Raw genomic sequence first — 54,854 nt, 5'->3', positions numbered from 1 at the left:
CGAGCGCCTGTCGGATTATCTCGACGGCGACCTCGGTCCCGCGGAGGTGGCCCAGGTGCAGGACCACGTGCGCGGCTGCGACTGGTGCGAACGCTTCGGCGGGGAGTTCGCGCGCCAGGTGGCCGAGCTGCGGAAGGAACTGGCCCTGCCGCCCCCGCTCGACCCCGAGCGCGCCCGGCGGCTGCACGAGCGCCTCGCCGCCGAATCGTAGCGGAAGGCGCCCCGGCGTCAGGCGCGGCGCCGGGCCGCGGGTTCCCGGGGCTTCTCGTAGTCCCCCGGTTCCGGCGGCCGGATGCTCAGGTCCACGGCCACGAACAGCGTCTTGGACCAGGGGAAGAAGATCACCGGGAAGCACACCATCAGGCCGATCCCGCCCCACAGGAGCCCGTCCCACGGTGGTTCCGGCCAGGTCCGCACCAGTACGCCCACCAGCCCCAGCGCGAACACCGCCTCGGTGGCGAAGAGGTTGATCGCGTTGGAACCCACCCAATAGCCCCCCTCCGGCTCCCGGTCGAAACGCAGCCCGCAGCTGGGGCAGCTGGGGCACATCCGCAGCCAGGCCACGAACACCGGCCCCCCGCCGCAGGCGGGGCAGCGCAGCCGGAGGGCGCGCGCAAACGGGGCGAGGAGGCGGAGCGGCATCATCGGCGAATCTACCGTGTCGCTCAAGGAATGGCGCGCGTCGGCCGAAGCTGGACGGAGGGGTTCTGCGCTTGACCGGGATCCGCACACCAGGAAGGGGACAGCGGCATGGGCATCAGCACGGAAGTCGTCGCCAGCACCAAGGCCGAACTGCAGCAGGCGATTGCGGCGCACGGAATGTGGAAGAGCCGGCTCAAGAGTGCCCTGGCCCAGGGCGGCACCGACCAGGACGTGAAGGTCGTCCGGCTCGACAACCACTGTGCGTTCGGCAAGTGGCTGCACGGATGTGACGCGGCCCTCAAGCGCACGCCGTTCCATGACGTTGTGCGCAAGCTGCACGCCGAGTTCCACGTGCGGTCAGCGGAGGTCTTGACCCTCGCCACCACCGGGAAGCGGTCGGAGGCGGAGCAGCTCATCGGCCCGAAGGGGGCGTGGACCGAGGCCTCGGTGGCGTTGACCGCGAAGATGATGGAGTGGCAGCGGACGCTTTAGGGTTCCGGCGGCCGGCCAGGATGCCCGCTGCCGCCTCACCCGCCGGGCCACCGTTCGCGACCATGCGCGCCAGGGTGTCGTCATCCTGCTGCCCCAGCTGGGCGGCGAGGACGATCACCATGGCGCGCTCGCTTTCCCGCTCCCGGTCGGCCACGGCCTGCCGCTGGGCCCGGAGTCCGGTCCAGGTCGCCGCCAGCAGGAGCCCGACGAACATCGTGGTCGCGGAGCCGGTGGTCTCGCGCGGGACCCACCCCTTGGTCCCGGCCACGAGCAGTCCGAGGGCGAGCCCCGCCAGCAGCAGGCAGCCCCAGGTGAGGAGGCGCAGGGCGCGGGCGCGCTCGCTGACGGGCACCGCGGCCCGCCGGCGCAGCAGCCCCACGGTCAGCCCTCGTCCTCGCCGCCGAGTTCGTAGCGTTCGTCGACGATGGCGCTGAGGCGGTTGAGCGCGGCGCGGAGCTTCGGCACCACCGGGTCGCCGCTGCGGGCCCACACCACGAGGTCCCACGGCTGGTCCGCGAAGGCGTCGGGCGGCATGGCCTCCTCCCCTGCGAGGAACAACAGGTCCTCGACGCTGGCCTCGGGGTCGGTCCAGAGACCGACCGCTTCGTCTTCCCGGTCGGCGTGGGTGGTCTCGGCCGCGGCCTCGTCGAAGATGGCCGCCGCCGCCTCGGCGCCGCTGCCGCCGAGCACCACCGCGAGGCCGCCCTTCTCGATCAGCGCGAGGGCAAACTCCTGCGAGAGCTCCTGCAGCGCCTGGCTGCCGGCCTCGAGCCACAGTACGGCGACGGACACGCGATCGGAGTAGGCGCCCGGCGCCGGCGGGAGGTTGAGGGCCGGGACGGTGGACAGGAAGACCCGCTTGTCTTCGTGATCGGGGAAGCGGGTGAGCGGCATGGTGAATAGTATCGCGGGGCGTAGGGCGAGTTCAACTGAGCGGGGCGCCGGGACCCGGCTAGATGGGCAGGTCCTCGCGCACCAGCGCCAGGATCGCCGCCTGGGGGACCACGAGGTACTTCTTTTCCTCGAAGGTGATCTCCACCGCGGCCTTGCGGAAGAAGATCGCGTGGTCCCCCACCCGCGCCTGCATCGGCCGCCAGCGCATCGGCCGGTCACTGACCTTCCACGGCTCGTCGTCGGCCGCGCTGGCCAGGTCGGGGGCGGGGTCGCCGGGGCCCACGGCGATCACCAGCCCGCTCTGCACCTGCTGGGCGTCGAGCGCCGTCGCGGGGAGGTAGAGCCCCACGCGGGTCCGCTCCTCTCCCTCTTCAGGCGCGATCAGCACCCGGTCACCGACCAGGATGAGCTGCTTGCGGGGGAAGTCCATGGGCATCGGCTCAGGGCTGGCGGATTTCGAGGACCCGCAGCGTCCGCTGCCCGCGGGGGAGCCGCAGCGCGATCTCCTCACCCACCTTCCGCCCCTTGAGGGCGCGGCCCAGCGGGGACGCGAGCGAGATGTGCCCGGCCTCGATGTCCATCATCTCGGCCAGCACCACCATGAAGGTCTCCTCCTCGTTGGTGTCGAGGTCGAGGACCCGCACGCTCGAGCCGAGGCCCACCTGGTCGGCCGGCGTCTCGGTGGTCGAGAGCTGACTGACCTGCGCCAGCCGCTGGTGCAGCTGGCCCAGCCGGGCCTGGACGAACTGCTGGCGCTCCAGGGCGGCCTTGTACTCGGAATTCTCCCGCAGGTCGCCCAGTTCCACCGCCGTGGCGATGGCCTGGGGGATCAGGATATTGAGTTCATGACTGAGCTGCTCGATTTCAGCGCCCAGCTTGGCCCGCATTTCACGCAGCATGATGCCACTCGGGGAAAAAAAGGAAACGGCCCGGGCCAGAACTGAGACTCGCCCGGGGCGTCCAAGGTCCATCGACTGTTCCATTATATCGCCAGCCACCGCCACAGGCCATAGGCCCTTGGCTAATGCCTTGCTCGGATGGAACTTACGTGCCGGCATGGCGACTGGTTTCCGGACAGGAGGCGGGGATGCGGGGCACGGTTTGGCGGATCGGCAGCTGGGCGAGCGTGCTCCTGGCGGCCCCCATGGCGGGGCAGGGGGCCGCGGATTCGCTACTGCTCGACCTGCGCCGTGTGGACACCACGATCGTCATCGAGGCGCGCTACGCCACCGCGGCCAACTTCACCGGGGCCCCACTCCCGGGGTACGGCCCCAACCGGATCCTGCTGCGCCGGGAGGCGGCCGCCGCGCTGGGCCGGGTGCAGCGGCGGCTGCTCTCGGGGGGCATGGGCCTCAAGGTGTTCGACGGCTACCGTCCGGTCCGTGCCACCCGCGCCATGGTGGAGTGGGCGCGCCGGACGGGGCAGGCGCACCTGCTGGCCGATGGCTATATCGCGAGCCAGAGCCGGCACAACCTGGGGCTGGCCGTCGACCTCACGCTGGTGGACTGGTCGGTGGGCGGCCGCGAGGTGCCCATGGGCACGGCCTACGACACCTTTTCCGAGCAGGCCCACTGGGCCAACGCCACGGGCCGCACCCTGCGCTACCGGCAGCTCCTGCGGCAGATGATGGAGGCGGAGGGGTTCCGGCAGTACGAGAAGGAGTGGTGGCACTACAGCTTTGAGGTGCCGGGTCCGACACCCGCCTTCGATGTGGAGATCCGGTAGGCGTCTCCTTCCCGCCGCCGTACCGCCCTACCGTCTTCCCCACGCCTCCAGGTTCCGCCCGATCTGGCGCGCGTGGACCTCGAGGTGCTCCCCGTAGGCCTGGAGCCAGTCTGCCATCCCGTACGGCCCATGCTCGGTGTGCCGGCCGGCCTTGCGCCAGTCGGCGTCGGTGAGCCGCTCGAGCAGGGGCAGGGTGTTGGCGCGCACGGCCCGGATCGTGGCAAGGGCGAGGGGCAGGGGGTGGGCGTGATAGCCGAGCACCGTGGCCCAGCGGTCCTGGTCGTATCCGATGAGCAGGGGCTCGGCCTCGGCCAGGAGGTAGCGTACCCGCATGTGGGCGTTGGTCTCGCTGTCGGCGCAGTGGACCACGATCTCATGGACCGACCACTTCCCTTGCGCGGGGCGCCACTGGAGGGCCTGGGCCGGCACGCTGTGCAGGGCAGCCTCGAGGCGGTCGGGGCCTTCACCGTAGCGGGCGATCCAGCGGGCGCGTTCGGCGGGTGTCATGTGCGCTCCGGGGCGGGAGGTGCCTGTAACACTGGACATGACAACGGTCAGTCAGCCCTGAGTTTACACCATTTTCAAAGGATATTTTTGTCCTTTCTTCATGATTTCTTGACTCTCCGAGAGTGAAAGGCTATTCTCTCGCTGGCATTTACATGCCCCCCTGCAACTCTCGCTCTGAATGACAGGATGCGCGCACTGATGCCCGACACCGCTGTCCGGAGGCTCCGCTTCGGGGCTCCGGACCTCCTGCTTATCGTGGCCCTGGTGCTCACGGGCTGCGCTCCCGACCAGTATCCCCAGACCACCCTGCTGCCGCGCGCGGACTACGCGCGGGACGCCGACGCCATCATGCGGCTCACGCTGCTGTGGGCCACGATCGTCTTCGTGCTGGTGGAAGGGGCGCTGCTGTTGGCCATCTGGAAGTTCCGCGATCGCCCGGGGGCGGCAGAACCGGTCCAGACCCATGGCAACACCACGCTCGAGATTCTCTGGACCATCATCCCGGCCTTCATCCTGGCGATGATCGCGGTGCCGACCGTCCGGACCATCTTCAAGACGGCCCAGAAGCCGGGCCCGGAGGCGCTGCAGGTGGAGGTGATCGGGCACCAGTGGTGGTGGGAGTTCCGCTATCCGCAGCTCGGCATCACCACCGCGGGGGAGCTGCGGGTGCCGTCGGGCCGCACCGTGACCCTCGAGATGACCACGGCGGACGTGCTGCACAGCTTCTGGCTGCCGCAGTTCGCCGGGAAGCGTGACGTCTTCCCCGGCCGGTACAACAACCTCTGGTTCAAGGCCGAGGTCGAGGGGAACTTCCCGGCGCAGTGCGTGGAGTTCTGCGGGGTGCAGCACGGGCGCATGGCGTACCGGATCGTGTCGCTCAAGCCGGAGGAGTTCGATGCCTGGGCGGCCAACTTCAACACCCCTCCGAAGGACTTCAGCGCGGACAGCACCGCGGCCCAGCTGGTGAAGGACGGCCAGGGGCTGTTCCTCACCAAGGGATGCGTGGGCTGCCACTCCTTCTATCCCGCGCTGCCGCTGATCGGCCCGAACCTGCACCACGTGGGCAGCCGGAGCCACATCGCGGCGGGCACCCTGCCGAACACCGACGAGAACCTGGCCCGGTGGATCCAGCATCCCCAGGCGTGGAAGCCCGGGGTGCTGATGCCCGACCTGGGCCTGACCGACCAGGAGGCGCAGGCCCTGGTGGCCTACCTCCGCGCCAACCAGTAGCCGCGCCGCACTCGCGCCACACCGATCGAGGACCCGACATGGCAACAACCGCCCTGGAGCACGCCCCCGCGCAGCACGAGGAGGCCACCGGGCTGTGGAGCTGGATCACCACGGTGGATCACAAGCGCATCGGGATCATGTATGGCCTGACGGCGTTCCTGTTCTTCCTGATCGGCGGCCTGGAGGCGCTGGTCATCCGCATGCAGCTGTGGGGGCCGGACGGGCGGCTGGTGAGCGCCGAGGTGTACAACCAGCTGTTCACCATGCATGGCACCACGATGATCTTCCTCGGGGTGATGCCGCTCTCGGCGATGTACTTCAACTACCTGATCCCGCTGCAGCTGGGCGCCCGGGACGTGGCGTTCCCCCGGCTCAACGCGTTCAGCTACTGGGTGTTCCTGTTCGGCGGCCTGCTGATCAACGCCAGCTGGCTGTTCGGCGCGGCCCCCGACGGCGGCTGGTTCGGCTACGCCAACCTGACCACCAAGCAGTACTCGCCGGGGATGAACATCGACTTCTGGACGGTGGGCCTCCAGGTGCTGGGCGTGGCGTCGCTCGCGGCGGCGGTGAACTTCTTCGTCACCACCATCAACCTCCGCGCGCCCGGCATGAAGATGATGCACATGCCGATGTTCGTGTGGATGAGCTTCATCACCCAGATCCTGCTGCTGCTCTCCTTCCCGATCATCACGGTGGCGCTGATCCTCCTGATGATTGACCGGACCTTCGGGACCCACTTCTTCGTCCCGAGCGGCGGCGGCGACCCGGTCCTGTGGCAGCACCTCTTCTGGCTGTTCGGCCATCCCGAGGTGTACATCCTGATCCTGCCGTCGTTCGGGCTGGTGTCGGAGATCCTGCCGGTGTTCTCGCGCAAGCCGCTGTTCGGGTACGCGGCGATGGTCTTCAGCGGGGCGTTCATCGCCTTCGTGGGCTTCGGGGTATGGGCGCACCACATGTTCGCCACCGGCATGGGCCCCTTCGCCGACGCGTTCTTCTCGCTGGCCACGATGATCATCGCCATCCCCACCGGCGTGAAGATCTTCAACTGGATCGGCACGATGTGGGGCGGCCGGGTGTCGTTCCAGACGCCGATGCTCTTCGCCATCGGGTTCATCGCGATGTTCATCATGGGTGGCCTCTCCGGCGTGATGCACGCCTCGCCGCCGGCCGACCTGCAGCAGACCGACACCTACTTCATCGTGGCGCACTTCCACTACGTGCTGTTCGGCGGGGCGATCTTCGCGCTGACCGGCGGGGCGTACTTCTACTGGCCCAAGATGTTCGGCAAGCTGCTGGACGAGGGGCTCGGGAAGGTGCACTTCTGGCTGATGCTGGCGGGGTTCAACCTCACGTTCTTCCCGATGCACATCGTGGGGCTGAACGGCATGCCGCGCCGGGTGTACACCTACAGCGCGGAGTCGAACTTCGAGCTGCTCAACAAGCTGGAGACGGTGGGCGCGTTCCTGCTCGCGGTCTCGATGCTGGTGTTCATCGTGAACATCCTCAAGACCTGGAAGAGCGTGCAGCCGCCGGCGCCCGCCGACCCGTGGGACGGCGCCACGCTCGAGTGGTCGATCCCCTCGCCGCCGCAGCACTTCAACTTCCCCACGCTGCCGCAGGTGCACGGCCGGGACGCGCTGTGGGAGATGAAGCGGGCCGCGGGGGGCCGCCTGCCGGAGCCGGTGCCGGTGGCCCACGACGCCGTGGCCATGCCCAACCCCTCGTGGCGGCCGCTGGTGGCGGCCCTGGGCGTGGCGGTGACGCTGGGCGGGTTCATCGGCGGGTCGCACCTCTGGGTGCACCTCGTCGGGCTGGCGCTGCTCCTGTACGGCATCTACAGCTGGGCGTTCGAGCCGCCGTTCGGCCCCGGGCACTGACCGCCGGGCCGGCCCCGCGCCGGCCCCACCCTGCTACGCGACCCGGCGGCGCCACGGCGCCGCCCCGACCCAACGATCCGGAGACCCCTCGTGGCGACTGCGCACGCGCACGCTGACGATCACCACTACACCGCGACCGGCCTCGACAACCGGAAGCTGGCGATCTGGACCTTCATCGGGTCCGAATGCATGTTCTTCGCCTCCCTCATCGGCACCTACCTGGTGTACAAGGGCCGCGACGTGAGCGGGCCCAAGCCGCACGAGGAGTGGCTGCTCAACGGGGCGCCGCAGGAGCAGATGCTCGAGATCCCGCTGGTGACCTTCGGCACCGCGCTGCTGCTCTTCAGTTCGTTCTTCGTGGTGCTGGCGCTCAACGGCGCCCAGAAGGGCAACCGCAAGCAGCTGATCACCTGGCTGGTGGCCACGATCATCTGCGGCGTGTTCTTCGTCGGGATGCAGGTCTACGAGTTCAGCCACTTCGCCCATCGCGGCATGGGCTACACCACCAACCTGTTCTCGTCCACCTTCTACACCCTGACCGGCTTCCACGGCACCCACGTGACGCTGGGGCTGGTGTGGCTCATCTCGGTCCTGGTGGTGGCGCTCCGCGGCAAGCTCCCGCCCGAGAAGGCGCTCAACCTGGAGATGGCCGCCCTGTACTGGCACTTCGTCGACGTGGTCTGGATCGTGATCTTCCCCGTCGTCTACCTCATCCGCTGAGCCGGCCGCCCATGACTGCTTCCGCCCACGCGCACGGCGACGGCCACGCGCACCCGACCTGGCAGACCTACACCAAGATCGCGCTGGTGCTCTTCGCGCTTACCGCGCTCGAGGTCTGGTGCTACGAGATCGTGCACCGCCACAACCCCGCCAGCGTGGCGGTCTGGCTCGAGCCGATCAATACCGAGGTGCTGCTGGTGCTCTCCGCCATCAAGTTCGCGCTGGTGGCGATGTTCTACATGCACCTCAAGACCGACGGCAAACTCCTGACCACGATCTTCGTCCTGTCGCTGATCCTCGCCGCCGTCATCATCGCCGCGCTGATGATCATCTTCTTCTACCTGTATTCCCACAGCCCGACGGTGAATCCGCTCACCTAGGACGGTTTGGCGGCTCGGCGGCACGAATGTCCACGGCCCTCCGGGGAGTACTCCGGAGGGCCGTTCTTGCTGCCGAGGTATCGAGCCGCGGAGCCGCGGAGCTACCAGGTATCCCCACCCCCCGGCGGGGGCCAGGCCCCGAAGGCGCGCCGCAGCTGTGCCACCTGCCCGGTGTGATAGCTGTTGTGCGCCACCATCTGCCACAGCACCTCCTGCACCGTCTCGCTGCGCTCGGCGTGGACGATCCGGGCGCCCAGCCCGTCCATCGCCACCTGCGCCGACCACTCCCCGAGCCGGTCCACCTGCTGCCGATAGGTGGCCACCAGCGCCGCCCAGGCCTCCGCGCCGGGGGGCGCGTCGGTCTCGGGCCAGCTGAGGTCGGCCCGCTCGGGGTAGGGCACCTCGGGGCCCGCCAGCGATCGCAGCTCGTAGTCCATCCAGTAGCTCATGTGCCAGACCAACTGCCAGATGGTGTGCTCCACCCCGGGCACCCGGCGGCCGGCAAGGTCAGCCGGCAGCTCGAGCACGCAGGCCACGGGGTCCGCGTGGGAGCCGCGGCCGCGGAGCAGGTCGCGGAGCACACGATTGGGCATGGGAGGCGCTCGCGGGGACGGCGGTGCGCTAGCGGACGGCGCCCGCCGCCACGGGCGCGATGGTGGTCTCGGCCGCCGCCGCGGTGGGCGTGCCGTGCACCTCCACCGCCGCCGCCTCGAGGCAGGCGATCTCCGCGGCCTCGAGCACCTCGAGGTCGAAGGGCACCGGGTCGAGGAGCGCGTAGGCGGGGAAGCGCTCCTGGATGGGACAGGCGTTCTCCAGCAGCAGCCCGTCGGCGGTGAGCATCGGCAGCCCGATCAGGCGGCAGACGAGGGGGCGCCCGGCGTAGGCCTCACACCCCCCCTCGGGCCCGAGCAGGGGGCAGGGGGCATCGTGCAGGGCCAGGCAGATCTCGTCGAAGCGGTCCTCGCCGATGGCGGCGATGTCCCAGGGCGGGCCCCACTCGGGGGCCACCGCCTGCAGGCGGTCGAGCAGCCGTTCGGCACGCGCCAGGATCCCCGCGCGCACCCCGGCGGGGAGGGTGGCGATGGTCTCGCGGAGCAGCAGCTGGTCGGCAACGGAGATGTCGAACAGGCCGTGGCAGCAGGCGGTGCAGCCGCTGCGGCAGGGGATCACGTCGCCATGCCGGGCCCGCGCGCCCGCGAACCAGCGATCGAGCTGGGTAAGGAGGTCGCGGTAGGTCTCGGCGGCGGGGTGCATGGCTACCCGGGCCGGCGGCTGCCGACCGCGAGCGCCAGCATGGCCCAGCCGGCCAGGAAGGCCACGCCGCCGAACGGCGTGATCGCGCCGAGCCGGGAGACCCCGGACAGGGCCAGCGCGTAGAGGCTGCCGGAGAAGAGCAGGGTGCCCAGCACGAAGGCCCAGCCGGCCCGGCTGGCCCATGGGCAGGGGCCGCCGCTCAGCAGCCAGGCCACCACGAAGAGCGGCACCACGTGGTACATCTGATAGCGCGCGGCCGTTTCCCAGACCTGGAGCTGGTCGGTGGTGAGCCGCGCCTTGAGCCCGTGGGCGCCGAAGGCGCCGGTGGCGACGGCGATGAACCCGGACAGCGCGGCGAGGCGGGCGAAGAGCATGGGCGGCTCAGAAGTACAGGAAGGAGGGCGGGGCCATGCCCGCCGCCCGGAAGTTCGCGACGATCTGGCCCGCGGTCCAGATGGTGTGCTGGTTGAGCTCGTCCCACACCATCCAGCGGGGCATCTTCTGCCCGAAGTACCAGATCAGTCCCTGCCGCTCGGCGGCGGGCTGCTCCCGGAGCACCCGGATGCTGAAGCCGTAGGACGCGTCCACGAAGGCGCGGAGCCCGGCCCGGGTGTTGAACACCACCGCGGTGTCGGCCCGCACCGGCAGCGAATCCCAGCCGAGCTGGTAGTGGGCCACGATGTACTGGTTGGCGTTGGCGGCGTGGTGCACCTGCTCGGCGAAGTCCCGCTGGCCGTCGGCGGCGGCGCGGCGGAACAGGGCCTCGGGCATGGAGTCGACCATGGCGAGGAGCAGGGTCCGCTGGGTTTCCTGGGCCCGGAGCTGGATGCCGCGGTACTCCTCGGGCATCGGGAAGGCCTGGCGGATCGGCGGGGCGGCCTGGGCGGCCAGCGACGGGGGGCAGGCGACGGTGAGCGCGCACAGCGCCACCAGGGCCACGGCGCGCCGGGCATCGATCCCACGCCCGGCTGCGCCGCCCCTGCCTCCCGGTGTCATGCTCATCCGTCCAGCGACTTGGAGTCCACCGCCACGCCCATGGCGTGGTACCCGTTGTCCACGTACACCGTCGCGCCGGTGATGGCCTGCGCCAGCGGGCAGGCCAGGAAGGCGGCGGTGGCGCCGACGTCCCGGGCATCGAGGTCGCGGGGGATGGGGGAATTGGCGCGCGAGTACCGCACCATGGTGTCGATGAAGCCGATGGCGGTGGCCGCGCGCGAGGCCCAGGGGCCGGCGGAGATCGTGTTCACCCGCACCCCGTACTTGCGTCCCGCCTCGTAGGCCAGGGTGCGGGTATCGGCCTCGAGCGCGGCCTTGGCGCTCGACATCCCGCCGCCGTACCCCGGCACCACCCGCTCCCCCGCCATGAAGGTGAGGGAGAGGAACGACCCCCCCGGCCGCAGCAGCGGGGAGAAGCTCCGCACCATGGAGGTCAGGCTGTAGGCGCTGACGCTCACCGCGGCCAGGTAGCCGGCGCGGCTGGTTTCGAGCAGCGGCTTCTTCACCTCGGGGCCGTTGGCCAGGCTGTGCACCACGATGTCGAGCGGGCGCTCGCCGAAGTCGGCGGTGAAGTTCTGCACCACCCCGGCGATGCTGAAGTCGCCCCGCTCCTTGTAGCGCTTGCTCTCCCGGATCTCCTCGGGGACATCCGCCATGGTGTCGAAGGCGGCGTCCAGCGGGTAGATCCGCTCGAACGCCATCTTCCCGCCATCCGAGAGCGCGAGGGAGTCGTCCATCTTCCCGCGGTCGAGCAGGTTCTGGAAGATGTTCATCGCCGGGGGCCAGGTGCCCACGCAGATGGAGGCGCCGGCCTCCGCCATGGCCTTGGCGATGGCGAAGCCGAACCCACCATCGTCGGCCACGCCGGCGATGAAGGCGCGCTTGCCACGGAGATCGATCGGGAGCATGGGGATCGCGTGTAAGGGGTCGAGGGACGGAACCCCGGGAAAGCTAGCGGTCAGGCGGTGGGGCGGTAGGGCGGTAGGGCGGTAGGGCGGTAGGGCGGTAAGGCGGTAGGCGGTAGGCGGTAGGCGGTAGGCGCCTTACCCCGTCTCCCGCTTCCCGTTTCCCGCTTCCCGATTCCCGATTCCCGATTCCCGCCTCCCGCCTCCCGCCTCCCGCCTCCCGCCTCCCTCCCCTGCTGCTCCTCCACCGTCTGGATGTATGAGGCCAGGAGGGCGGTGCGGAAGTCGCCCGAGGGGCGGCGGGTGAAGGGGGCCAGCGCCTCGAACGCCCGCCGGGCGCCGGCGGCGTCGCCGGTGGCCAGCAGGGCCACCGAGAGTCCCTCCCGCAGCTCGTCATTGGGGAGCCAGGGGGTCTTGGCCAGCGCCGCCTCCACCAGCGGCTCGGCGGCGCGGATGGCCCGGGGGAAGTCCCAGCCGGAGATGCCGTGGCGGAACTCCATGGCGGCCCGGACCTGGGGGGGCGCCTGGTGCCGGTCGAGGTAGCGGCCGATCTCGGCATAGAAGGCCTCGTCGGCGTAGCCGCTGGTGCCGCCGTAGCGGTCGTGCTCGATGTCGGCCATGCGCTGGATCCACACCCGCCAGTCGGCGGGGCCCTCGGCCGCGGCCAGCTCGGCGCGCCAGGCGCGGGCGCGGTAGAGCGCCACGGCCTTCCGTTCATCGGCGGGGACGGTGTCCTGGCGGAGGGCCGGGGCCGGGCCCCGCACGGTGGCGCCGAGGGAGAGGTCGTACATCCGCGGGATGTCGGGCGCCGGCGCCAGGGTGAACGAGGCGGGCGGCACCCGCCGCCGGATGAACGGCGCGGTGATGTCGAACCGCTCGAACGAGAGGCCGAAGATCCCCGTGGCCTGCTGTGCCATGTAGCGGGTGCGCTCGGCCCCGTTGTCGAGGTGCGGGAAGAAGTCGGAGTTGGGGGTGGGGAAGTTCTCCACCAGCGGGCCGAGGGAGGTGCGGTTGCCGAGGCGGGTGGCCTCCATGGCCTCGGGAGTGAAGGGGATCTGGTGGCAGAAGTCCTTCGCGATGCCCGGGAACTGGAAGATGCCCCAGTCCGGCGCGGGCACGCCGCGGTCGCTGTTGGTGGCGATCACCAGCATGTCCGAGACGGCCGGCATGTACACCTCGTAGTGCCGGAACTTCTGGTGCAGCGCCGAGAGGACCGTCATCACCAGGCGGTCGTTGATGTCGTAGATGTGGATCCACTGGGCAAAGACGCCCCCGGGCGCGAGGTACTGGTTCACCCGGTCGTAGAACTCGGCGGTGAACAGCCCCGCCACGCCGCTCACCCAGGGGTGCGACGGCTCGGAGAAGATGAAGTCGTACTTGCGGCCGGCGGCGGCGAAGTAGCTCTTGGCGTCGTCCACCACGAAGTGGGCGCGGGGGTCATCGAAGACGCGGGCGTTGGCCGGGTAGAAGCCCCGCTTCGAGGCCGCGATCATCTCCGGCTCGATCTCGATGGTGTACAGCTCCTTGAGCCGGGGGCTGCCGAGCAGCAGGTGACTGGACATCCCGGTGCCCTGGCCGATCACCGCGCCGGTCTCGGCGCCAGGGGTGTGGGCCAGGGTGATCAGCGCCGCGAGGGCGAGCGTGGCGGCGTCCCCGCGCAGCGGGTGGCGGGGCGCCGTGTCGCTGCAGGCCTCGAACCAGTACGGGGAGAGCGACCCGTCCGACTTGCCGTTGGTGGCGATGAAGATCTCGCCGCTCTGCAGGATCTTCTCGGCCGAGACGGTTGCGGTGCGGCCGTCCTTGTAGTAGAGGATCTCGCGGGCATCCTTGGCCGGCAGGGTGCCGAAGCGGTACACGCCGGAGAGGAGCAGGTGGCGGTCGAAGGCCGGGCTGACCGCGGTGACGATGCCCACCAGGGCCAGGAACCCGGCGGCGCCGAGGGCCAGCCGCCGCGCGGCCGCCCCGCCCGCGGGCGCGATCACGAAGAGGATGGCCACGCCCACGCCCATGTCGAGCAGGGCGCCGCTGGTGAGCAGGAACTTGAGGCCCAGCAGCGGCATCAGCACCAGCGCCGCCAGGCTCACGCCCACGATCGAGCCGAAGGTGTTCCAGCTGTACACCTGGCCGATGGCCTTCTCGCCCACGCCCCCCTGCACCAGGGTGCGGGTGATGAGCGGCAAGGTGATCCCGGCGCAGAAGGTGGCCGGCAGCATCACCAGCAGGCAGATGGCGTAGCGGGCGATGTTGTAGCCCACGTAGCCCGGCTCCGACCGGGCAAAGGTCTGGATGAACACGCCCATCCAGCTGAAGGCCTTGAAGTAGATGGGCAGGGTGGCGAGGGCCAGGGCGCCCATGGCGAGCTGGGTGAGGCCCAGGGCGCGGAGCGGATTGCTGAAGCGGTCGGCGCGGGTGCGCACCCAGAAGGCGCCCAGGGCGAGCCCCAGGATGAACGCCGAGAGCATGAGCTCGAACGAGTGGGTGGCGCTGGAGAGCACCATCGAGAGCATGCGGATCCAGGCGATCTCGTAGATGAACGAGGCCACCGCCGTGCCCAGGGCGGTCCACAGGAGCAGGCGCTGCAGGGTGGTCGGGGCCAGTCCCGCGGCGCGGCCGCCCACCGGCTCGGCGGGGGCCGGGTCGGGCGCGGCCTCCTCGCCGTCGGGGACGTACTTCATGGTCACCATCGCGCCGATGGCCACCACGAAGTTGAGGATCGCGGCGGCGAGGATGGTGCCGGGCAGGCCCACCTGCTCCACCAGGTAGAACCCGGCGATGAGCACCCCGACCGCGGCGCCGAAGCTGTTGGCGAAGTAGAGGATGGACAGCGTCCGCCCGGGGTGCTTCCGCAGCCGGCGCAGCGCGCCCGCCGACATGAGCGGGAAGGTGGCGCCGAGCAGGATGGACTGGGGGAGGATCAGCAGGGCGGCGAGGCTCCACTTGGCGATGGTGAGCGACACCGAGCCCGCGGTGGAGGGGAAGACCGAGCTGTAGGCCCAGTTGGTCACCGCGACGTACACGTCCTGGAACACCAGCCCGATGAGCCCCACCACGGCCTCGATCATCGCGTAGCCGAAGAGCGGCTCCTTGAGCCGCTCCGTGATCCGGCCGACGATCATCGCCCCGAGCGCCATGCCGCCGAGGAAGATCACCAGCACGATCACCTGGGCGTAGGCGTTGTGGCCCACGAAGAGGCCGAGGTAGCGGGACCAGACCGACTCGTAGAAGAGGCCGGCGGCACCGGACAGGATGAAGAGCAGGGTGAGGACGCCCAGCATGCGTGATCCGGGTTGAGGGAGGGATGGGGAGAAGAGTAATGGTGCCCGGGGAGGGGGCGGGAGGGTCGGGCGGGGGGTGCAGGGAGGGCGCCGGGGCGCGTGGCGCCCCGGGGGAATCGGCCGGCTACTCCTCCCGCAGCACCGCCAGCGGCGACCGCCGGAACAGGTCCAGGCTGGTCCACAGCCCCGTGGCCACCGGCAGCGCCACGAGGACGGTGGCCAGGATCGCGAATCCCGCCCACGGCACCGTGAACGGTACTTCGAAGACCCACTTCATGAGCGCCCAGCCGCCGGCGGTGGAGAGCCCGGTGGCCACCACCGCCGCGAGCAGGCCGAGCGCGGCGTACTCCGTGACCATGATGCGCACCACCTGGCGCCGGGTGGCGCCGAGGGTCTTGAGGAGCGCCGCCTCGCGCACCCGCTGGTAGCGGCTGGTGGCGAGCGCGCCCACCAGCACCACGACGCCGGTGGCCAGGCTGAACAGCGCCATGAAGCGGATGGCCAGCGAGACGCTGGCCACGATCTGCTCGATGCTCTTCTGGATGGAGGTGAGGTCGATCGAGGTGACGTTGGGATGCCGCTCCACGATGCTGCGCTGCACCTGGCCCATCACGGTGGCGTCGTCCACCCGGGTGAGGACCACGAAGCTCTGCGGCGCGGCGTCGAGCGGGCCCGCCGGGAAGACGGCGAAGAAGTTGGGCTCGAAGCGGGCCCAGTTCACCTCGCGCAGGCTGGTGACCACGCTGGGGATCTCGACCCCCTGGATGCTCCAGGTGAGGGTGTCGCGGATGGTCACGTCGAGGTCGCCCGCGATGCCCACCTCGAGCGAGAGGGGTACCACGCCGGGCGCGGCCCCGGCGCCGGGCGCCCACCAGTCGCCCACCACGAGCTTCTCGGAGCCGACCGAGGCGTCGCGGTAGGTGGAGCGGTACTCGCGGCGGAGCGCCCAGGTGATGTCGTCGCGGGGGCCGCGGTCGCGCGCCCCGCGCCCGGCGCTGTCGGGGCCCGCCGACCGGTGCAGGGTGTCCGCCAGCAGGTCCTTGACCCGCTTGCCCTTGATGGCCACCAGCCGCATGGGGACGATCGGCACCGGCGCCTGCGCCTCGAGCCCCGCGGCGCGGATGCGGGCCAGGACGTCGTCGCGCTGGTCGGGCTGGATGTCGAAGAAGACCAGGTTGGGCCGCCCGATGCCGCCGTCGAGCTGCAGCTGCCTGAGCAGGTTGTGCTGCATGACGGCCAGCGCGCCCAGCAGGAACGCCCCGAAGCCGAGCGCCAGCACCACCGCTACGGTCTGGTTGGCCGGCCGGTAGAGGTTGGCCAGGCCCTGCCGGGCCACGTAGGGCAGCCGGTGCGGGAACCAGCGGCGCAGCGCCCGGGTGAGGCCGAACGCCGCGAGCCACAGCACCAGGAGCGCGGCGCCGATCCCGGCCGCGAAGACGGCCCCCTGCAGCAGCTGGCCCACCTGCAGCGCGGCCATCCCGATCACGCTGGCCGCGAGCGCCGCCCGCGCCAGCCACATCCAGCGATCGGCGCGGGCACCGGGGCCCTCCTCCACGTCCCGCCGCAGGACGGCGAGCGGGGGTACCCGGCGCACCGCGAGCAGCGGCAGCAGCGCGAACACCACCGCCACCCACACCCCCACGCCGAGGCCGGTGGCGATGGCGCCGGGCGAGGGAACCACGGTCACGTCGAGCGGCAGGAAGGCGCCGAACACCGTGGGCAGCGCCAGCTGCAGCAGCACCCCCAGGACCACCCCGGCCAGGCTTCCGAGCAGCCCCATCACCGCGGCCTGCAGCAGGTAGGCGCCGAAGACCTGGCCGCTGGTGGCGCCCAGGCAGCGGAGCACCGCGATGGTGTCGCGCTTGCGCTTGATGAACACCTGCACCGCGCTGCCCACGCCCACGCCCCCCAGCAGCAGCGCGATCAGCGCCACGAGCCCGAGATAGCGGCCCAGCTGGTCGAGGAACTGCTTGAGGTCCTGCTCCTCCTCGACCGCGGTGCGAAGCCGCCCCTGCTGGGCGCCGATCCGCGGCTGCCAGGTGGCGCCGAACGCCCGCGCGTCGAGGGAGTCGGGGGTCCGCAGAAACCACTCATACTCCACCCGCGCGCCGAACCCGAGGAGGCCGGTCTCCGCGAGGAGCGCGCCCGGGATGTACACCCGCGGGCCGAAGGCGGCGCGGACGCCCACGTCCCCGGGGAAGCTCGTCACCGTGCCGGCGATGACGAACCGGGCCTCGCCCAGCGCCATGGTGTCGCCCACCTGCGCGCCCAGCGAGGTGAGAAATGCCGGGTCCACCAGCGTGACCCGCTCGGTGGCCAGCCGGGCCCAGGCGGTGGCGGGCTCGGTGCGCGCCACGCCGTAGAACGGGTAGCCGCCGGTGATGGCGTTGACCTGCACCAGCCGGGTGCCGGCGGTGCGGGGCACATAGGCCATGCCGCTGAACGAGGTGACGCTGGCGCGGTCGCGCACGCTGTCCGCGCCGGCCGCGAGGGTCAGGGAGTCGAGGGTGCGCCGGAAGGACTCGGAGGGCGCGCTGCGGGCGCTGACCGCGAGGTCACCACCCAGCAGCGCGCGTGACTGGCCCTCGACGGCCACCTGCAGGTTGTCGGTGAACGACTCGATGGCCACCAGCGCCCCCACGCCGATGGAGATCGCCGCCGTGAGCAGCAACATCCGGCGGCCGGCGGCGCGGCTCTCCCGCCACGCCAGCCGGGTCACGAAGCCCAGGCGGCTCACCCGGCGGCCCCGTCGCTCACCACGGCGCCGTCGGCCAGGCGGATCACCCGCCGCGCCTTGCGGGCCAGCTCGAGGTCGTGGGTGACCAGCACCGTGGTGGTGCCGAGCTCCCGGTTGAGCTCGAGCAGGATGTCCACCACCCGCTGGCCGGTGCCCTGGTCGAGGTTGCCGGTCGGCTCATCGGCGAACAGGATGCGCGGCCGGTTGGCGAAGGCGCGCGCCAGCGCCACCCGCTGCTGCTCGCCCCCGGAGAGCTGGGCGGGGTAGTGGTGCTCCCGGCCCTTGAGGCCCACCCGGGCCAGCAATTCATCGGCCCGCCCGCGCGCCTCCTCGCCCCGGAGCTCGAGCGGCACCTCGACGTTCTCCCGTGCGGTCAGCGTCGGGATCAGGTGGAACGACTGGAACACGAACCCCACCCGCTCGGCCCGGAAGGTGGCCAGCGCGTCCTCGGAGAGGGTGGTGAGGTCGGTGCCGTCCACCACCACCCGCCCGCGGCTCGGGCGGTCGAGCCCGGCCAGCAGGCCGAGCAGCGTGGTCTTCCCGCTGCCGCTGGGGCCCACGATGGCGGCGAGCTCCCCCGTGGGGATCTCCAGCGTGATATCCTTCAGCACGGTGAGCGGACGCCCGCCGGAGAGGTATTCCTTGGACAGCGATTCGACGCGGATCATGAACCTTGGACAGCCCTGGATGAGGTCGGCTAGAATCATAGTCGCGCTGGCGGCGACGGTCCTCTGGGGCTGTGGCGGCGCCGGGGGCGATCCCCCCGCCCGGTCGGCCGCGGAGTCGCTGCCGGCACCCGCGACCGGAGCCGAGCCCCCGGCCCCCTCCGCCGCCGGGGCCCCGACCGTCGTGTTTCTCGGCACCAGCCTCACGGCCGGCCTCGGCCTCGACCCGGACAGCGCCTATCCGGCCTGGATCCAGCGGAAGGTGGATGCGGCGGGGCTCGGCTACACGGTGGTGAACGCGGGGCAGAGCGGGGAATCGAGCGCCGGCGCCCTGACGCGGATCGACTGGATCATGCGGCAGCGGCCCGCCGTGCTGGTGATCGAGACCGGCGCCAACGACGGCCTGCGCGGCCAGGACCCGGACTCCACCCGGGCCAACATCCAGGCCATCATCGACCGCGCCCGCGCCGCGAGCCCCGCGACCCGCATCGTGCTCGCCGCCATGGAAGCGATGCCCAACCTGGGTCAGGACTACGTCCGGAGGTTCCGCGCGATCTTCCCGGGCCTCGCGAAGCGCAATGATATCACGCTGCTGCCGTTCATCCTCGACGGCGTGGCCGGCATCGACTCGCTCAACCAGCAGGACGGCATCCACCCCGGAAACCGGGGCGCGCGCCTGGTGGCGGACAACGTGTGGCGCGGTCTGGAACCGGTGCTGCGGGCGGCGAGGGAGCAGGCGGACGGACGACTCGCAGCATGGAGCACACCGTGAGGGCACGACTCGTGGGCGGGACCGTGGCGGCCGTGGTGGCGGGGCTGCTCGCCTGTGGTGATGCGGGCAGTGGTCCCGGGGAACCGACCCGGTCCTACCTGATGGGCTTCTCGGCCATTCCACCCCGGGTGGACACGACGCTGCTGTTCGAGACGCTCACCCTGAGCAGCGCCCACGCCGACGCGGGCCTGATCCAGCTGGAGATTCCCTATACCGTGCTGCTGGACGACACCGCCGCCGCCACCGAGGTGCGGGTGGTGCGGCTGCCGCTGGTGAACTACTACCGGGGGCAGGGGCACAAGATCGTGGTGGCGCTGGACGTGACCGACGGGCTCAACCGGGCGGCGGAAGACCCGGAACTGGTGGCCCTCGGCCGCAGCATCACCGACACCGCCGTGCAGCGCCTGTACCGGGAATACGTGGCCGCGGTGGACAGCATCCTGGCCCCGGACTACCTGAGCCTCGCGGCGGAAACCAACCTCATCCGGCTCGCGGCGCCCGACTCGGTGTACCAGGCCGTGGTCACCATGGTGAACGCGGCCCACGCCGAGCGGAGCGCCGCCGGGAGCGCCACGCGGTTCATGGTGAGCGTGCAGGTGGAGACGGCGTGGGGCGGGCTGCAGGGCTCGGGCATCTACGAGGGCATCGCCCAGGACCGGGTGGACTTTCCCTTCCTCGACGCGCTGGGCCTGTCCTCGTATCCCTACCTGGGCGGGTTCGCCGATCCGGACAGCATCCCGCTCAACTACTACACCCGCCTCACGCAGGGCGCGCCGCTTCCCGTGGTGGTGCTCGAGGGGGGCTGGAGTTCGGTGACGGCGGGACCGGTCGCGAGCACGCCGGCCATGCAGGCGCGCTACATCGCCCGGCACGCCCGGATCCTGGACGCCGCTGGCGCGGCCGGGTGGATGCAGATCACCTTCACCGACCTGGACCTGGCCGGCATCCCCTCGCCGCCGCCGACGCTGGCGCTCTTTGCCCACAACGGACTGGTCGACTCGGTGCTGACGCCCAAGCCGGCCCTGGCCGTGTGGGACTCCGTGCTCGACCGCCGCTCTCGCCCGTGAGGCGGCGGGGTCAGGCCTCCGAGTGCTGCGACAGCGCGCGGGGCACCGGGTGGGACCGGCGATAGCGGGAATAGCGCCGGATGCTGCCGGCGAAGAGCCCGCTCACGCCCACGATCACCAGGCCGAGCACGCCGAGCGGCGTCGCTTCCTTGAGGACGGCGAGCACCACACCCAGGATCAGCAGGAGGGTGGGCCCCTCGTTGGCCCAGCGGAGCCGCTCCCCGGTGTGGCGGATGTCGCCCCGGGCCATGCGCTTCATGGTGACTTCGCACCAGTAGTGGTAGGCGATCAGCAGTGCCACCACGCCCAGCTTGACCCACATCCAGCGATCCTGCAGCCATGCGGGCTGGAGCACCAGCAGCGCCACCGCCGTCAACGTGGCGATCACCATGGCCGGGTAGGTAATCATGTAGTACAGGCGCCGCTCCATGATCGCGTACTGGCGCATCAGGATGGTGCGGGCCGGCTCGGCCCCGGTGTTGGCCTCGGCGTGGTAGATGAACAGCCGGACCAGGTAGAACAGGCCGGCGAACCACGACACCACGCCGATGATATGGACCGCTTTCCACCAGAGGTACGCCATGGGGCCCCCGGACAGGTGAACGGGCCGCCCCTGGTGGGGCGGCCCGTCCAGATGTACGCCCGGGCGCGTGAAGCGGGCTTGAAGCGGCGGTGAAAGGCGGGGACGCGACTAGCAGTTTGCCGGGTGCTGCTCGCAGTAGCTGGCGGTGTCATTCTCCAACTGGCCGTCCGGGGCGCAGGCGAGGGTGGTCACCACCAGACCGCCGAGCACCAGCAGCAGCGACCAGGTATAGCGGAACGGGCGGAATCGACGGATCATTGAACCCTCCCTGCGGGCACCGGGGCCGCCCGATGCGGCCCCGTCTGTGGGAGGAACGCGTGCCCGGTGCGTATCTTCTCAGGGAGCCCATGGCCCGAGGGGGGCAGGATGGACGGACAGTCGGATCAGGTGTCGGGGGCGCTCGACCGGGTGCTGGGCCGGTTCGCGGAGCGGGTGCGGTACATCGGCATCCGGCACGGCCTGACGGGCAGCGACGTCGAGGACCTCCTCCAGGAGGTCCGGCTGCGGCTGTGGAAGGCGCTCGAGAGCGATGAGAAGATCCTCGCCGCCCCCGCGTCCTACGTGCACCGGACGGCGGTCTCCGCGGCGCTCGACGTGCTGCGCCGCCGCCGGGCCCGCCGGGAAACCCCGGCCCGGCTCTCGCGCCCCAGCGGGATCGCCATGCTCGGCGAGTCCCCGGCGGCCGACCGGCTCATGGAAGAGATCGAGCTGCAGGAACAGGTGGGGCGCGCGGTGGAACAGCTGATCCCCGCCCGGCGCTCGGTGGTGAAGATGTACCTCTCGGGCTACGGCCGGGAGGAGATCGCCGACCTGCTCGGCTGGACCGAGCCCAAGACCCGCAACCTGCTGTACCGGGGCCTCGCCGACCTGCGCGAGATCCTCACCGGCATGGGCATCGGCCCGGAGGCGCTGCAATGAGCGACGACCGCCTGCGCAGGAGCTACGACATGCTGCTGGCCATCCGCGCGGACACCGGCGCGGATCGCTCGGCCTGCCCGCCGGTGGAGCGGATCGCCAGCCTCATCCGGCGCGAGGAAGACGAGGAGAGCCGCCTCGCCCTCCTCGACCACGTCATGGCCTGCCCCTTCTGCCAGCACGAGTTCGAGATGGTCCGGACCGCCTCCCGCGCCACCGGCGACCACCCCGCGCCCGAGGCCTGACGCCCGCCGCCGGTCAGGGGGTGAAGATGCCCGCGCCCCCCTGGCCGTCGGTGAGGATGCCGATCCCGGTCCGGGAGTTGTGGTAGGCGCCGCCCCCGCCGCCGTCGTTCTCCCCCACGCCGCCATTCTGCTGGTAGAGCCGCGCCGCAAGCAGGCGCAGGTTCACCATGGCCGGTCCGCCCTCCAGCCCGGCGTTGCCCTCGGCGTCGAGCCAGTAGCGGCCGGCCGCCACCGGGCCGGTCAGCTGCTGCAGGCCCGCGAGGTCGGTGGGTGGGAGTTCGCGGCCGTTGATGAACACGCCGGTGCCGCCGCCCGAGATATCCGCGGGCAATGCCCCGCCCAGGGTGAGGCCCGCCTGCACGAAGCCGCGGGTGAAGCTCCCCTCGAGCCCCCAGGCCCCCGAGAGCCGGTCGTACCAGTACCGGCCGTCGGGGATGCGGGGCGCGCCCGGGGGCTCCAGCTGGGCCAGCGTGGCACTGGAGAGCCGGCTGCGGTTGATGAACACCTGCCGGGACGCCTGCTGCCCCGCGGCGCCCGTGGCGCCCAGGGCGACGCCGAGGCTGGTGAGGAGCGCGAGGGTGATCGGGCGCATGCGCAGCCGTGGGAGCCCCTGCGGGCGCGGAAGCGGGGGTCGTGACGCGGGCATGCGATCCTCCAGGGTGGGTACGGGACCACGGACGCCCCTCAACGGAGGAAGGCCGGTGATCCTCTCACCCGCCGCGCCTTCCGCCCGCAGCAGGTGCGGGTAACTTGGGCCCGATGACGGAGCATCCCCCCGATCTCTCCCCGGCCATCGAGGCGGCATTGCGGCAATACGCCGACCTGGTGCGAGGGGTGGGGCAGCGGCATGGCCTGGACCCGATGGACCTCGACGAGGTCATGCAGGAGGTCCGGATCCGGCTGTGGCGCGCGCTCGGGCATGGTGAGAGGATCGGGGCGGTGCGTCCGTTGTACATCCGACGCACCGCGGTCAGCGCGGCGATCGACGTGCTGCGCCGGCGGCGCCTGCGACGGGAGCAACCAGTGGCCGCCGACGAGGAGCCCTCCCCCCTGCCGCCGACCCCCGACACGCCGGAGCGACGGGCCGAGCGCGGTGAGTTCCGGCGCCGCCTGGGCCAGGCCATCGAGGCGCTCGCGCCGAGCCGGCAGCCGGTGGTCCGGATGTACCTGGCGGGGTACAGCAGCGGGGAGATCGCCGAGGTGTTCGGCTGGACCGAGGCCAAGGCCCGCAACCTGCTCTATCGCGGCCTGGACGACCTGCGCGCGCGGCTGACCGCGCTGGGCTGCCACCCGGAGGCACTGGCATGAACGACGAGGCGTTGCGCGAGGCCTACGCCGCGCTCCTGGCGGAGCGGGGCAGCGACCCGGCGCGGACCGCCTGCCCCGGCACCGAGGCGCTGCAGCGGGCGGTCGCCATCAGGGGGCCCGAGGCCGACCGGCTGGCGGCGGTGAATCACGCGATGGCCTGCCCCCCCTGCCGCCGGGAGTTCGAGCTGCTGCGGGCCCTGCAGCACGCGGTGCCTTCGGAGCGGGTGCTGCCGGCGTGGCTGGGGCTGGCCGCGGCGGCGCTGCTCGTGGTGGCGGTGGGGCTCGCGGTGCCGCGGTGGTGGCGCGGGCGGGCGGACGTGGTGCGCGGCCCGGGGGGGCTGACCCTCCTGGCGCCCGCCGCGGGGGCCACGGTGCCGGCGCCGGTGGACCTGGTCTGGAGCCGGGTCCCCGGCGCAGCGCGCTACGAGGTGCTGGTCCTGGGCCACGCGGGCGATACCCTGCTGCGGCAGCGGACCAGCGACACCACCGCCGCGCTGCCCGACGGGCTTCCGCCCGGCGCCCCGCTGCTGTGGCACGTCACGGCCGTTCGCGGCCCGGCCGACAGCGTGCGGTCCGACCCCGCCAGCTTCACGCTGGCGCCGCCCTGACCCGCCGCCGCGCCAGCCACCACGCGCCCGCGGCCGCCACCAGGCCCACGGCCAGCCACCCGGCCCACCGTGGTGCCGGGCGCCGCAGCGGCAGCCGCATCGCCCCGTCGCCCACCACCACGAACGCCGCCCAGTCGGCGGCCGGCACGCCGCGCATGCGCGCCTCGCGCTGGGCGCGCTGCAGCGCCGCGTCGAGCGGCAGGCCATCCGCCATCCCCGTGTAGAGGGCCTCGATGAGGTCCGCGGTGGCCCGGTCCCGCACCGGCCACCGGCTCGCCACCACCGCCCGGGCGCCACCCTCGAGCAGCGCCGTGGTCAGCCCGAGGATGCCCTCGCCGCCGATCATCGCGCCGGTGGCGGTGCGGCAGCCGGAGAGCACCACCAGCTTGCCCGCGAGCGCCAGGGTGCCGATCTCGCCCACCGTCAGGAAGCCGTCCTCGCCGCCGCCCGGCGCGAGGGCCAGCGAACTGCTGGCCAGGCTGCGGGCATCGACCAGCGCGTGGGTGGCAAAGTGGAGGACCCCGAAGTCCCCCAGCGCCGACGCCTTCAGGTACGCCTCCGAGGCCGCGGATCCGGTCCGTGCCACCGACCCCTCGCCGAAGCGCGCCGCGAGCCGGGCCTCGCGCCGTGCGCTGGGCAGCGGCGCCAGGCCACCGGACGTTTCGTACAGGGCGCGCAGCGGGTCATCGTCGGCAGGAGGCCCGAACGCGGGATCGCCCAGCGCCAGCACCCGCAGCGCCGGGCCGGGGGCGGCCGCGGCGTCACCGGCGACGGCCAGCGAGGGCACCTGGCTCAGGGCATAGCGGGCGCCGAGGGGCGTGCCGTCGGGGAGCGGCAGCGCCTCGAAGGGGAGGAAGTGCAGCACGTCGTCCGGCACCAGCACCAGCCGCGTGATGCGGTCCGGCAGCGCGGCGATCGCCGGGGCAAGCAGCGCCGCGCCGAGCGAGCGCCCGGGGGCGGTGGCCGGGTCCCCCGTGCGCAGCAGGTCCACGTAGCGGGTCAGTGGCGCGCGCAGGGAGTCGAGCGCGGGCAGCTCGTAGCCGCGCGTGCCGTCGGAGGTCACCACGAACAGCGTGGTCGGCGCGCCCCACCACCCCGTGACGTATTCCAGGAAGGCGGTGGCCGTGTCCGGCGTGGCCCAGCTGGTCGCCGCGCCGCCCGGCCCCGCGGCCGCGGGCGCCACGAAGCTCCGGGCCTCGGTGCGCCGGTCGCGCAGGGTCCGCGCGCGGCGCGCCTCCGCCAGCCGCAGCGCATCCGCCGCACGCCCCCCCCGGGTCAGCGCCGCCACGATCGTGGACAGCCCGAGGTCGGGCTCATCGAAGGTCTGCCGGGTCTGGTAGACCAGCCGTCGCAGTTCGGGATCATCCAGGCTCGCGCGCAGCCGCTCCAGCTCGGCGTTCGCGGCGGTCATCTCCGCCAGCGCGCCCCCGAGGTCACCGCGGCGGACCAGCGTCTCCGCCAGCCGGGCGCGGGCCACGTAGCGCTCCAGCTCCTCCGCCTCCGGGTCGGCGATGATCCCGCGGAAGGCCCGGGTCGCCTGGTCCAGCGCGCCGAGCCGCAGGGCCAGCAGTCCGCGGATGTAGGCGAGCCCCGGCGGCTGCGGATCCCATCCCCGCGCGTGGGCGTAGCGTAGCGCCGCCTCGAGCTCCGCCGACGCCTCCGCCCACCGGCCCCGCCGCAGCGTCACCTCGGCCAGGCGAAACCGCTCCCCGTACGAGTCGCCACCGGGGCTCCGGTCCAGCGTGTCGCGGGCGGCCTCCAGCCGCGCCTGGGCCTCGTCCAGGCGGCCAAGGTCGATCAGCAACCCGCTGCGCACGTAGTCGAGGCCACCGAGCCCGAACAGGTCGCCCATCCAGGTCAGCACCGACTCGGCCCGGGCGAACTCGCGATCGGCGGCCAGGAAGTCGCCGGCCCACCAGTAGGTCTCGCCCAGGAACCGGTGAATCCACCCCGTGCTGAAGGTGTTGTCGCTGGCCTGCGCCTCCCGCCGGGCCAGCAGCAGCGCGCGCCGGGCCCCCGCAAGGTCGGTGCGCTGCAGGCGGCTGAACCCGCGGACGAACTCGGTGACCGACCAGCCGAAGTGATCGCCGGCCTGGGCCTGGGTGGTGGCCGCGCTGTCGGCGTAGGCCTCGATGCGCCCGCCGGGGCCGGCCAGCGCGGTGAGCACGGTGACGGCGCCCTGGTAGCAGAGCCCGAGGAGGATGGGGTCCCCCGCGACTCGCGCCCCCGCGATGCCGGCGGCGATCTCCTGCACCGCCTCCGGGCGACCCGCAAAGGTGAGGATCGGCGCGCGCCAGCAGCGCACCTGCGCCAGCGCGTGCCCGTCGCCCGCCGGGACCGCGCGCTCCGCCTCCGCAAAGCGCGCCAGCGCCTCGGGGAGCGACGCCTGCCGCGAGTCGAGGAAGGCCAGCACCACCCGCGCCTCCACCAGCGCGGCTGAATCGGCGAGCGCCTGGGCCCCCCGTTCCACCTGCCGCATCAGGGTCCGCGTGGAATCGAAGGGTGCGCGGCCCAGGGAGGCCCGGGCCCGCTCCAGCAGGGTGGCCAGCGCGGGACGGGTCGGGGCGGGATCATCACGCCACACCGCCCCGGCGGCCGGGGGGGCCGCCAGGGCGGTGAGCAGGAGCAGGGGCAGCGAGGCGCGCATGGCTACAGGAACTACACCGGAACCGCGCCGCCACAAGGGCCCGGCCCGCCCGGGCGCCGGTCGCCTAACGGCTGGCGAGGACCTCGACGGGGAGCGCTGACCGCTCCAGCGCCAGTTCGAGGTGCGGGGCCAGCGCGGCCCCGAGTTCCCAGCTCGACACCTCGGCGCGGGCGCCATCCTCGGTCACGGTGAGCCACGGCGCCGGGGCGCCGGCGTCCCAGTCGCCGAAGACCAGCACCGGCGTGCCGTAGCGGGTGACGGCCGAGCCACGGCCGGGCACCCAGGCCTGGGTCCAGTCGAACATCCAGCGGGCATCCTCCTCGAGCAGGCGCACGCAGCCGTGGCTGGCCGGGAGCCCGGGGAGGTCGTACTGGTGGAAGGCCACGCCCTTGAGGGCGATGAAGTTGACGTACCAGTCGAGGATCCAGCTGGGATCGTCAGTGCTGATGGTCTGGCGGTCCTTCCAGTTGGTGAAGAAGAGCCCCGGGTCGGTGGGGGTGCTTGCCTTCCCGGTGCTGGTCGGGCCCCAGCGGACCAGCTCGCCATGCTCGTAGGCGGCGAACGCCTGCACCCGGCGGGAGACCACCACGAACTTGGGCAGCGCGCGCAGCGAGAAGACCGTGGCCGGGAACGGGGCGTAGCTGAGCTCGGGGGCGATGGAATCGGGGACCACCAGGGTGCGGCGGCGCGCGTGCGCGGCGTCGACCCGGTTGAGCTTGAGGATGGTGAGCTGCTCGGCGGAATCGAGCGCGGCCATGCGGCCCCACGCCTCGGCGGACACGCGACGGAAGCTGCGCGCGGCGTTCCACCCCTCCAGCGTGGCGGCCTCACCGGCGCCGGCGAGCAGCGCCGGGTGGGAGACCGCCGGGACACACCCCAGCGGCGCGCACGCCGGTGCGAGCCGGCTGTGGTGTGCACCCAACATCGTGGCCGCCACTGCCAACACCGCGACCACCCTGAACACTCCCGTGACCCCTCCAGAAATCAGACGCTGCGTACAATCGCCGGACATCAGTCGGATCTGCTCCCGGGCGGACGGCGCCACCCATCTGCCATAGTGCCAAGTGGTTACCCCCAAACGGAAGATCCGGATGCGGGGACCGCATCCGGACCTTGGGTCCCGGTGCGGCAGCCACCGGGAAGGGGTAGGGCAACTGGCGTACCGTCCGGCCGCGCCGTCCGTTCAGGGCCCGACCTGGTGCTCCCCGGTCACCGCATGAACGACCTGGTCCACCGCGGCGTTCCCGAACACCCGCCGCGCCACGCGGGCGAACCACTCCCGCAGGCTGTCGAGGATCTCGTAGAAGGTGGGGATCGCGATCAGCGTGAGCAGCGTGGAGGTGATGACGCCGCCGATCACCGCCACGCCGAGGGGCTGGCGGAACTGGGCTCCGTCGCCGCGGCCGAGGGCCACCGGGATCATGCCGGCGATCAGGGCGAAGGTGGTCATGAGGATCGGGCGGAGCCGGATGGCGCCGGCCTCGATCAGCGCCTCGCGGAGCGCCAGGCCCTGCCGCTCCCGGGCCCACTTGGCGAAGTCGATCAGCAGGATGGCGTTCTTGGCCACGATGCCCATGAGCAGGATGACGCCGATCAGGCTCATGATGTTGATGGTGAGTCCCGTGGCGGCGAGGCCCAGCATCACGCCGATCAGCGAGAGCGGCAGCGACAGCATGATGGCGAGCGGGTCGATGAACGAGCCGAACTGCATCACCAGGATCAGGTACATCAGCATGGCCGCCACGCCGAGCGCGATGAAGATGTTGCCGAAGACCTCGCTCTGCTGCTCGGCGTCGCCTCCCTCGGTGATCCGGACCCCCGGCGGCAGCGGGATCTTCGCGATGGCGGCGCGCACGTCGTCCATCACGGCGCCGGAGGCGCGGCCGGAGTAGTTCCACTCGACGTTGACCACCGGGTCGCGGTTCAGGTGGTTGATCACCGCCGGCCCGACGCTCTGGCTGATGTCGGCCACCTGGCCGAGGGGCACGGTGGCGGGGAGGCCGGCGCGGCCGGCCACCAGCAGGGGCAGGCGGCGCAGGTCCTCGGGGCGGGTGCGGCTCTCGGGGGTGAGCCGGATCTCGACGTCGCGGGTCTCGCCGCTCGGGTCCACCCAGTCGCCGGCGTCGATCCCCGCGAAGGCGGGGCGCACCGACTGGGCCACGTCGCCCACGGTGATGCCGAGGCTGCCGGCCAGGCCGCGGTCGAGGGTGATCGTCACCTCCGGCTTCTGGCCCTTGGACGAGAGGTCGAGGTCCACCACGTTCGGCACCGTGGCGACCACCGCCTGCAGCTGCTCCGCCACGGCGGTGATGGTGGCCACGTCGGACCCGCGCACCTCGAGCTGGCCCTGCTTGCGCCCGCCGCCGAAGTCGGTGGTGAAGATCGAGACCTTGGCGCCGGTCATCCGGTTGGTCTCGGCCCGCAGCCGGGCGGCGATGTCCTCGACCGTCGCGTCACGGTCGTGGCGCGAGGTGAGGCGGACGAAGATCGCGCCCTCGTCCACCGCGCCGGCGTTGCCGCCGCCCAGCGTGGTGTAGGTGTAGCGCACCTCGGGCTCGCGGCGCAGCGCCGCGATGACCTCCTGCGCCTTGGTGCGGGTGTAGGCCAGGCTCGAGCCGGGCGGGGTCTCGATCGTGATGTTGAACTCGGCGCGGTCGTCGAGCGGGAAGAAGCCCACGCCCACCAGCCGGAAGTACGGCATGGCCAGCGCCAGCACAAAGGAGGCGGTGGAGATGGCCACCATGGTCCAGCGGTGGTCGAGCGCCCAGGCGATCACCCGCTTGTAGCGTTCCGCCAGCCGGCTGAACCAGGCGTTGAACCGGTCCAGTTGCCGGGTGATCCAGGCCTTCTCGTGCTCCTCCTGGTGCGGGTCGGGCCAGTAGGCCGAGAGCATCGGGTCGAGCGAGAACGAGACGAACAGCGACACCGCCACCGAGCAGGCGATGGTGAGGCCGAAGGGCTTGAACCACTGCCCCGAGACGCCGGGCAGGAAGGCGATGGGCACGAACACCGAGAGGATCGAGAAGGTGGTGGCCGCCACCGCGAGGCCGATCTCGTCGGTCCCCTCGCGGGCGGCGGTGAGGTGGTCCTTCCCCATCTCCACGTGGCGCACGATGTTCTCGCGGACCACGATGGCGTCGTCGATCAGGATACCGATGGCCAGTGACAGGCCCAGCAGCGACATGGTGTTGAGGGTGAAGCCGAAGGCCCACACCGCGATGAACGAGGCCAGCACGCTCACCGGCAGCGCCAGGCCGGTGATGATCGTGGAACGCCACGAGTTGAGGAACAGGAATACCACCAGCACCGTGAGAAAGGCGCCCTCGACCAGCGTCTCCTCCACGTTGCTCACCGAGCGGTCCACCTTCTCGCCGGCGTTCTTCACCACCGCCAGGCTGGCCCCGGCCGGGAGCGTCGCGGTGAGCCGCTCCACCCGCTCGATGATCCGCGCGCTCACGTCGGTGGTGCTGTAGCCCTTCGACTTCTTGATGTCGATCCCGACGGCCTCCTGGTCGTTGTACAGCGCCAGCGACCGGGGCTCGGCGGTGCCGTCGATGGCCTGGGCCAGCTCGCCCAGCCGGATCACCCGCCCGTTCCGCTCCGCCACCACCAGCGAGAGGAAATCCTGCGGCTCCGCCAGCCGGCCGGTGAGCCGGATGCTCCGCTCCTCGAAACCGCTCTCGATCCGTCCCACCGGCGCCGCCAGGTTCTGCGCCCGCAGCGCGCCCACCACCTGCGCCACGCTCACCCCCGCGGCAGTCAGCGCCTGCGGCCGGAGCAGCACCGTCAGCTCCCGCTCGTGCTTGCCCAGCACCGACACCTCGGCCACGCCCTGCAGCGAGCGCAGCTCCCGCGCGATGCCCGGGTCGGCCAGCCGCGTGAGCTCCGCGGCGGTGAGGGTCTCGGAGGACAGGGCCAGGGAGACCACCGGCCGGTCGGTGTCGGAGAGCTTCTTGATGACCGGCTCCTCGAGTTCCTCCGGCAGGTCGGCGCGAATCCCGCTGATGGCGTCGCGCACGTCCTGGGTGGCCTCGAGGAGTGGCTTCTCGAACTGGAACTCGATGACGATCTGGCCGTACCCGTCCTGGGCCGAGCCCTGCATCTTCTTGACCCCGCTGATGGAGGCGATCGCCTCCTCCACCGGCTCCAGCACCTCGCGCTCCACGCCGTCCGGGGAGGCGCCGGGGTAGATGAGCCCCACCAGCACGAACGGCGGCTGCACGTCGGGGAATTCGTCGGTCTTCACCTGGAACAGCGCGATCAGGCCGAACACCGAGAGCGCCAGCATCGTGACGATGGTGACGACCGGCCGGCGGATCGCGAAATCGGAGATCAGCACGGGCTCACTCCTTCTCGGCGGCGACGCCGACCTGCACGGTGCTGCCTGGCGCGATGCCGCGGGCGCCGCCCAGGAGCAGGGTGTCGCCCGGCGCGAGGCCGGTGGCCACCTCCATCTGCTCCCGGGCGGCATCGATCAGCCCGAGCTCGACCTCCACCCGCTCCACCTTGCCCTGCTTCACCCGGACCACGAACGGCCGCAGCCCCTTCCGGTCCACCGCGCCGGCCGGCACCACCACGCCCACCCTCGTGGCGCTCGCCACCCGTCCGTCGGCGAAGAGCCCGGCCACCAGGGCGCCGCGGGTATTGGGAATCCCCACCGTCACCCGCACCTGCCGGGTGGCGGGATCGACCGCGGGGTTGATCCGCGTGACCCGGCCCAGCAGCCCCTCCGCCTGCCCGCCCACCGCGAGCGTCACCGGCGTGCCCACCCGGAGCTCCTTCAGCGCGTCGACCGTCACGGCCCCCTCCAGCTTGAGCTGCGACGGGTCGACCACGGTGAAGAGCGGGTTCCCCACCTGCACGATGTCCCCGAGGTTGGCCGGGCGATCGCTGATCAGGCCCGCGAAGGGTGCCCGCAGCGCGGTGCGCGCGAGCGCCTTCTCGGCCGTCACCAGCCGCGCCCGCGCGTCCGCCAGCTGGCTCTCCGCGCTCTGCAGGGTCCAGTCGGCCTGCTCGCGGTCCCGCTCGGCCACCGCGCCGGCGTCGGCCAGGGCCCGGGTGCGCTCGGCGTTGCGCCGCGCCAGGCCCACCGTCAGCTCCGCGGTCTGCGCCGCGGACTGCGCCGAGGTGTAGCCCTCCCGCACGCCGGTGTCGTCGATGCGGCCCAGCAGCTGGCCCCGCGCCACCGGCTGGCCCGGCTCCACCAGCACCTCCACCAGCGCGCCGCCCACCTCGGCCCGGACCGTGGCGGAGCGTTCGGCGTCGAGGGTGCCGGAGATGGCCGGGCCCACCAGCAGCGTCTCCTGTCGCGCGATCGCGAGGTTCTCCCGGCCCACGAACATTGACGCGTCAGACGCGGCGGCGGGTGGCGCTGCCTCGCGGGCGCAGCCGGCGGCAAGGAAGAAGAGGCTGGCGGCGAGCGCCATCGGGCGGGCAGTCGGGGTCCGCGTCATTGCGTGGGTCCGTGTCATCGGAGGTCAGTTCCCGCCGGCCTGCTGGGTGTTGGCCAGGCCGCTGGCGGCGTTCGAAAGGGTGGCGCTCACGCCCTCGCCGCCCAGCGGCAGGTCGCGAAGCAGGGCCAGGCGGGCCCGGGCCACGCGCACGTCGCGCGCGGCGGTGGCACGGTTGGCCTGGGCCTGCTCCAGCAGCAGGCGGGCATCGGTCAGCTCGGTCTGGGTGGAGATCCCCTCGCGGTAGCGCAGGGTGGCGATCTCGTACGCGCGCTCGGCCTGCGCCACCGTGCCCTGCGTGGCCTGCCACGCGGCCAGCGCGGTGCTCAGTCGCTCCACCGACTGCCGCCCGTCGAGCACCGCGGCGTCGTGCGCCTGCGCCAGGCGGGTCCGCGCCTGGTCCAGGCTGGCCTCCGCCACCATCGCGTTGCCCCGCAGCCGGCCGCTGGTCCACAGCGGCACCGAGACGTTCACGCCGATGGTCCAGTCCGTCACGAAGCTCGCGTTCCAGGGCAGCCCGTCGTTCGGGTACCCGATCCGCGCGAAGTTGGAGGTGAGCCGCACCGTCGGCACCCGGTCCCAGCGGGTGACGTTGGTGAGCACCTCCTGGATCGTCACCGATTCGGACACCTGCTGCACCGCGGTGCGCTCGTTGGCCGCCGTGTCCCGGGGCGCCACCTGCAGCTCGTCCGCCAGCGTCTCTCCCGGCTGCTCGTCCAGCGCGGTGGTGAGGCGCAGCGGCTGGTGCAGCGGCAGGCCGAGCAGCTGGCCCAGCCGGAGGTAGCCGAGGGTCCGCTGCGACCGGCGCTGGATCACCGCCGAGCGCTGGTTATCACGGGTCACCTGCGCGCGCAGCAGGTCGAACTCCGGCTGGGTGCCCACCTGCCGCGCCAGCCGGGTCTGGGCCAGCGTGGTCTCCGCCTGCGCCAGGGACAGCTCCGCGATGCCCACCAGCCGGTCCGTCAGCACCGCGTCGAAGTAGGCCTCTGTCACGTCCATGCGCGCCTGAGCCTCGGCGGCGGTGAGCCCGAGTCGGGCCACCTTGCGCCCCGCCACCGCCGCCCGCGGGCGGCCCTTCAGGATGGCGCTGCTGAAGAGCACCTGGCTGAACTGCAGGCCGAAGTTGTACTGGTTCTTCCGGCCGAAGGGCAGGTTGCTCAGCGCGGCGAAGGGATTGAGCGCCGACAGGCACTCGACCGTCCGCTCCAGGCTGTCCACTCGCGACCCGACCGGCAGCGAAGGGTCGGCGCTGAACCGGTTGCAGAAGGTCGTGGCGGTGGTGTCGACGGTGCCGGAGCCGGTGCTGAACTGCGACTTGAGGGTCCGGGTGTAGGTGGCGGTGCCGGTGAGCTGCGGCAGCAGGTCCGCCCGGACCTTCTTGACCTCGCCCTCCGCCCGCAGGATGTCGGCCCGCGCGATCGCCACGCCGTCGCTCGCCGGCAGGGCCAGCTCGAGCGCCTCCTCGAGGGAGAGCGGCCGCGGCGCCGGGGCCTGGCCCCCAAGGGGCGCCGCCCCGACGAGCACCAGGGCCAGCAGGACGCGCCTCATGCCCGTGCCCCCCGGGCGGAGACCGGCGGCCGGAAGCCCACGCTCTGCAGCAGGAGCAGGACGTACTGGTGGATCACGACCTCCGGCGCGGGGAGGTTCTCGCCGAAGTGGTCCCGCCAGGTGGCGTGGGTGAGAATGGCGCCGAGCAGCATGCCCGCCGCCGCGTCCGCCACGAACTCGCCCTCGGCGGCGCCCTGGGACCGCAGACGCTCCAGGTAGCCCGAGAGCTCGGCGTGCTCGTCGTGCGGCTCCTCGCAGATGCTGGGGGCGATCTCGGGGTGCTCGAGCAGGTCGCCCATGATGCGGGAGATGAGGTGCCGGCCAGCGTACCACCGCTGGTAGAGGTGCCAGGCCCAGGCGTGCAGCTCGACCATCGGGTCCGCGGGCTCGGTCAGGCGCGGCATCCCGTCGGGGCGGTGCACCCGGCCGAGCGCCGCCTTGATGAGCGCTTCCTTGGTCCCGAAGTGACGGAAGAGGGTGACTTCGTTGACGTCGGCTTCCTGCGCGACCCGACGCGTTGTGGTGCCGCGGAACCCCGCCTCGGTGTACACGCGGGTGGCGGCGTCGAGAATGCGTTCGCGGATGTCTTGCATGGCGGGACAGGATAGCGGCCCCGTCGCGGTAAAGCAAGTGTGTGCTTGCTGTCTAACCCTGTGGCTCGATAGCCGACAGTCCCAGGCCGAGGGCCGCGCCAAGGTCTGCTGGGACAATCGGATAGCGGAGCAGTCCGTCCAGCGGTGGAAGCCCCGTGGAGGCCTCGGCCGGGGCGTGAGATGAGAGCACCCCGAACAGGCGTGGGGCGTCGGGTGGGCCATCGCCCTGCTCCCGCAGGGCGGTGAGCAGGGCCGGACCGTCGAGCCGGATCAGGTCCGCGTCGAGCAGGATCGTGGCGCACGGCGAGGCATGGAGCCGCTCCAGCGCATCGGCCCCGCTCCCGGCGACGACGACCTCACTGCCCAGGGTGCGCAGCATGCGGGCCAGGAGGGCACGGCGCACCGCGTTGGCGTCGGCCACCAGGACCCGCGCCTGGGCCGGGACCGCCGCGACGTGGTCCAGTTCGCGCCGCAGCGCCGCCAGCCGGACCGGCAGGTGCAGCGTTCCCGCGCCGGTCGGGGTTCCATCCACGCGACCCGCCCGAAGGCCCGTTTTCACCAGCCGGACGAGCCGGGCGCGGGGGGGCAGGGCGGCGGCCACGCGGTCGACACTCACGATGGCCTGGTCCACCAGCACCAGCAGGTCCGCGCCGTCGGTTCCCGTGGCCCGGAGCCAGGCGCACGCGGCGTCCCAGTCCTGCACCACGGTGCAGTCGGCGCCGCACTCGCGCGCCTGCAGGGCCAGGGACTCCGCGGTGCGCCCCTCGGCGGTGACGACCAGCAGCGTCCGCCGCGAGGGCAGGGGAGGCCTCCCGTGCGGGGCGGCGACCGTCACCGGCACCCGGCACCAGAAGCGGCTGCCCCGGCCCTCGACGCTGTCGTAGCCGATCTCGCCCTGCAGCAGCTCGATCAGCCGCTGCGAGATGGCGAGGCCGAGCCCGGTGCCGCCGAACCGCCGGGTGGTGGAGCCATCCGCCTGGGAGAACGACTGGAACAACCGGCCGCGCGCCGACTCCGGGATCCCGATGCCGGTGTCTTCCACCTCCAGCCGCAGGGTGAGGGCATTCCCAGTGCCCGGGAGCCCGCCGAGGCGGATCGTCACCCCGCCGGCCGGAGTGAACTTGATGGCGTTACCGAGGAGGTTGAGCGCCACCTGCCGCAGCCGGGCCGGGTCCGAGGTCACCCGCGCCGGCAGGCCGGGGGCCACCAGCAGCGCGAATTCGAGCCCCTTCGCCGCCGCCTGCGGCGCGAGGAGGTCGGCGGCCTCCTCGAGCGCCACGCGCGGATCGAAGGCCACGAGGTCCAGCTCGAGGCGTCCCGCCTCGATCTTGGAGAGGTCGAGGATGTCGTTGAGGATAGTGAGCAGGCCATTGCCGGAACTCTGGATGGTACCGGCGTACTCCCGCTGTTCTTCCGTGAGCGGCGTCTCCAGCAGCAGCGCCGTCATGCCCAGCACGCCGTTCATCGGGGTGCGGATCTCGTGGCTCATGTTGGCGAGGAACTCGGCCTTGAGCCGGGCCGCCTCCTGCGCGGCGGTGAGCGCCTGGTCCAGCCGCCGGTTGGCCTCGGTGAGGGCGGCCTCGTTGGCAGTGAGGTCGTCGATGGCCGCGCGGATCCGCTGCTCCGCCGGGCGCACCACGAACCAGCCGAGCAGGAGCACGGCGGCCAGGATCGCCACGGTGAGGCCGATCTGGGTGAGCCGCAGCGCCCGCATCCGCGCCAGGGCATCCGCCTGGTAGGCCGCGGCGATCGCTTCCGCGGAGCGGAGCACCGCGCCCGACGCCGCGACCACCGCTGAGGCGTGGGCCGCCTCACTCGGGCGGTCGGTGGTGGCCTGCAGCGATTCGGCGGCACTGACCAGGAGGCGCAGGGACGGTTCGGCGGCCCGGAACAGCCGCTGCAGTTCCGGGCTGGGATGCCCGGGCAGCCCCAGGGCGGCATCGCCCTGTTGCAGGCCGCGCTGCACCCGGACCAGGTCGGCGAGCGCGGTGCGGAGGACCGCCACCCGGTCCCAGCGTCCCGCCTCGCCGCTCTGCACCAGGCCCAGCGCCGCGGCGCTCACCCGCTGGCTGAGCATCCGCTGCCGGCCGGCGAGGTTCATCACCCGGCTGTCGGTGGCGGCGCGGACCAGGGCGCGTTCCATGGTGAAGCCGGCGATGACCAGCGAGCCCGCGATGACGAGCATCGCGATCAGGTATCCGGCGCGGACCCGGCGGACCAGGGCGCTCACGCCCGGGCTGTCCGGGTGGCCTGCGGGCGTGCCTCGCCGGCCTTCCCGAGGGGGGGCTGGGACTCCATCCTTGTGGTATCGGCCCCGCCCGGGGCAATCCTGAATCCCGACGAGGTGGCGGTGCGCGTCCTCCTGCTGGCCCTCTCCACCCTCGCGGCGTGCCGCGCCCCGGGCCCCCTGCGCCGGGCTGGCGCGGATACGGCGGCCACCCGGCCGCTTGCGGCGGCACCGGTGATCCAGGGGCCCGCGGTGGTGGCCTTCTGGCTCGCCGCCACCGACACCCTGGCCTCCGGCGACGGGCTCGACCTGCTGGACGATTTCCGCGCGTACACCGCGCTGGTGGCCCCCGCGCTCGAGGATGCCGGCATCGCCCTGGAGGCCACGACCGCCGATTCGATCGTGGTCGAGATCGAGGGGGGGCCACGCCGGGTGATCATGCTGACCGGCCTCGACTACCCCTTCGGCTACGTGCTCGTGGAACCGGGGTTTCCGGAGACCATCCTGACCGGGGTGTCGACCGACACCGAGCTGATGGAGCAGGTGGACTGGTACTTCGGGTCGGAGGGGGAGGACGTGGAGGGCGAGCCCCCGCGGCAGATGGTGCGCGCCAGCTAGCCGAGCGTCTCGCGCACCCGCTGCGCCAGGCCGGCTGGGGTGAACGGCTTCTGCAGGAAGCTGGTATTGGGCAGCAGGGTGCCGTGCTGCAGGATGGCGTCGTCAGTGTAGCCGGAGACGTACAGGATCCTGAGCCACGGACGCTGTTGCCGCAGGCGTGCCGAGAGTTCCTGCCCGCTCATGCCGGGCATGATCACGTCGGTGACCACCAGGTCGATGGCGTCGTCCCAGCGGTCCGCGAGCCGCAGCGCTTCGGCCCCGTCGGCGGCCTCCAGTACCCGGTAGCCCACCTCTTCGAGCACCCGCCGCGCCAGGCGGCGCACCGCCTCCTCATCCTCCACCAGCAGGATCGTGCCGGTGGCGCGCGCCGGCGCCGGCTCGGCCGCGGCCTCGGGGCCCTCGACCACCCCCTCCACGCGCGGGAGGTAGATCCGGAAGCGGCTGCCCCGGCCCCGCTCGGTCTCCACGAAGATGAACCCGCCGCTCTGCTTCACGATCCCGTAGACGGTCGCCAGGCCGAGCCCGGTCCCCCGCCCCGGTTCCTTGGTGGTGAAGAACGGCTCGAAGATGTGTCCGAGCGTCTGCGGCTCCATGCCCGTCCCGGTGTCCGTGACCGTCAGCAGCACGTAGGGGCCGGCGGGCATGATCGCCTCGGCGCCGTGGGCGGCCCCGGGGAAGTGGACGTTGGCCGTCTCCACCACGAGGCTGCCGCCGGTCGGCATCGCGTCGCGGGCGTTCACGCAGAGGTTGACGATCACCTGCTCCAGCTGGCCGGGGTCGGCACGGACCCGCCACAGGTCCGCCGCCGCCGTGGTGCCCAGGGTGATGTGCTCCCCGATCAGGCGGCGGAGCATGGTCTCCACCCCGAAGACCAGCTGATTGAGGTCGAGGGTGCGGGGCTGCAGCACCTGGCGGCGACTGAAGGCGAGCAGCTGGCGCGTGAGGTTGGCGGCCCGGGTGGCCGCGCGCTTGATCTCCTCGACGTCCTCCCGCTCCGCGGTGCCCGGCGCCAGCCCGGAGAGCAGCAGTTCGCTGGTGCCGAGGATCGCGGTGAGCAGGTTGTTGAAGTCGTGCGCGATCCCGCCGGCGAGGCGCCCGGCGGTCTCCATCTTCCGCGACTGCCGGGCCTCCTCCTCCAGCTGGCGTTGCAGGGTGATGTCGCGCTGGGTGCCCCACGCCCGCACCAGGTGGCCCCGGTCGATGATCCCGATCAGGTTGTTGAGGAACACCTTGGGGTGCCCCTCGCGGTCCCGTTCGTGGCTCTCCGAATCCGCCAGGCGGTAGCCCGCGCGGATGAACGCCCGGAGCATCGCCCGGTTCCGCGGGTCATCGGGATTGAGCAGGTCGCGCAGCGGGATGCGCAGCAGGTCGGCCGGGTCCTCGACGCCGTACTGGCGCGCCATGGCGTGGTTGCACTCCGCCAGCCAGCCTTGCGCGAAGATCGCGGCGATCATCGCGTCCTCGTCGAGCGAGAGGGGGATCGGCTCCCGCACCTCGAACCGCCAGATCCCGTCCGTGCTCTGTTCCACGAACAGCCGGTACCTCGCCTCGGCCTCCTCCACCCGGAGCCCGGCCTCCTTGAGCTCCGTGATGTCCACGTCCACGCCGAGGAAGCCGACGAACACCCCCTGCTCGTCCCAGCGGGGGATGGCCACCTGCATCAGGTGCCGCCAGGCCCCGTCGCGGCGTCGCATCCGGAACTCGAGCGTGAACCCGCGCTGCTCCAGCGAGGTGCGCCGGTAGTGGTCTTCCACCCGCCCCCGGTCGGCGGGGTGCACTGTCTCAAGCCAGCCGTACCCCGCCTCCTCCGCGAACGTCCGGCCGGTGAACTCCAGCGCGGTGCGGTTCTCCCAGGTCAGCTGGCGCAGCGGGTTCTCGGTCCAGATCTGGACCGGGGCCTTGTCCGCCACCTCCCGGAACAGCCGCTCGCTCCCTACCACCTGCCGGGCGTGCTGGTCGGCGGCGGTCTCGTTGTCCACGGCCAGCACCAGGGCCTCGACGCCGGGCAGGTGCAGCAGGTTCACCAGGCGCCCGGTGAAGGCGCGCTCGGTGCCGTCGGCGCAGCGCGCCGTCATGGCGCCGGCGATCGCCGCCCCGGGAGACTCGAGCGCCCGTCGCACATAGTCGAGCGCGGCCGGCACCGCGCTCGTGGCGGCGAAGTCGGTGATGACCCGGTCGACCAGGGCGGCTGGCGCGTAGCCGAAGCGCGGCAGCACACCGTCGGAGGCGAACCGGATCCGCAGGGTGGCGTCGAACGAGATCCAGGCCGCGGTCTGCGGGTGGTGGAGCGCCTCGAGCAGCGCGGCCTGATGGGCCAGGCGCGGGCGCCGGGTCGCGCGGGCCACCACCCGGTCGAGGGCCGCGGCGAGCGCCGCGCCCCGTGAGAACACGCGCCTCGAGGCACTCGGCGGCGCCGGCGCGGAGCAGGGCCTGCTCGCGGGCCCGATCCAGGCCCGGCACCAGCACCAGCGCGGCGGCGTCGTGGAGAGTGAGCCAGGCCTCGGCGGCGGGAAGGTCCGGCACGGCCACCGGCTCGACCCCGGACCCGGATGTCCCAAGGAGGCTGCGGAGCCTGGGGAGCTCCGGGTCGGCGGTCAGGTACAGCACGGCGGCCGGCGGTGCCGGTCGCTGCTGGGGAGGGTGTGCCATCGATACCGGACCACGGACCCGGGGGGGCGGGGCCACCTGAAGTATCGGCCCGGCGGCGCCTGGTTGGCAATCGCGTGAGGCGCTCAGCCCCGGATCTTGAGCACCACCCGTCCCTTGAAGGTCCGGACGTCGATGGTGGCGCGTCCGTCGCCGGTCCGGGCCGTCCACTCACCCTTGGTGGCGCCGGCGCGCAGGGCGCTGGCCGGCAACAGCTGGTCCTCGGGGCGGCCCCCGTAACTCACCAGGTGCCAGGTGGCGGCCAGGCCGGGCGGGAGCCGCAGTTCGATGTCGCCGCCGTGGGTCTCCGCCTGCAGGCGCCCGTCAGGGACCAGGTCACCCTTGAAGGCGATCTCGCTCGAGACCGTCTCCAGGTGCACCTGGCGCACCGCCCCCTCCATGCCGATGAACAGCGGGCCGCTGACCGAGCGGGCGTCCAGTTCCTGCAGTACTCCGCGCACCACCAGCACCCCGCTCGCGGTCCGCACCCGTGCCAGCGGGCTCGTACAGGCCAGCTCCACGTTGCCGTCGAGGGTCTCGACCGCCACGCTGGCGGCGGTGCCGGCCACCCGCACCCGGCCGCTCACGGTGGTCACTTCCACGCTGCCCCCTCCCGCCGTCACCTCCACCTCCGCCGCGGCGGAGGTCACCCACAGGCGCGCCCCGCCGGGGATCCGCACGTCGAGGTCGGCGATGCCGTCGGCCGTCCGCCCCTCCGGCGGCTCGACGACCACCTTGAGGGCGGCGGGCGAGCCCCCCAGCAGGAGCCGGCCGGCCCCGGGGTCCACCCGCCCCTTCACGTCGACGCTGTCGCGGGTCCAGGTGGTGATCCGCACCGAGCCACGGGGTAGCCAGAGCCGGATGGCCGCATCCTGGCTGGCGGGGCGCCCGGTGCGGACCGCGTCCTGCCCGGCCAGTTCCGTTGTGCCGCCGAGGAGCAGGAGCAGCAGCGCCAGGAGTCGCGTCATGATTCCCGCCGGCCGGAGAGGGTGGCGTGCCGGAGCAGCGCCAGGCGCTGCTCGTAGCGGGCCAGCACCATCTGTTCCAGGGCGCCGTTGCCCGGGTCGGACTGGAGCGCCGCCTCCGCCTCGCCGATGGCCTGGTCGATGATCGCCAGGTTGCGCTCCACCACCCGTCGGGTCTCCGGTGCGAGGACGCCGGCATCCTGGCGCAGCGTGCGGGTGAGCTCGATGCTGGCCGCGGTGTACTCCGCGCGGCGGGCCGCGAAGGCGTCGGTGGCCGGCGCCCCCGGTCCCAGCCGGGCGATCGCGTAGCCACCCAGGAAGAGCGCCAGCGCGGCGGCCAGCCGGAGCCAGGGGAAATTCGCCGTCGGCCGGCGCGGCGCCGCGGCCGCCGGCAGCCGGCTGGCGATGCCCGCCCACACGGCGTCCGGTGGCTGCAGGGCGGCGGGCAGGGCGCGGGCCGCGGTGGAGATCCGCCCGATGGCCTCGAGCTCCGCGCGGCAGGCGGCGCACGCGGCCAGGTGTGCCTCCACCTCGGCGCGCGGGCCGGCGGCGAGGGTGCCGTCGAGGTACTCGTCGAGCAGGGGGGAAGCGTCGGTACAGGGTGTCATCGGTCCAGGTTCTCCCGTAGCAGCCGGCGCGCGCGGTGCAGCTGCGCCTTGCTGGTCCCTTCCGCGATGCCCGTGAGCCGGGCGATCTCCTCGTGCTGGTACCCCTCGACGTCATGCAGGACGAACACCGTCCGGGCCCCCGGAGGGAGTGCGGCGATCGCCTGCTCCAGGTCCCGTGCCGGGGCCGCCGGGGCGGGCCCCGGGTGCCGCTGCAGCACGGCGTCGTCCTCGAGGGTGAGCCGCGCCGAGCGCCGGCCAGCGCTGCGCCGGGCCTGGAGCACCTCGTTGACGGTGAGGCGGTGCAGCCAGGTGGTGAATGCGCTCTCACCACGGAAGCTGGCCAGCCGCTCCCAGACCCGGATGAAGACGTCTTGGGTGTGTTCCACGGCCTCCTGCTCCCGGCCCGTCAGCCGGAGGCAGAGTGCATAGACCCGCCCCGCGTGCGCCTGATAGAGGGCACGGAAGGCCTCGGGGTCCCCGTCCTGGGCCCGGCGAACCGTCTCGTTCATGAAGGCATGGGCATGGGCGGTGTCGGCTGGTGGGATGCCGATGGTCTGGCCGGCGTTTGAACCCGCGACCGGGGCCAATCTACGTCTCATGCAGGCTTCACGCTCCGTTCACGGGCCCGGTCGCTACTTAGGGTCGGCAGTTCACCGGAGGGAACGATGCGCGTCACTGACGTCATGCAGACCAATCTCCGGACGATTCGCGGCACCGACACGGTGGGGGAGGCGATCTCGCTGCTGGCCGAGAGCCACGTCTCCGGTGTTCCCGCGGTGGATGACCATGGTCGGCTGGTGGGCGTGCTCTCGAACAGCGACATCCTCGAGGCCCTCGCCGAGCACACCGACCCGGAGTCCCGCGAGGCGGTCTTCGAGCAGACGCTGGTGCAGGAGGTCATGACCCCGCGGCCGCAGACGATCAATCCCGAGGCCACCATCCGGGATGCGGCGCAGCGGATGCTCTACCTCGAGGTGCACCGGCTCTTCGTGGAACAGGATGGGCGCCTGATCGGGGTGGTCTCCACCACCGACCTGGTACGAGCGCTGGCGGGCGTGAAGGTCTGACCCCCGGCGCAGGAAAAGGTAGGACACCGGTCTGAGGGGGCCGGTGAGCAGGACACCGGTCTGAGGGGGCCGGTGCGTTGGGAACCGGTCTGAGGGGACCGGTGCAGTACGGAGAAGCCAGAGGCGCCAGCCTCTGGCTTTTTCGTTGCCGGTACCCCGGACTCCACCCGCCTCTTGACGGGGCCCGCCCGAAGTCTTACTGTATCGGAACAGTAATACACTCAAGGGCCCGACCTACCATGTTCGAGCAGATCGATCCGCGGAGCGCCACCCCGCTCTACGCCCAGATCGCCACGCGGCTCAAGGTGGCCATCGCCGCCGGGGACCTGGTCCCCGGCGCGGGGCTCCCGTCGGTTCGCCAGCTCGCGGCCCAGCTGCGGATCAACCCCGCGACGGTGGTCCAGGCCTATCGGGAACTCGAGACGGAGGGATTCGTGGAGATGCGACACGGCGCCGGGACCTTCGTGCGCGAGGTGGAGGGTGCCCGGCGCGCCCGCACCCGTGCCGGCGAGGCTACCCGGCTGGTGCGCGCGCTGCTGGCGGAGGCGGCCCGGGCCGGGCTCACGGTGGAGGAGTTGCGGCGGGCGCTCGTCGACGAACTTCCCGGGAGCGGCGCATGACGCTCGCCATCCAAACCCAGGGCCTCGGCTATCGCGCGGGGAAGCAGTTCGCGATCCGGGACCTCGACCTCCATGTGCCGGCGGGCGCCATCTACGGCTTCCTGGGACCGAACGGTTCCGGCAAGACCACTACCATCCGCCTGCTGCTCGGCCTGCTCCGCCCCCAGGGCGGGGCCATCACCCTGCTGGGCGAGCCGGTGCCGGGGCGGCTCCCCGCGATCCTGGCCCGCACGGGTTACGTCCCCGAGCGCCCGCATCTGTATCCCTCGCTCACGGTGCAGGAGGCGATCGCGTATCACCGCGCCTTCTACCCCCGCTGGGACCAGCGCCGCGCCGATGACCTGCTCGCGGGGTTCCTGCTCGAGCCCGGTCGCCAGACCAGCCGCCTGTCCAAGGGGGAGCTGGGCAAGCTGATGCTGCTGCTCGTGCTGGCGCAGTCGCCCGACCTGCTGCTGCTGGACGAGCCCACCGACGGCCTCGACCCGGTGGTGCGGCGCGAGGTGCTCACCGCGCTCCTCGACTACGTGAGCCAGCGCGGGGCCACCGTGTTCATCTCGAGCCACCTGGTGCACGAACTCGAGCGCATCTGTGACTGGGTGGGCGTCATGGACCAGGGGCGGCTGGTGACCGAACTGCCGATGGAGACGTTCAAGAACGGGATCAAGCGGCTGCACGTCTCGGGCGTCCCGGCCGAGGTGGGCGCCACGCCGTTCGCGCTGGTGGCGCGGCAGGTGCACGACGGCCGGCACGAGACCTGGATCGTGCGGGGCTGGCAGGGCCCGATGCGGCAGTACATCGAGGGGCTCGGCGGCACGGTGCGCGAGGTGGTGGACCTCGACCTCGAAGAGGGGTTCGTCGAACTGCTGCGCACCGCGCGCGGCCCCGTCGCGGGGAGGTCCTGATGTTCCGAGCCATCCTCTTCACCCAGTGGAAGTGGATCCGGCTGGCGCTCGTCCCGGCCGCGTTGCTGAGCTTCCTGCTGCCGCTCCTCTCGGTCCAGGACCTCGCAGCCGTGCAGGATGGGCTGTCGCCGGCACGGTTCCTCGAGGGCCATGCGCAGATGGGCATGCTCTACCCGATGCTCGGCGCAATGCTCGCGCTGCTGGTGGCCACCGGCGCCTGGGCGGCGGACCACGCCGGGCGGCACGTGTATGCCCTCACGCTTCCCCTCGCCCGTGAGCGCCTGGTGCTGCTGCGCCTGGGCGCCGGGCTGGTGCTCCTCGCGATCCCCTTGGCCACGCTCTGGATCGGCTGCCTTCTCGCGGTGGCGGGCTCGCCGTTGCCCACCGGCCTGACCGCGTATCCCAACCTGCTGGCCCTGCGCTTCCTGTTCGCGACCCTGGTCGCGTTCGGGCTGTTCTTCGCGGTGGTGACCGGCACCGCGCGCGCCGCAGGGTGGGTGCTGGCCCTGCTCGTGGCCTGGATGCTGGCCCAGGTGCTGCTGAGCAGCGCCGGCTCGCGGGCGGACATCGTGACGCCGGTGCTGGAGCGGCTGCTGACCTGGCCCGGGCCCTTCGATGTCTTCACCGGGCGCTGGGTGCTGATCGATGTCTAGGGGATCCCTCTGCTTCGCGGCCATGCTGCTGCTGGTGTCCCCGGTGGCCGGGCAGCAGCGGGCGGCCCTGGAGGCCCGCGTCCACGACCTGCAGGCCAGGGTCGACGCGATCGGGGCGCGCATCCGCCTGCGCGACAGCGTCCTCGACGCCGGTGCCGGCTGGCGCCGCGTGACCCGGGGCGTGCTGCGGCTGGAGGTGCAGGGGCTGCGGGATACCGCCGAGGCGGCGTGCGACACGGCCGTGGCCCGGCTCGAAGCCACCTTCGGTGATGCCCTGGGCCACACCCAGCCGATCCTCATCCGGGCGACGCCCCGGGTCCGCGGCGCGGGCCAGATCAATCCTTCCGGTGCGCCCCTCGGCCTCTCGGTGCAGTTCACCGGGGACGTGATGCCCGGCCAGCCGTCCAGCGCGCCGTACGTGCCGGCGGGAGCGCCGGTGGGCGAGCTGGCCGCGGCGATTGCCAGTGCGGCGTCCGAGGCGCTCTGGTACCAGGTCGACCGGCCGTTGGCGCGGTGGCATCCCGCTGCTCCGCTGGCGGTACCGGCGTCGGTGCTCGCCCGGCGGACGTTCGTGGAGCTGGTGACGTCGGACTTCCGCAGCGTGGCCAGTTGCCTGGGCGGCGGGCTCGAGGACTGCCACCGCGCGCTCGGCCTGCTGGCGGATCCCGCCGACCTCGTGGGCCAGTACGCGCCAGAGGATCGTCAGGCGTTCGTGCGGCGGCTGGCCCAGGGAGCGGTGGGCGAGCGGGCGGGCCTGGTGGGCCAGTGCCTGCAGCTGGGACAGCAGGAGGCCTGCGACGCGCTGCTGCGCGGTCGCGACTGGGGGGCCATGGTACCCCTCGGCGAGTCCCCGCGTCAGCTCCTCCTCTCGCTGGCGCTGCGCGAGGGGGGCCCGGGGGCGATGGCGCGCCTGCTGGCACATCCGGACCAGCCCCTCCCGGCGCGCCTGGCGGCCGCCGCACGCCTGTCCGAGGATGCCCTGCTCGGGCGGTGGCTGCGGCTGGCGCGTCAGTCGCGGGCCGCCGACCACGATGACACGCCGCGCCTGGCGCTCGCCGCGTTCGGATGGTCGGCGCTGCTCTTCGGCCTGGCCGTGAGGACCTTCCGATGGCGCTGACCTTCCGCCGCTGGTGTCTCCTGCTCCTCCTGCTGCTGGCCGCGGGGGCGGTGGTGCTGCTGCCACCGAACGGCCTCGTTCCCTTCGAGCTCACCGGGGCGCTCACCCGCTGGTGGTACAGCTACGACCGCGCCCCATCCCGCGATGCGCTGCGCCAGGAGCAACTGGTGCTCGGCCGGGAGCTGTCCCGGGCCCGGCGGGAGCTGGACCATCTCATCCTCCGTGACAGCCTGCCCCGGTGGGTTCCGGCCACGGCCCCCGCGGTGAGCCTGGTGCTGCGGGGCGAAGTGCCCGCGCCCATCGCCGCGCGGATGCACCGCCTCACGGACTCGCTGGCACGCGCCCTCGCGCCGCTGGGACCGCTTCCCGGCAGCCTGGCGCTCGTGGTGGTGGCGGACACGGCCGGCACTGCGCCGCTGCTCGAAGGCACCCACCTGCTGCTGCCCCCGGCGGGCGAGGCGGGGCGCTGCGCGCTGGTCGTGCCGTCCCGGGCGCTCCGGCGCGCCGAGGGGGTGCGCCAGGCGGAGGAATCGCTCGCGCCGTGCGTGTTCTATGCGGCGTTCGGTCCGGCGGGCCCCCAGGTGGAGCGGTGGCTCTTTCATCGGGGCTTCGACCTGGCCCGCGCGGCCGACTGGTGGGAACCGGCCGTCGCGCGGGACAGCGCCAGGCTCGACGTGCGGTGGTGGAGCCCGGCGCTGGTGGCCTACATGTTCGACCGGGCCTGGCAGCCGCTGGGGTCGATCGCGCTGATGGCCTGCCGGGCCGGCCGGAGCGCATCGTGCGCCCCCGCGCTGCTCGGGCGGTCCGACGTCCGCATCGCGCCGGTCCAATACGACCGGGCGCAGGTGCTCTCCGCGCTCGCGTGGTGGGGCTACGAGAGCGAGCTGGGCGTGCAGGGGCTGGCGCGCGACCTCGTGCGGGAGTTCGGCCCGCAGCGGTTCCGGGCTTTCTGGACCTCGCCCGCCCCGCCGGCGCAGGCGTTCGAGGGGGCCTTCGGCGTGCGCTTCGATGCCTGGGCCCCGCGCTGGGTGCCGGCCGCCCTGGGCCGCACGGTAGTGGGGCCGAGCCTGCGGGTCGGGGGCGTGCTGGCCTGGCTGTCGGTGGTGGGACTGGCGCTCGGTGGTGCCGTGCTGATGGCCCGGCGGCGCCGGCTGGGCTGAGGCGGCGGCCTCAGCGGCCGGCGACGAGCTGCAGGTGCCGGTCGAGCGCGGTGCGCACCCGCTCGATCTCGACTTCGATCTCGCCGATCAGCGGCGCGGCGCCGGCCAGGTTGCCCTCGCGCCCCAGCCGCTCCATCTCGGCGCACAGGGCGGAGAGCCGCAGCGCCCCCAGGTTGCTGGCGCCCCCCTTCATGGCGTGGGCGGCGCGCATGACGGGCGAGGGGTCGTGGGCTGCGATCCCCGAGCGCATGTGCTCCACCCGCGCGGGCACCTCGCCGAAGAACAGGTCGATCAGCTCCCGCACCAGCGCCGTGCCCCCGGACGGCGAGACCGCCATGATGTCGTCGAGGATCGTCGCGTCGATCCCCTCGGGGCTGTCCGCGTCGGGAATCCGCGGGTCCGGCGCGCCCGCGGCGGCGAGCGCCGCCTCGGCGGTCATCGGGGTGGCCGCGGGGTCGCGCGGGGCCTCCCGGGCCGGCGCCGGCTCGGCCCAGCCCACCCAGCGCGCCAGCGTGGCCTGCATCTCGGCGCTGCGGATCGGCTTGCTCACGTAGTCGTCCATCCCCGCCGCGAGGCAGCGCTCCCGGTCGCCCTGCATGGCATTGGCCGTCATGGCCACGATCGGGGTGTGGCGCGCCTCGCCCTCCAGCCGGCGGATCTCGGCCGTCGCCTCGTAGCCGTCCATCTCCGGCATCTGGCAGTCCATCAGGATGATGTCGTAGGGGAGCTTGCGCGCCGCCGCCACGCCTTCGAGCCCGTTGCCCGCCACGTCCACCAGGTGGCCGAGGCGCTCGACCATCTGGGTGGCCACCTTCTGGTTGACGGGATTGTCCTCGACCAGCAGCACCCGGGCGCGGCGGAGCGGCCGGGCATCGGCCGCGCCGAGGCCCTTGAGCAGCGCGGAGCGCCGGGCGGTCCGGGGCTCGAAGCCCAGCGCGGTGCGGACCGCGTCGTGCAGGGCCAGCAGGCGCACCGGCTTGACCAGCACCTCGGTGACGCCGACGTCGGTGGCCGCGTCGGCGGCGTGGCGCTGGGTGACGGGTGCGAGCAGGATGACGCGGGTCCGCTGCAGGTGCTCGCTTTCCGCGACGGCACGGGCCAGCTCGAACCCGTCGGCCTCGCCGAGACTGCTGTCGAAGAGGGCCACGCGGATGGGCGCCGGCTCGTGCAGGCTGCCGCCGAGCCGCTCGAAGGCCTCGGAGGCGTCGTCGGTGGCCACCACGCTGAGCCCCAGCCCCTCGAGGTGTTCCACCAGCGCGAGCCGCGCGGTGGCGTGGCCGCCGGCCACCAGCGCCCGGGTGCCGGCAATGTCCTGGTCGGCCACCGCGCGCGGGTCGGCGCCGTCGGCCACGCGTCCCAGCCGCAGGGTGAACCAGAACGTGCTGCCCCGGCCGCGGACGCTCTCCACGCCGATGCCGCCGCCCATGAGCTCCACCAGCTGGCGGCAGATGGCGAGCCCGAGCCCGGTGCCGCCGTACTTCCGCGTGGTGGAATTGTCGGCCTGGGCGAAGGGCTGGAACAGGCGGGCCTGCTGCTCGGGGGTGAGGCCGATGCCGGTGTCGCGGATCTCCCACCGGACCAGGAGGTCGTCCGCCGCCTCGCTGGCGAGGGTGCAGTGCACGGTGACGGCGCCCCGGTCGGTGAACTTGAGGGCGTTCGACACCAGGTTGGTGAGCACCTGGCGGACCCGCGCCGGGTCCCCGCGCAGCAGCCGCGGGATGGCCCGCTCCACGTGCGCGGCGAGTTCCAGTCCCTTGCCGCTCGCGGTCTCGGCCAGCAGGTCGAGGGTATCCTCGAGCACCTCCTGCAGGGAGAAGTCCACGGTCTCGAGCGACATCCGCCCCGCCTCGATCTTGGAGAAGTCGAGGATGTCGTTGATGATCGTGAGCAGCGCCTCGCCGGAGGCGCGCACCGTCTCGACGTAGTTCCGCTGCTCCGGGCTGAGCGGCGTGTCGAGCAGCAGGCCGGTCATCCCGATCACCCCGTTCATCGGGGTGCGGATCTCGTGGCTCATCATCGCGAAGAACGCCGACTTGACCCGCACCGACTCGAGCGCCTGGTCCCGGGCGTGCGCGAGCTGCTCGGCCTGGACGGCCATCTGCGCGGCCTGCTCCTCCACCCGCATCCGGGCGTCCTCGACGTCGAGCGAGTAGCGGTAGAGATCCTCCTCCTGCCGCTTGCGGTCGGAGATGTCGCTGAGGGTCCCCACATAGGCGATGGTGTGCCCCGCCGGATCCACCACGGCGCGCGCCTGGGCGCCCACCCAGCGGGCGGCGCCCTCCGGCAGCCGGATCCGGAACTCGGCGATGAAGTCGCGCTGCTCGATGGCCGCGCTCTGCCACTCGGCGCGGACCGCCGTGAGGTCGTTGGTGTCGATGGCGGACATCCACCCGGCGCCCATCGCCTGCGCCTCGGAGAGGCCGGTGAGCTCGCACCACCGCGTGTTGACGTAGTGGCAGCGGCCCGCCTCGTCGGTCTCGAAGATCCCGATCGGGGCCGACGTGGTGATCCGGGTGAGCCGGTCGATGGACCCGTCCGGCGCCGCCACGTCGGGCGTGCGGGCGCGCAGCTGCCGCCGCGTGGCGCTCCAGTTCCTGAGATGCGACATGGCTCAGCGCACCGGCGCCCGCAGGGCGCCCAGTTCGTGGACCACCCGCCGGGCCTCGGCCTCCAGCTCGCCGGCGGCCCGGCCCGCCCCGACCAGGTCCACCTCCCGGGCACGCTGTTCCACCTCCTTGCACAGGCGCGCCAGCTCCCGGGCGCCGATGTAGGCGGCGCTGCTCTTGAGGGCGTGGGCCGCGGCCCGGACCCGCTCTCCCTCGCCCGTGCCGAGGGCCTCGATGATCGCCTCGCGCCGGGCCGGCAGGTCTTCCAGGAAGAGGTCGATGAACTCGGTGACGATATCGGGGGCCCCGGGCTCCTGCAGCTGGCGAAAGCCCTCGATCACGCCGCGGTCCACCGAGCCGGCCTGGGCGGGGGGCGGCGCGGCCGGGGTGATGGCCGTGGCCACCGCGCCGGTCCAGCGCGCAAGCGCCTCGGCCAGCTGCTCCGGCTGCACCGGCTTGCTCAGGTAGTCGTCCATGCCGGCGGCAAGGCAGCGCTCACGGTCGCCCTGCATGGCGTTGGCGGTCATCGCGATGATCGGGGTGCGGCTCGCCTCGGTCGCCAGCTGCCGGATGGCGGCGGTCGATTCATAGCCGTCCATCTCCGGCATCATGCAGTCCATGAAGACCACGTCGTAGCCCACCTGGCCCACCAGGTCGAGCGCCTCCCGCCCGTTGGCGGCCAGGTCCACCCGGCAGCCGAGGCGGCTCAGCATCCGCGCGGCCACCTTCTGGTTCACGCTGTTGTCGTCCACCACCAGCACCCGCAGGGTCCCTGGCGCAGGCGCGGCCGGGGCCATGGCGGGCACCAGCCCGGCCGATGCCACCGCCCGCCGCGCCTCGGCGCCGGGCGGCGGCTCCGCCGCGCCCCCCGCGGTCAGGACCAGCCGGAGCGCGGCCTGGAGGTCGTCGCGGCGGGCCGGCTTGCGGACTAGCGCGGCGAACCCCTCCCCCCGCAGCCACCCTTCCCGCGGCTGGGTGATGATGCCGCTCACCAGCACCAGTGGCGTGTCGGCGATCGCCGGGTCGCCCCGGATGGTGCGGGCCAGTTCGGCGCCGGTCTCGGTGCCGAGCCCGCAGTCGAGGAAGGCCACGCGAAAGGGATCGCCCGCCGCCCGCTGCTGCCGCAGCAGGGCCAGGGCCTCGGCACCGGATCCGACGGCCTCGGGGGAGGCCCCCAGCGCGAGCAGCTGCTCGGTCATCACCCGGCGCACCTGGGGCACGTCGTCCACCACCAGGACCCGGGTCCCGCCGGGGGACGGCGCCGGTTCCCCCGTGGCGCCCGCGGCGGCCAGCGGGAAGGGGAGGGTGAACCAGAAGCTGCTGCCCTGGCCGGCCTCGCTGTGCACGCCGATGCTGCCGCCCATGAGGCGCACCAGCTGGCGGCTGATCGTGAGGCCGAGGCCGCTGCCACCGTAGCGCCGCGTGGTCGAGGCGTCGGCCTGGGTGTACTGCTCGAAGATCGCGTCCTGCTTCTCTCGCGGGATACCGATCCCGGTGTCGCTCACCGAGAAACGCAGCAGCGCGCGCCCTGGGCTCGCGGGCTCCGGGGCCACCTCGATCATGACCTGGCCCCGTTCGGTGAACTTGACCGCGTTGCCCACCAGGTTGGTGAGCACCTGGCGCACCCGCCCGGCGTCCCCGACGACGTGGCGCGGCACCTCCGGTGGGACCCGGACGATCAGCTCCAGCCCCTTCTCCTGGACCCGGGGCATCAGCAGGTCGGCCACGTCCTCGCAGGCGCGGAGCAGGTCGAACGGGGCCACCTCGATGCTCAGCTTGCCGGCCTCGATCTTGGAGACGTCGAGGATGTCATTGATGATCGTGAGCAGTCCCTCGGCGGAGCTGCGGATGGTCTCGGCGCAGTCGCGCTGGTCCGCGGTGAGCTCGGTGCTGAGCAGCAGGCCGGTCATCCCGATCACCCCGTTCATCGGGGTACGGATCTCGTGGCTCATGCTGGCGAGGAACTCGGACTTGAGCCGGGCGGAATCGATCGCCTGCTGGCGCGCGCGGACCAGGTCGTCGATCACGTCGGTGACCATCACGATGCCGCCACAGCTCCCGTCGGTGCGCCGCCACGGATGGATGGCCCAGCGCAGGTGGGTGCTCTCCCCGGTGGCGCGCTCGAAGAGGTCATCCGGGCTGTTGAGCGCCTCGCCCGCGAGGGCGCGCCGGTGCAGCGCCCTCCACCGCTCGGGGATGTCGGGGAACACCTCGTAGTGGCTGAGCCCCCGGAGGTCCCGGTCGCCCAGCCCGTAATCCGCGAGCCACTGCCGGCTCCAGGCCAGGTAGCGCAGGTCGGTGTCGAGCAGCGCGATGGCGATCGGCGCCTGGGCGATGCTCTCGCCGAGGATCGAGCGCTCGTTCTCCAGCACCTCGCGGGCCCGGTGGGTCTCGGTCACGTCGGTGCAGATGCCGACGTAGCCGGCGAAGGTGCCGTCGGCCAGGTACCGCGGCGAGCCGTGGTCCGCGAGCCAGCGGTACTCGCCATCGTGGCGCCGGAGCCGATATTCCATCTGGAAGGGCACCCGGTCCGCGAACGACCGGGCGTAGGTCTGCTGGCTGTCGGCGTAGTCGTCGGGGTGCACGTCCTCGCTCCACCCGATCCCCAGCTCCTGTTCCAGCGACCGCCCCGTGAAGCGCAGCCACTCGGCGTTGACGTAGTTGCACGAGGTATCGGGGCCCGACATCCAGATGAGGACGGGCGCCTGGTCGGCGAGGGTGCGGAAGCGCTCCTCGCTCTCCCGGAGCCGCGACTCCCAGGCCCGGACGGCCTCGATGCGCTTCCGCTCCAGCGTGGTATCGCCCAGGCTGCCCACCCAGGCCTCGAGGGTGCCGTCCGCCCCGCGCTGGGGGGCGAAGTGCAGCCGGGCCCAGAAGGCGGTGCCGTCGGCGCGGCGGCACTGCACCTCCTCGGTGACCTCGGTGGCGCTGTCCAGGTCGGCGCCCCAGCGGGCGAGCAGGCGGGGCCAGCCCTCGTCCGGCAGGATCCGCTGCCAGCCGGCGCCCAGCGCCTCGGCCAGGCCCAGCCCGGTGAGGGCGGCCCAGCGGGCGTTGACGAAGGTGCAGTGGCCGTCGGGCCGGCAGACGAAGATCGCGCAGGGGAGCGCCGTGAGGACGGAGAGGCTCTCGCCGTCCGCCGCGCCCGTCGGAGCGCTGCCGGGGACCCGCTTGTTGACCATGCCGTGCAAGGACACCATTCCTGGACAGTGGATCGGGGTGGGCCGGCCCCTCGAAGTCGCATCCCAATAATCGGTTAGGATGGGCCGGGCCTTGAGGCAGGGCCCCCGCCCCCCCCGGCGCCACGGCCCGAAACCCGGATCCCGGGCCTCCCGTTCCAACCGGGACGACCCCGGACTGTCCAACCGGGCGCATGCTGACCACGCACACGGGAACCGGAACCCTGCGGACCACCGACGCCAGCACCGCCGACGCCGACGCCATCGATGCCGCGCTCGCGGCCAGCGGGGATGCGCACGCCTTCGAGCGGCTCTACCGCCGGCACGTGAACCGGGTGCACAACCTGGTGCGGCGGATGCTCGGGGAGGAGGCGGAGGACGTGACCCAGGAGGTGCTGGTGCGGGCGTGGCAGAAGCTGGGCACCTTCCGCGGCGAGGCGGCCTTCGGGACCTGGCTGCATCGGCTGGCGGTGAACGTGATCCTGAACCGGCGCACCTCGCGGGGCCGCTGGCGGCGGCTGTTCGCGGAGGAGCCGGACGGCGGGATCGACCTCCCCGGCCGCCCCGCCAGCCCGGCGCATGGGCTGGACTTCGAGACCGCGATGGCGCGCCTGTCGCCGGGCGCCCGGCAGGTGTTCGTGCTGCACGACGTCGAGGGCTACCGGCACGAGGAGATCGCCGGGATGCTCGGCATCAACGTCGGGACCTCCAAGTCGCAGCTGCACTACGCGCGCATGGCGCTGCGCAAGACCCTGGGGTGAGGCCATGATCCATCCGCTGCCGGACGAATGCTCGGAGTACCTCGATGGCGGACTGCCCGCCGAGCGCGCGGCGCGGCTGGAGCGCCACGTGGCCGGCTGCGCGGAATGCGCCGCGTTGCTCGAGGAACTGCGCCGGGTGGTGGTGCGGGCCCAGGCCCTCGACGACCAGCCGCCGCGCCGGGACCTCTGGCCCGGGGTGGCCGCGGCCATCGGCGCCGGTCCCGGCCGCCGCCGCGAGGTGGCCCTGCCGCTGCCGCTGCTGCTCGCCGCCGCCCTCGCGCTGATGGTGCTCTCGGGGGGCAGCGTGCTGGTGTGGACCCGGTCCCGTCCGCCGGTCCCGGCGCTCGCCGTCGCGCCTGCGCCGGACCCCGCGGTGAGCGCCGCCGGGGCGGGCGTCGACCGCGGCTACGCCGGGGCGGTGCGGGCCCTCGAGGCGGAGCTGGCCCAGGGCCGCGGGCGGCTCGACACGCTGACCGTCCGGGTGCTGGAGGAGAAGCTCGCCCTGATCGACCGGGCCATCGGGGAGGCCGAGCGCGCGCTCGCCACCGATCCCGCCAACGGATACCTCGCCGGGCACCTGACCCAGACCCGGCTGCGCAAACTCGACCTGCTCCGCCGGGCCGCGGTCCTCAGCCGCGCGGTGAGCTGACCCATGGGGACTGCCTGATGCTGACCTTGCTTCTTGCGCTGGCCACGGTGCCTCAGGGCACCGACACGACGATCGCCGTCCGGGGCGCCACCCGGCTCGAGCTCAGCAGCTTCGAGGGGGCCATCACGGTGGCCACCTGGAACCGGCCCTCCGTCCGGATCCAGGCGGACCACGACGAGGACACCCGCGTGGAGGTCAATGCCGGCGCGCGCAGCCTGCGGGTCCGCGCCCACAGCCGCTACGGCCCGCCCGAGGTCACCTGGCGCCTCACGGTGCCCGCGGACCTCACCTTGGACCTGGCCTCGCAGAGCGGGGACATCCGGGTGAGTGGCACCCGCGGCGAGGTGAACCTCTCTACCGTCGAGGGGAACGTCACGGTGCAGGGCGGGGTGTCCTTCGTGTCGGTGCAGTCAGTGGAGGGCGACCTGGACATCTCCGACGTGGATGGACGGGTGAACCTGTCCACCGTCGACGGGGGCATCACCGTGCGGGGCGCCCGGGGCGAACTCCGGGCCAATGCCGTGGACGGGGCCATCCGGCTCGCGGACGTCCGCGCCACGCGGGTGGACGCCAGCACCGTGGACGGCGAGATCGAATTCACCGGCGTACTCGAGGCCGGCGGGCGCTACCACCTCACGTCGCACGACGGCGACGTGACGGTGACGGTCCCCACCATCGACGCCGAGGTCTCGGTCTCCACCTTCAGTGGCGAGTTCGAGTCCGACTTCCCGGTGACGGTCACCGGCGCCGCCGGTGGCCGGCGGCTCAGCTTCACCCTCGGGACGGGCGCCGCCCGGCTCGAGCTGGAGTCCTTCGACGGCACGGTCGCGCTCCGCAGGAGCGGCAGCCCGCGCTGACCCTTCACCGCGCTCCCCCTGGAGACTGCATGCGTTCCCTGATGTTCGCCCTCGCCCTCCCTGCGCTGGCCGCCCTGCCCCTCGGCGCCCAGGACTTCCGCTGGCAGGGGGCCCTCGCCAGCGGCCGGACCCTCGAGGTCCGGGGCATCAACGGCCGCATCCGCGCCACCCGCGCCGACGGGGCCC

The 54,854-nt window shown here is 72.6% G+C and carries 54 protein-coding genes (2 of these 54 cut by a window edge); 24 read left to right on the top strand and 30 right to left on the bottom strand.

The window, feature by feature from the left end; translation table 11 throughout:
• Window positions 1–211 carry the 3' portion of a zf-HC2 domain-containing protein gene (locus tag IPJ95_19050; protein MBK7925701.1) on the top strand. 20 nt of this gene lie to the left of the window's left edge, so the window shows 211 of its 231 coding nt (coding positions 21–231); its start codon lies beyond the left edge, outside the window; its stop codon occupies window positions 209–211.
• A 17-nt stretch (window positions 212–228) separates the two neighbouring features.
• Here IPJ95_19050 and IPJ95_19045 read toward each other — a convergent pair whose 3' ends face one another.
• Window positions 229–645 (bottom strand): DUF983 domain-containing protein, encoded by a 417-nt coding sequence (locus tag IPJ95_19045; GenBank protein ID MBK7925700.1) that lies wholly within the window; start codon window positions 643–645, stop codon window positions 229–231.
• Between the two features lie 105 nt (window positions 646–750).
• On the opposite strand from IPJ95_19045, the gene IPJ95_19040 reads away from it, so the two are divergent.
• Window positions 751–1,134, top strand: coding sequence for a CZB domain-containing protein (locus tag IPJ95_19040; protein ID MBK7925699.1), 384 nt, complete (start codon window positions 751–753; stop codon window positions 1,132–1,134).
• On the opposite strand, the gene IPJ95_19035 is transcribed toward IPJ95_19040, so the two are convergent.
• From IPJ95_19035 to IPJ95_19020, 4 genes are read right to left on the bottom strand one after another with little or no spacing between them, the layout of a single operon-like run.
• The gene (locus IPJ95_19035; protein MBK7925698.1) at window positions 1,055–1,513 is read right to left on the bottom strand and encodes a hypothetical protein; all 459 of its coding nucleotides are present in this window, start codon (window positions 1,511–1,513) and stop codon (window positions 1,055–1,057) included. The two genes, IPJ95_19040 and IPJ95_19035, sit on opposite strands and share 80 nt — an antisense overlap.
• A gap of 2 nt (window positions 1,514–1,515) precedes the next feature.
• Entirely contained in the window at window positions 1,516–2,028 is a 513-nt protein-coding gene (locus tag IPJ95_19030) for a hypothetical protein (protein ID MBK7925697.1), read from the bottom strand.
• A 58-nt stretch (window positions 2,029–2,086) separates the two neighbouring features.
• On the bottom strand, window positions 2,087–2,464 hold the full coding sequence (locus tag IPJ95_19025) for a co-chaperone GroES (protein MBK7925696.1): 378 nt from the start codon (window positions 2,462–2,464) through the stop codon (window positions 2,087–2,089).
• Between the two features lie 4 nt (window positions 2,465–2,468).
• Window positions 2,469–2,927, bottom strand: a complete 459-nt coding sequence (locus IPJ95_19020) for a GreA/GreB family elongation factor (GenBank protein MBK7925695.1) — start codon at window positions 2,925–2,927, stop codon at window positions 2,469–2,471.
• 188 nt (window positions 2,928–3,115) lie between these two features.
• Here IPJ95_19020 and IPJ95_19015 point away from each other — a divergent pair, with 188 nt between their 5' ends.
• Window positions 3,116–3,754 (top strand): D-alanyl-D-alanine carboxypeptidase family protein, encoded by a 639-nt coding sequence (locus tag IPJ95_19015; GenBank protein ID MBK7925694.1) that lies wholly within the window; start codon window positions 3,116–3,118, stop codon window positions 3,752–3,754.
• Between the two features lie 27 nt (window positions 3,755–3,781).
• Here the strand turns inward: IPJ95_19015 and IPJ95_19010 are convergent, their stop codons facing one another.
• Window positions 3,782–4,261 (bottom strand): DinB family protein, encoded by a 480-nt coding sequence (locus IPJ95_19010; GenBank protein MBK7925693.1) that lies wholly within the window; start codon window positions 4,259–4,261, stop codon window positions 3,782–3,784.
• A 198-nt stretch (window positions 4,262–4,459) separates the two neighbouring features.
• On the opposite strand from IPJ95_19010, the gene coxB reads away from it, so the two are divergent.
• From coxB to IPJ95_18990, 4 genes are all read left to right on the top strand, one after another.
• On the top strand, window positions 4,460–5,491 hold the full coding sequence (coxB, locus tag IPJ95_19005; GenBank protein ID MBK7925692.1) for a cytochrome c oxidase subunit II: 1,032 nt from the start codon (window positions 4,460–4,462) through the stop codon (window positions 5,489–5,491).
• Window positions 5,492–5,529: 38 nt separating this feature from the next.
• The gene (ctaD, locus tag IPJ95_19000) at window positions 5,530–7,368 is read left to right on the top strand and encodes a cytochrome c oxidase subunit I (GenBank protein MBK7925691.1); all 1,839 of its coding nucleotides are present in this window, start codon (window positions 5,530–5,532) and stop codon (window positions 7,366–7,368) included.
• A 90-nt stretch (window positions 7,369–7,458) separates the two neighbouring features.
• Window positions 7,459–8,088, top strand: coding sequence for a heme-copper oxidase subunit III (locus tag IPJ95_18995; GenBank protein MBK7925690.1), 630 nt, complete (start codon window positions 7,459–7,461; stop codon window positions 8,086–8,088).
• 11 nt (window positions 8,089–8,099) lie between these two features.
• Entirely contained in the window at window positions 8,100–8,468 is a 369-nt protein-coding gene (locus IPJ95_18990) for a cytochrome C oxidase subunit IV family protein (protein ID MBK7925689.1), read from the top strand.
• A gap of 101 nt (window positions 8,469–8,569) precedes the next feature.
• On the opposite strand, the gene IPJ95_18985 is transcribed toward IPJ95_18990, so the two are convergent.
• The 8 genes from IPJ95_18985 to IPJ95_18950 form a co-directional block, all read right to left on the bottom strand.
• Entirely contained in the window at window positions 8,570–9,061 is a 492-nt protein-coding gene (locus IPJ95_18985) for a DinB family protein (protein ID MBK7925688.1), read from the bottom strand.
• 28 nt (window positions 9,062–9,089) lie between these two features.
• Window positions 9,090–9,722: a YkgJ family cysteine cluster protein gene (locus IPJ95_18980; GenBank protein MBK7925687.1), complete on the bottom strand. Its 633-nt coding sequence runs from the start codon at window positions 9,720–9,722 to the stop codon at window positions 9,090–9,092.
• Window positions 9,723–9,724: 2 nt separating this feature from the next.
• Window positions 9,725–10,096 (bottom strand): DUF423 domain-containing protein, encoded by a 372-nt coding sequence (locus IPJ95_18975; protein MBK7925686.1) that lies wholly within the window; start codon window positions 10,094–10,096, stop codon window positions 9,725–9,727.
• Between the two features lie 7 nt (window positions 10,097–10,103).
• Window positions 10,104–10,718 (bottom strand): hypothetical protein, encoded by a 615-nt coding sequence (locus tag IPJ95_18970; protein ID MBK7925685.1) that lies wholly within the window; start codon window positions 10,716–10,718, stop codon window positions 10,104–10,106.
• 2 nt (window positions 10,719–10,720) lie between these two features.
• A complete protein-coding gene (locus IPJ95_18965; protein MBK7925684.1) occupies window positions 10,721–11,626 on the bottom strand; it encodes an enoyl-[acyl-carrier-protein] reductase in 906 nt (301 codons plus the stop codon).
• Between the two features lie 50 nt (window positions 11,627–11,676).
• A complete protein-coding gene (locus tag IPJ95_18960) occupies window positions 11,677–14,898 on the bottom strand; it encodes a fused MFS/spermidine synthase (protein ID MBK7925683.1) in 3,222 nt (1,073 codons plus the stop codon).
• A gap of 124 nt (window positions 14,899–15,022) precedes the next feature.
• On the bottom strand, window positions 15,023–17,635 hold the full coding sequence (locus IPJ95_18955) for an FtsX-like permease family protein (protein ID MBK7925682.1): 2,613 nt from the start codon (window positions 17,633–17,635) through the stop codon (window positions 15,023–15,025).
• Entirely contained in the window at window positions 17,632–18,303 is a 672-nt protein-coding gene (locus IPJ95_18950) for an ABC transporter ATP-binding protein (GenBank protein ID MBK7925681.1), read from the bottom strand. The genes IPJ95_18955 and IPJ95_18950 overlap by 4 nt, the downstream gene beginning before the upstream one ends.
• Between IPJ95_18950 and IPJ95_18945 the strand changes: the two genes are divergently transcribed.
• Both IPJ95_18945 and IPJ95_18940 read left to right on the top strand, forming a co-directional pair.
• Complete coding sequence (locus IPJ95_18945) at window positions 18,302–19,072, top strand: arylesterase (protein ID MBK7925680.1); 771 nt, start codon at window positions 18,302–18,304, stop codon at window positions 19,070–19,072. The two genes, IPJ95_18950 and IPJ95_18945, sit on opposite strands and share 2 nt — an antisense overlap.
• Window positions 19,069–20,139 (top strand): hypothetical protein, encoded by a 1,071-nt coding sequence (locus tag IPJ95_18940; GenBank protein ID MBK7925679.1) that lies wholly within the window; start codon window positions 19,069–19,071, stop codon window positions 20,137–20,139. The genes IPJ95_18945 and IPJ95_18940 overlap by 4 nt, the downstream gene beginning before the upstream one ends.
• A 10-nt stretch (window positions 20,140–20,149) precedes the next feature.
• On the opposite strand, the gene hemJ is transcribed toward IPJ95_18940, so the two are convergent.
• Window positions 20,150–20,722, bottom strand: coding sequence for a protoporphyrinogen oxidase HemJ (gene hemJ / locus IPJ95_18935; GenBank protein ID MBK7925678.1), 573 nt, complete (start codon window positions 20,720–20,722; stop codon window positions 20,150–20,152).
• 108 nt (window positions 20,723–20,830) lie between these two features.
• On the bottom strand, window positions 20,831–20,980 hold the full coding sequence (locus IPJ95_18930) for a hypothetical protein (protein ID MBK7925677.1): 150 nt from the start codon (window positions 20,978–20,980) through the stop codon (window positions 20,831–20,833).
• A 108-nt stretch (window positions 20,981–21,088) separates the two neighbouring features.
• On the opposite strand from IPJ95_18930, the gene IPJ95_18925 reads away from it, so the two are divergent.
• On the top strand, window positions 21,089–21,640 hold the full coding sequence (locus IPJ95_18925) for a sigma-70 family RNA polymerase sigma factor (GenBank protein ID MBK7925676.1): 552 nt from the start codon (window positions 21,089–21,091) through the stop codon (window positions 21,638–21,640).
• The gene (locus IPJ95_18920) at window positions 21,637–21,882 is read left to right on the top strand and encodes a hypothetical protein (GenBank protein MBK7925675.1); all 246 of its coding nucleotides are present in this window, start codon (window positions 21,637–21,639) and stop codon (window positions 21,880–21,882) included. The genes IPJ95_18925 and IPJ95_18920 overlap by 4 nt, the downstream gene beginning before the upstream one ends.
• A gap of 13 nt (window positions 21,883–21,895) precedes the next feature.
• Here the strand turns inward: IPJ95_18920 and IPJ95_18915 are convergent, their stop codons facing one another.
• Window positions 21,896–22,474, bottom strand: a complete 579-nt coding sequence (locus tag IPJ95_18915; GenBank protein MBK7925674.1) for a hypothetical protein — start codon at window positions 22,472–22,474, stop codon at window positions 21,896–21,898.
• 167 nt (window positions 22,475–22,641) lie between these two features.
• Between IPJ95_18915 and IPJ95_18910 the strand changes: the two genes are divergently transcribed.
• Both IPJ95_18910 and IPJ95_18905 read left to right on the top strand, forming a co-directional pair.
• A complete protein-coding gene (locus tag IPJ95_18910; protein ID MBK7925673.1) occupies window positions 22,642–23,190 on the top strand; it encodes a sigma-70 family RNA polymerase sigma factor in 549 nt (182 codons plus the stop codon).
• The gene (locus tag IPJ95_18905; GenBank protein MBK7925672.1) at window positions 23,187–23,798 is read left to right on the top strand and encodes a hypothetical protein; all 612 of its coding nucleotides are present in this window, start codon (window positions 23,187–23,189) and stop codon (window positions 23,796–23,798) included. Before IPJ95_18910 ends, IPJ95_18905 begins: the two co-directional genes overlap by 4 nt.
• Here the strand turns inward: IPJ95_18905 and IPJ95_18900 are convergent.
• The 7 genes from IPJ95_18900 to IPJ95_18870 all read right to left on the bottom strand — a co-directional run bounded on the left by IPJ95_18900 (window position 23,779) and on the right by IPJ95_18870 (window position 36,266).
• Window positions 23,779–26,445 (bottom strand): CHAT domain-containing protein, encoded by a 2,667-nt coding sequence (locus tag IPJ95_18900; GenBank protein MBK7925671.1) that lies wholly within the window; start codon window positions 26,443–26,445, stop codon window positions 23,779–23,781. The genes IPJ95_18905 and IPJ95_18900 overlap by 20 nt on opposite strands.
• A gap of 64 nt (window positions 26,446–26,509) precedes the next feature.
• Window positions 26,510–27,370, bottom strand: a complete 861-nt coding sequence (locus IPJ95_18895; GenBank protein MBK7925670.1) for a L,D-transpeptidase — start codon at window positions 27,368–27,370, stop codon at window positions 26,510–26,512.
• 258 nt (window positions 27,371–27,628) lie between these two features.
• Window positions 27,629–30,784, bottom strand: coding sequence for an efflux RND transporter permease subunit (locus tag IPJ95_18890; GenBank protein MBK7925669.1), 3,156 nt, complete (start codon window positions 30,782–30,784; stop codon window positions 27,629–27,631).
• Window positions 30,785–30,788: 4 nt separating this feature from the next.
• A complete protein-coding gene (locus tag IPJ95_18885) occupies window positions 30,789–31,898 on the bottom strand; it encodes an efflux RND transporter periplasmic adaptor subunit (GenBank protein MBK7925668.1) in 1,110 nt (369 codons plus the stop codon).
• 24 nt (window positions 31,899–31,922) lie between these two features.
• On the bottom strand, window positions 31,923–33,443 hold the full coding sequence (locus IPJ95_18880) for a TolC family protein (GenBank protein MBK7925667.1): 1,521 nt from the start codon (window positions 33,441–33,443) through the stop codon (window positions 31,923–31,925).
• Complete coding sequence (locus IPJ95_18875; GenBank protein MBK7925666.1) at window positions 33,440–34,036, bottom strand: TetR/AcrR family transcriptional regulator; 597 nt, start codon at window positions 34,034–34,036, stop codon at window positions 33,440–33,442. Before IPJ95_18875 ends, IPJ95_18880 begins: the two co-directional genes overlap by 4 nt.
• A gap of 52 nt (window positions 34,037–34,088) precedes the next feature.
• On the bottom strand, window positions 34,089–36,266 hold the full coding sequence (locus IPJ95_18870) for a type IV pili methyl-accepting chemotaxis transducer N-terminal domain-containing protein (GenBank protein MBK7925665.1): 2,178 nt from the start codon (window positions 36,264–36,266) through the stop codon (window positions 34,089–34,091).
• A gap of 120 nt (window positions 36,267–36,386) precedes the next feature.
• Here IPJ95_18870 and IPJ95_18865 point away from each other — a divergent pair, with 120 nt between their 5' ends.
• A complete protein-coding gene (locus tag IPJ95_18865) occupies window positions 36,387–36,881 on the top strand; it encodes a hypothetical protein (protein MBK7925664.1) in 495 nt (164 codons plus the stop codon).
• Here IPJ95_18865 and IPJ95_18860 read toward each other — a convergent pair.
• The 4 genes from IPJ95_18860 to IPJ95_18845 form a co-directional block, all read right to left on the bottom strand.
• Window positions 36,878–39,271, bottom strand: coding sequence for a response regulator (locus tag IPJ95_18860; protein MBK7925663.1), 2,394 nt, complete (start codon window positions 39,269–39,271; stop codon window positions 36,878–36,880). The two genes, IPJ95_18865 and IPJ95_18860, sit on opposite strands and share 4 nt — an antisense overlap.
• A gap of 342 nt (window positions 39,272–39,613) precedes the next feature.
• Window positions 39,614–40,495, bottom strand: coding sequence for a hypothetical protein (locus tag IPJ95_18855; protein ID MBK7925662.1), 882 nt, complete (start codon window positions 40,493–40,495; stop codon window positions 39,614–39,616).
• Window positions 40,492–41,100: a zf-HC2 domain-containing protein gene (locus IPJ95_18850; GenBank protein ID MBK7925661.1), complete on the bottom strand. Its 609-nt coding sequence runs from the start codon at window positions 41,098–41,100 to the stop codon at window positions 40,492–40,494. Before IPJ95_18850 ends, IPJ95_18855 begins: the two co-directional genes overlap by 4 nt.
• On the bottom strand, window positions 41,097–41,609 hold the full coding sequence (locus IPJ95_18845; GenBank protein MBK7925660.1) for an RNA polymerase sigma factor: 513 nt from the start codon (window positions 41,607–41,609) through the stop codon (window positions 41,097–41,099). Before IPJ95_18845 ends, IPJ95_18850 begins: the two co-directional genes overlap by 4 nt.
• A 156-nt stretch (window positions 41,610–41,765) precedes the next feature.
• Here IPJ95_18845 and IPJ95_18840 point away from each other — a divergent pair, with 156 nt between their 5' ends.
• From IPJ95_18840 to IPJ95_18815, 6 genes are all read left to right on the top strand, one after another.
• Window positions 41,766–42,167, top strand: a complete 402-nt coding sequence (locus tag IPJ95_18840) for a CBS domain-containing protein (GenBank protein MBK7925659.1) — start codon at window positions 41,766–41,768, stop codon at window positions 42,165–42,167.
• 239 nt (window positions 42,168–42,406) lie between these two features.
• Window positions 42,407–42,787 (top strand): GntR family transcriptional regulator, encoded by a 381-nt coding sequence (locus IPJ95_18835; protein MBK7925658.1) that lies wholly within the window; start codon window positions 42,407–42,409, stop codon window positions 42,785–42,787.
• Complete coding sequence (locus tag IPJ95_18830) at window positions 42,784–43,689, top strand: ABC transporter ATP-binding protein (GenBank protein MBK7925657.1); 906 nt, start codon at window positions 42,784–42,786, stop codon at window positions 43,687–43,689. The genes IPJ95_18835 and IPJ95_18830 overlap by 4 nt, the downstream gene beginning before the upstream one ends.
• Window positions 43,689–44,342, top strand: coding sequence for a hypothetical protein (locus tag IPJ95_18825; protein ID MBK7925656.1), 654 nt, complete (start codon window positions 43,689–43,691; stop codon window positions 44,340–44,342). Before IPJ95_18830 ends, IPJ95_18825 begins: the two co-directional genes overlap by 1 nt.
• Complete coding sequence (locus IPJ95_18820) at window positions 44,335–45,459, top strand: hypothetical protein (GenBank protein MBK7925655.1); 1,125 nt, start codon at window positions 44,335–44,337, stop codon at window positions 45,457–45,459. The genes IPJ95_18825 and IPJ95_18820 overlap by 8 nt, the downstream gene beginning before the upstream one ends.
• Complete coding sequence (locus IPJ95_18815) at window positions 45,450–46,619, top strand: hypothetical protein (GenBank protein ID MBK7925654.1); 1,170 nt, start codon at window positions 45,450–45,452, stop codon at window positions 46,617–46,619. Before IPJ95_18820 ends, IPJ95_18815 begins: the two co-directional genes overlap by 10 nt.
• 10 nt (window positions 46,620–46,629) lie before the next feature.
• Here the strand turns inward: IPJ95_18815 and IPJ95_18810 are convergent, their stop codons facing one another.
• The gene (locus tag IPJ95_18810) at window positions 46,630–49,227 is read right to left on the bottom strand and encodes a response regulator (protein ID MBK7925653.1); all 2,598 of its coding nucleotides are present in this window, start codon (window positions 49,225–49,227) and stop codon (window positions 46,630–46,632) included.
• A 3-nt stretch (window positions 49,228–49,230) separates the two neighbouring features.
• Window positions 49,231–52,413, bottom strand: a complete 3,183-nt coding sequence (locus IPJ95_18805; GenBank protein ID MBK7925652.1) for a response regulator — start codon at window positions 52,411–52,413, stop codon at window positions 49,231–49,233.
• 182 nt (window positions 52,414–52,595) lie between these two features.
• Between IPJ95_18805 and IPJ95_18800 the strand changes: the two genes are divergently transcribed.
• The 4 genes in view from IPJ95_18800 to IPJ95_18785 are tightly spaced (at most 29 nt apart) and all read left to right on the top strand, a layout consistent with a single transcriptional unit that may run on beyond the window.
• Entirely contained in the window at window positions 52,596–53,162 is a 567-nt protein-coding gene (locus tag IPJ95_18800; protein ID MBK7925651.1) for an RNA polymerase sigma factor, read from the top strand.
• 4 nt (window positions 53,163–53,166) lie between these two features.
• Window positions 53,167–53,811, top strand: coding sequence for a zf-HC2 domain-containing protein (locus IPJ95_18795; GenBank protein ID MBK7925650.1), 645 nt, complete (start codon window positions 53,167–53,169; stop codon window positions 53,809–53,811).
• Between the two features lie 17 nt (window positions 53,812–53,828).
• The gene (locus IPJ95_18790) at window positions 53,829–54,668 is read left to right on the top strand and encodes a DUF4097 family beta strand repeat protein (protein MBK7925649.1); all 840 of its coding nucleotides are present in this window, start codon (window positions 53,829–53,831) and stop codon (window positions 54,666–54,668) included.
• Window positions 54,669–54,697: 29 nt separating this feature from the next.
• A protein-coding gene (locus IPJ95_18785) for a DUF4097 family beta strand repeat protein (protein MBK7925648.1) crosses the window boundary here: on the top strand, window positions 54,698–54,854 show its start. 614 nt of this gene lie beyond the right edge of the window; the window shows 157 of its 771 coding nt (coding positions 1–157); its start codon is at window positions 54,698–54,700; the stop codon falls past the right edge of the window.

Source organism: Gemmatimonadota bacterium (assembly GCA_016713785.1).
GTDB lineage: Bacteria > Gemmatimonadota > Gemmatimonadetes > Gemmatimonadales > GWC2-71-9 > JADJOM01.
This window is presented reverse-complemented; position numbering and strand designations above follow the sequence as displayed.

Bases quoted from the DNA above. Each gene is read 5' to 3' on its own strand.
- IPJ95_18885 (MBK7925668.1), bottom strand. From the start codon at position 31,898: ATGACGCGGACCCCGACTGCCCGCCCGATGGCGCTCGCCGCCAGCCTC.
- IPJ95_18975 (MBK7925686.1), bottom strand. From the start codon at position 10,096: ATGCTCTTCGCCCGCCTCGCCGCGCTGTCCGGGTTCATCGCCGTCGCC.
- IPJ95_19025 (MBK7925696.1), bottom strand. From the start codon at position 2,464: ATGCCCATGGACTTCCCCCGCAAGCAGCTCATCCTGGTCGGTGACCGG.
- IPJ95_18800 (MBK7925651.1), top strand. From the start codon at position 52,596: ATGCTGACCACGCACACGGGAACCGGAACCCTGCGGACCACCGACGCC.
- IPJ95_18895 (MBK7925670.1), bottom strand. From the start codon at position 27,370: ATGTTGGGTGCACACCACAGCCGGCTCGCACCGGCGTGCGCGCCGCTG.
- IPJ95_18930 (MBK7925677.1), bottom strand. From the start codon at position 20,980: ATGATCCGTCGATTCCGCCCGTTCCGCTATACCTGGTCGCTGCTGCTG.
- IPJ95_18845 (MBK7925660.1), bottom strand. From the start codon at position 41,609: ATGAACGAGACGGTTCGCCGGGCCCAGGACGGGGACCCCGAGGCCTTC.
- IPJ95_18900 (MBK7925671.1), bottom strand. From the start codon at position 26,445: ATGCGCGCCTCGCTGCCCCTGCTCCTGCTCACCGCCCTGGCGGCCCCC.
- IPJ95_18915 (MBK7925674.1), bottom strand. From the start codon at position 22,474: ATGCGCCCGATCACCCTCGCGCTCCTCACCAGCCTCGGCGTCGCCCTG.
- IPJ95_18835 (MBK7925658.1), top strand. From the start codon at position 42,407: ATGTTCGAGCAGATCGATCCGCGGAGCGCCACCCCGCTCTACGCCCAG.
- IPJ95_18970 (MBK7925685.1), bottom strand. From the start codon at position 10,718: ATGACACCGGGAGGCAGGGGCGGCGCAGCCGGGCGTGGGATCGATGCC.
- IPJ95_18815 (MBK7925654.1), top strand. From the start codon at position 45,450: ATGGCGCTGACCTTCCGCCGCTGGTGTCTCCTGCTCCTCCTGCTGCTG.
- IPJ95_19045 (MBK7925700.1), bottom strand. From the start codon at position 645: ATGATGCCGCTCCGCCTCCTCGCCCCGTTTGCGCGCGCCCTCCGGCTG.
- IPJ95_18985 (MBK7925688.1), bottom strand. From the start codon at position 9,061: ATGCCCAATCGTGTGCTCCGCGACCTGCTCCGCGGCCGCGGCTCCCAC.
- IPJ95_18875 (MBK7925666.1), bottom strand. From the start codon at position 34,036: ATGCAAGACATCCGCGAACGCATTCTCGACGCCGCCACCCGCGTGTAC.
- IPJ95_19015 (MBK7925694.1), top strand. From the start codon at position 3,116: ATGCGGGGCACGGTTTGGCGGATCGGCAGCTGGGCGAGCGTGCTCCTG.
- IPJ95_18925 (MBK7925676.1), top strand. From the start codon at position 21,089: ATGGACGGACAGTCGGATCAGGTGTCGGGGGCGCTCGACCGGGTGCTG.
- hemJ (MBK7925678.1), bottom strand. From the start codon at position 20,722: ATGGCGTACCTCTGGTGGAAAGCGGTCCATATCATCGGCGTGGTGTCG.
- IPJ95_18965 (MBK7925684.1), bottom strand. From the start codon at position 11,626: ATGCTCCCGATCGATCTCCGTGGCAAGCGCGCCTTCATCGCCGGCGTG.
- IPJ95_18910 (MBK7925673.1), top strand. From the start codon at position 22,642: ATGACGGAGCATCCCCCCGATCTCTCCCCGGCCATCGAGGCGGCATTG.
- IPJ95_18950 (MBK7925681.1), bottom strand. From the start codon at position 18,303: ATGATCCGCGTCGAATCGCTGTCCAAGGAATACCTCTCCGGCGGGCGT.
- IPJ95_18825 (MBK7925656.1), top strand. From the start codon at position 43,689: ATGTTCCGAGCCATCCTCTTCACCCAGTGGAAGTGGATCCGGCTGGCG.
- IPJ95_18795 (MBK7925650.1), top strand. From the start codon at position 53,167: ATGATCCATCCGCTGCCGGACGAATGCTCGGAGTACCTCGATGGCGGA.
- coxB (MBK7925692.1), top strand. From the start codon at position 4,460: ATGCCCGACACCGCTGTCCGGAGGCTCCGCTTCGGGGCTCCGGACCTC.
- IPJ95_18810 (MBK7925653.1), bottom strand. From the start codon at position 49,227: ATGTCGCATCTCAGGAACTGGAGCGCCACGCGGCGGCAGCTGCGCGCC.
- ctaD (MBK7925691.1), top strand. From the start codon at position 5,530: ATGGCAACAACCGCCCTGGAGCACGCCCCCGCGCAGCACGAGGAGGCC.
- IPJ95_18830 (MBK7925657.1), top strand. From the start codon at position 42,784: ATGACGCTCGCCATCCAAACCCAGGGCCTCGGCTATCGCGCGGGGAAG.
- IPJ95_18880 (MBK7925667.1), bottom strand. From the start codon at position 33,443: ATGAGGCGCGTCCTGCTGGCCCTGGTGCTCGTCGGGGCGGCGCCCCTT.
- IPJ95_18980 (MBK7925687.1), bottom strand. From the start codon at position 9,722: ATGCACCCCGCCGCCGAGACCTACCGCGACCTCCTTACCCAGCTCGAT.
- IPJ95_18790 (MBK7925649.1), top strand. From the start codon at position 53,829: ATGCTGACCTTGCTTCTTGCGCTGGCCACGGTGCCTCAGGGCACCGAC.
- IPJ95_18850 (MBK7925661.1), bottom strand. From the start codon at position 41,100: ATGACACCCTGTACCGACGCTTCCCCCCTGCTCGACGAGTACCTCGAC.
- IPJ95_18905 (MBK7925672.1), top strand. From the start codon at position 23,187: ATGAACGACGAGGCGTTGCGCGAGGCCTACGCCGCGCTCCTGGCGGAG.
- IPJ95_19010 (MBK7925693.1), bottom strand. From the start codon at position 4,261: ATGACACCCGCCGAACGCGCCCGCTGGATCGCCCGCTACGGTGAAGGC.
- IPJ95_18840 (MBK7925659.1), top strand. From the start codon at position 41,766: ATGCGCGTCACTGACGTCATGCAGACCAATCTCCGGACGATTCGCGGC.
- IPJ95_19020 (MBK7925695.1), bottom strand. From the start codon at position 2,927: ATGCTGCGTGAAATGCGGGCCAAGCTGGGCGCTGAAATCGAGCAGCTC.
- IPJ95_18990 (MBK7925689.1), top strand. From the start codon at position 8,100: ATGACTGCTTCCGCCCACGCGCACGGCGACGGCCACGCGCACCCGACC.
- IPJ95_18920 (MBK7925675.1), top strand. From the start codon at position 21,637: ATGAGCGACGACCGCCTGCGCAGGAGCTACGACATGCTGCTGGCCATC.
- IPJ95_19030 (MBK7925697.1), bottom strand. From the start codon at position 2,028: ATGCCGCTCACCCGCTTCCCCGATCACGAAGACAAGCGGGTCTTCCTG.
- IPJ95_18820 (MBK7925655.1), top strand. From the start codon at position 44,335: ATGTCTAGGGGATCCCTCTGCTTCGCGGCCATGCTGCTGCTGGTGTCC.
- IPJ95_18960 (MBK7925683.1), bottom strand. From the start codon at position 14,898: ATGCTGGGCGTCCTCACCCTGCTCTTCATCCTGTCCGGTGCCGCCGGC.
- IPJ95_18855 (MBK7925662.1), bottom strand. From the start codon at position 40,495: ATGACGCGACTCCTGGCGCTGCTGCTCCTGCTCCTCGGCGGCACAACG.
- IPJ95_18945 (MBK7925680.1), top strand. From the start codon at position 18,302: ATGAACCTTGGACAGCCCTGGATGAGGTCGGCTAGAATCATAGTCGCG.
- IPJ95_19040 (MBK7925699.1), top strand. From the start codon at position 751: ATGGGCATCAGCACGGAAGTCGTCGCCAGCACCAAGGCCGAACTGCAG.